Source organism: Streptomyces sp. SID13666 (genome assembly GCF_010548325.1).
GTDB classification, from domain to species: domain Bacteria; phylum Actinomycetota; class Actinomycetes; order Streptomycetales; family Streptomycetaceae; genus Actinacidiphila; species Actinacidiphila fildesensis.
Genome location: NZ_JAAGLX010000030.1, coordinates 1 through 57,671, shown reverse-complemented (window position 1 = coordinate 57,671; position 57,671 = coordinate 1). Strand labels below are relative to the sequence as shown.

At 68.4% G+C, this 57,671-nt stretch carries 46 protein-coding genes and 2 pseudogenes (1 of these 48 running past the window's edge); 25 read left to right on the top strand and 23 right to left on the bottom strand.

Annotated features, from left to right (window positions below; all coding sequences use genetic code 11):
* The 5 genes from G3I60_RS30125 to G3I60_RS30105 all read left to right on the top strand — a co-directional run.
* Positions 1–12 carry the 3' end of an MFS transporter gene (locus G3I60_RS30125; protein WP_164298625.1) on the top strand. 1,212 nt of this gene lie to the left of the window's left edge, so only the last 12 of its 1,224 coding nucleotides appear in the window; its start codon lies beyond the left edge, outside the window; the stop codon is at positions 10–12.
* A 148-nt stretch (positions 13–160) separates the two neighbouring features.
* Positions 161–739: a Dps family protein gene (locus tag G3I60_RS30120; protein ID WP_164298627.1), complete on the top strand. Its 579-nt coding sequence runs from the start codon at positions 161–163 to the stop codon at positions 737–739.
* A gap of 97 nt (positions 740–836) precedes the next feature.
* Positions 837–1,706: a LysR family transcriptional regulator gene (locus G3I60_RS30115; RefSeq protein ID WP_164298629.1), complete on the top strand. Its 870-nt coding sequence runs from the start codon at positions 837–839 to the stop codon at positions 1,704–1,706.
* Positions 1,707–1,732: 26 nt separating this feature from the next.
* Positions 1,733–1,951: a hypothetical protein gene (locus tag G3I60_RS30110; protein ID WP_164298631.1), complete on the top strand. Its 219-nt coding sequence runs from the start codon at positions 1,733–1,735 to the stop codon at positions 1,949–1,951.
* Between the two features lie 72 nt (positions 1,952–2,023).
* On the top strand, positions 2,024–2,413 hold the full coding sequence (locus G3I60_RS30105) for a PaaI family thioesterase (RefSeq protein ID WP_239070412.1): 390 nt from the start codon (positions 2,024–2,026) through the stop codon (positions 2,411–2,413).
* 380 nt (positions 2,414–2,793) lie between these two features.
* On the opposite strand, the gene G3I60_RS30100 is transcribed toward G3I60_RS30105, so the two are convergent.
* The 4 genes from G3I60_RS30100 to G3I60_RS30085 all read right to left on the bottom strand — a co-directional run bounded on the left by G3I60_RS30100 (position 2,794) and on the right by G3I60_RS30085 (position 8,854).
* Complete coding sequence (locus G3I60_RS30100; RefSeq protein ID WP_164298633.1) at positions 2,794–3,762, bottom strand: helix-turn-helix domain-containing protein; 969 nt, start codon at positions 3,760–3,762, stop codon at positions 2,794–2,796.
* Positions 3,763–4,073: 311 nt separating this feature from the next.
* On the bottom strand, positions 4,074–4,316 hold the full coding sequence (locus G3I60_RS30095; RefSeq protein ID WP_164298635.1) for a hypothetical protein: 243 nt from the start codon (positions 4,314–4,316) through the stop codon (positions 4,074–4,076).
* A 320-nt stretch (positions 4,317–4,636) separates the two neighbouring features.
* Positions 4,637–5,614 (bottom strand): alpha/beta hydrolase, encoded by a 978-nt coding sequence (locus tag G3I60_RS30090; RefSeq protein ID WP_164607995.1) that lies wholly within the window; start codon positions 5,612–5,614, stop codon positions 4,637–4,639.
* A gap of 315 nt (positions 5,615–5,929) precedes the next feature.
* Positions 5,930–8,854, bottom strand: coding sequence for a BTAD domain-containing putative transcriptional regulator (locus tag G3I60_RS30085; RefSeq protein WP_164298639.1), 2,925 nt, complete (start codon positions 8,852–8,854; stop codon positions 5,930–5,932).
* Between the two features lie 713 nt (positions 8,855–9,567).
* On the opposite strand from G3I60_RS30085, the gene G3I60_RS30075 reads away from it, so the two are divergent.
* Positions 9,568–10,344, top strand: coding sequence for a hypothetical protein (locus tag G3I60_RS30075; RefSeq protein WP_164298641.1), 777 nt, complete (start codon positions 9,568–9,570; stop codon positions 10,342–10,344).
* Between the two features lie 926 nt (positions 10,345–11,270).
* Here the strand turns inward: G3I60_RS30075 and G3I60_RS30070 are convergent.
* A complete protein-coding gene (locus G3I60_RS30070) occupies positions 11,271–11,843 on the bottom strand; it encodes a hypothetical protein (protein WP_164298643.1) in 573 nt (190 codons plus the stop codon).
* Positions 11,844–12,586: 743 nt separating this feature from the next.
* Between G3I60_RS30070 and G3I60_RS30065 the strand changes: the two genes are divergently transcribed.
* Positions 12,587–12,793, top strand: a complete 207-nt coding sequence (locus tag G3I60_RS30065) for a hypothetical protein (RefSeq protein WP_164298645.1) — start codon at positions 12,587–12,589, stop codon at positions 12,791–12,793.
* A gap of 464 nt (positions 12,794–13,257) precedes the next feature.
* Here G3I60_RS30065 and G3I60_RS30060 read toward each other — a convergent pair whose 3' ends face one another.
* A complete protein-coding gene (locus G3I60_RS30060) occupies positions 13,258–13,602 on the bottom strand; it encodes a DUF1330 domain-containing protein (RefSeq protein ID WP_164298647.1) in 345 nt (114 codons plus the stop codon).
* Positions 13,603–14,932: 1,330 nt separating this feature from the next.
* Between G3I60_RS30060 and G3I60_RS30055 the strand changes: the two genes are divergently transcribed.
* On the top strand, positions 14,933–17,668 hold the full coding sequence (locus tag G3I60_RS30055; protein WP_164607993.1) for a beta-L-arabinofuranosidase domain-containing protein: 2,736 nt from the start codon (positions 14,933–14,935) through the stop codon (positions 17,666–17,668).
* 167 nt (positions 17,669–17,835) lie between these two features.
* On the opposite strand, the gene G3I60_RS30050 is transcribed toward G3I60_RS30055, so the two are convergent.
* From G3I60_RS30050 to G3I60_RS30035, 6 genes and pseudogenes are all read right to left on the bottom strand, one after another.
* Positions 17,836–19,182 (bottom strand): jacalin-like lectin, encoded by a 1,347-nt coding sequence (locus tag G3I60_RS30050; protein WP_164297978.1) that lies wholly within the window; start codon positions 19,180–19,182, stop codon positions 17,836–17,838.
* 158 nt (positions 19,183–19,340) lie between these two features.
* On the bottom strand, positions 19,341–20,543 hold the full coding sequence (locus tag G3I60_RS30045) for a GDSL-type esterase/lipase family protein (RefSeq protein WP_239070409.1): 1,203 nt from the start codon (positions 20,541–20,543) through the stop codon (positions 19,341–19,343).
* Positions 20,544–20,699: 156 nt separating this feature from the next.
* On the bottom strand, positions 20,700–20,834 hold the full coding sequence (locus G3I60_RS46540) for a hypothetical protein (RefSeq protein ID WP_343241821.1): 135 nt from the start codon (positions 20,832–20,834) through the stop codon (positions 20,700–20,702).
* 73 nt (positions 20,835–20,907) lie between these two features.
* A complete protein-coding gene (locus tag G3I60_RS46535; protein ID WP_343241822.1) occupies positions 20,908–21,138 on the bottom strand; it encodes a hypothetical protein in 231 nt (76 codons plus the stop codon).
* 45 nt (positions 21,139–21,183) lie between these two features.
* Positions 21,184–22,210, bottom strand: a pseudogene (locus G3I60_RS30040) (family 43 glycosylhydrolase).
* Positions 22,211–22,472: 262 nt separating this feature from the next.
* Positions 22,473–22,862 carry a hypothetical protein gene (locus tag G3I60_RS30035; protein WP_164297982.1) on the bottom strand — a complete coding sequence of 130 codons (390 nt, stop codon included), beginning with the start codon at positions 22,860–22,862 and terminating at the stop codon, positions 22,473–22,475.
* A 242-nt stretch (positions 22,863–23,104) separates the two neighbouring features.
* Between G3I60_RS30035 and G3I60_RS30030 the strand changes: the two genes are divergently transcribed.
* Positions 23,105–24,286: a sugar ABC transporter permease gene (locus G3I60_RS30030; RefSeq protein WP_164297984.1), complete on the top strand. Its 1,182-nt coding sequence runs from the start codon at positions 23,105–23,107 to the stop codon at positions 24,284–24,286.
* A 110-nt stretch (positions 24,287–24,396) separates the two neighbouring features.
* Here G3I60_RS30030 and G3I60_RS30025 read toward each other — a convergent pair whose 3' ends face one another.
* The 3 genes from G3I60_RS30025 to G3I60_RS30015 form a co-directional block, all read right to left on the bottom strand.
* Positions 24,397–25,851: an endo-1,4-beta-xylanase gene (locus tag G3I60_RS30025; RefSeq protein WP_164297987.1), complete on the bottom strand. Its 1,455-nt coding sequence runs from the start codon at positions 25,849–25,851 to the stop codon at positions 24,397–24,399.
* 925 nt (positions 25,852–26,776) lie between these two features.
* On the bottom strand, positions 26,777–28,033 hold the full coding sequence (locus G3I60_RS30020; protein WP_164607991.1) for a glycoside hydrolase family 6 protein: 1,257 nt from the start codon (positions 28,031–28,033) through the stop codon (positions 26,777–26,779).
* 135 nt (positions 28,034–28,168) lie between these two features.
* Positions 28,169–29,140 (bottom strand): glycoside hydrolase family 6 protein, encoded by a 972-nt coding sequence (locus G3I60_RS30015; protein ID WP_164607989.1) that lies wholly within the window; start codon positions 29,138–29,140, stop codon positions 28,169–28,171.
* A gap of 272 nt (positions 29,141–29,412) precedes the next feature.
* Here G3I60_RS30015 and G3I60_RS30010 point away from each other — a divergent pair, with 272 nt between their 5' ends.
* Positions 29,413–30,444, top strand: a complete 1,032-nt coding sequence (locus G3I60_RS30010) for a LacI family DNA-binding transcriptional regulator (RefSeq protein WP_164297993.1) — start codon at positions 29,413–29,415, stop codon at positions 30,442–30,444.
* A gap of 435 nt (positions 30,445–30,879) precedes the next feature.
* Here the strand turns inward: G3I60_RS30010 and G3I60_RS30005 are convergent, their stop codons facing one another.
* Genes G3I60_RS30005 through G3I60_RS29995 form a run of 3 tightly spaced genes read right to left on the bottom strand, consistent with a single transcriptional unit; the run spans position 30,880 to position 35,546 of the window.
* Positions 30,880–32,307 carry a glycoside hydrolase family 43 protein gene (locus G3I60_RS30005; protein ID WP_164297995.1) on the bottom strand — a complete coding sequence of 476 codons (1,428 nt, stop codon included), beginning with the start codon at positions 32,305–32,307 and terminating at the stop codon, positions 30,880–30,882.
* Positions 32,304–34,523, bottom strand: a complete 2,220-nt coding sequence (locus tag G3I60_RS30000) for a glycoside hydrolase family 3 N-terminal domain-containing protein (RefSeq protein ID WP_164297997.1) — start codon at positions 34,521–34,523, stop codon at positions 32,304–32,306. The genes G3I60_RS30005 and G3I60_RS30000 overlap by 4 nt, the downstream gene beginning before the upstream one ends.
* 9 nt (positions 34,524–34,532) lie before the next feature.
* On the bottom strand, positions 34,533–35,546 hold the full coding sequence (locus G3I60_RS29995; protein WP_164297999.1) for a LacI family DNA-binding transcriptional regulator: 1,014 nt from the start codon (positions 35,544–35,546) through the stop codon (positions 34,533–34,535).
* A 255-nt stretch (positions 35,547–35,801) separates the two neighbouring features.
* Between G3I60_RS29995 and G3I60_RS29990 the strand changes: the two genes are divergently transcribed.
* From G3I60_RS29990 to G3I60_RS29960, 8 genes are all read left to right on the top strand, one after another.
* Positions 35,802–37,094, top strand: coding sequence for an extracellular solute-binding protein (locus tag G3I60_RS29990; RefSeq protein WP_164607988.1), 1,293 nt, complete (start codon positions 35,802–35,804; stop codon positions 37,092–37,094).
* 76 nt (positions 37,095–37,170) lie between these two features.
* Positions 37,171–38,076: a carbohydrate ABC transporter permease gene (locus G3I60_RS29985; protein WP_203674248.1), complete on the top strand. Its 906-nt coding sequence runs from the start codon at positions 37,171–37,173 to the stop codon at positions 38,074–38,076.
* Positions 38,073–38,903: a carbohydrate ABC transporter permease gene (locus G3I60_RS29980; RefSeq protein ID WP_164607984.1), complete on the top strand. Its 831-nt coding sequence runs from the start codon at positions 38,073–38,075 to the stop codon at positions 38,901–38,903. The genes G3I60_RS29985 and G3I60_RS29980 overlap by 4 nt, the downstream gene beginning before the upstream one ends.
* Before the next feature lie 93 nt (positions 38,904–38,996).
* A complete protein-coding gene (locus tag G3I60_RS45780) occupies positions 38,997–39,890 on the top strand; it encodes a glycoside hydrolase (protein WP_343241979.1) in 894 nt (297 codons plus the stop codon).
* A complete protein-coding gene (locus tag G3I60_RS45775) occupies positions 39,818–40,315 on the top strand; it encodes a glycoside hydrolase family 30 beta sandwich domain-containing protein (protein WP_343241978.1) in 498 nt (165 codons plus the stop codon). The genes G3I60_RS45780 and G3I60_RS45775 overlap by 73 nt, the downstream gene beginning before the upstream one ends.
* 27 nt (positions 40,316–40,342) lie before the next feature.
* Positions 40,343–41,392: an endo-1,4-beta-xylanase gene (locus G3I60_RS29970; RefSeq protein WP_164607982.1), complete on the top strand. Its 1,050-nt coding sequence runs from the start codon at positions 40,343–40,345 to the stop codon at positions 41,390–41,392.
* Complete coding sequence (locus G3I60_RS29965) at positions 41,389–42,435, top strand: Gfo/Idh/MocA family protein (protein ID WP_164607980.1); 1,047 nt, start codon at positions 41,389–41,391, stop codon at positions 42,433–42,435. Before G3I60_RS29970 ends, G3I60_RS29965 begins: the two co-directional genes overlap by 4 nt.
* A complete protein-coding gene (locus G3I60_RS29960) occupies positions 42,432–43,292 on the top strand; it encodes a PmoA family protein (protein ID WP_164607978.1) in 861 nt (286 codons plus the stop codon). Before G3I60_RS29965 ends, G3I60_RS29960 begins: the two co-directional genes overlap by 4 nt.
* Before the next feature lie 62 nt (positions 43,293–43,354).
* On the opposite strand, the gene G3I60_RS29955 is transcribed toward G3I60_RS29960, so the two are convergent.
* Complete coding sequence (locus tag G3I60_RS29955; RefSeq protein ID WP_203674236.1) at positions 43,355–44,584, bottom strand: RNA-guided endonuclease TnpB family protein; 1,230 nt, start codon at positions 44,582–44,584, stop codon at positions 43,355–43,357.
* Between the two features lie 128 nt (positions 44,585–44,712).
* Between G3I60_RS29955 and G3I60_RS29950 the strand changes: the two genes are divergently transcribed.
* Together G3I60_RS29950 and G3I60_RS29945 are read left to right on the top strand one after the other, a co-directional pair.
* Positions 44,713–45,456, top strand: a complete 744-nt coding sequence (locus G3I60_RS29950; RefSeq protein WP_164607976.1) for a cupin domain-containing protein — start codon at positions 44,713–44,715, stop codon at positions 45,454–45,456.
* Positions 45,456–46,916, top strand: a complete 1,461-nt coding sequence (locus G3I60_RS29945; RefSeq protein ID WP_164607974.1) for a non-reducing end alpha-L-arabinofuranosidase family hydrolase — start codon at positions 45,456–45,458, stop codon at positions 46,914–46,916. The genes G3I60_RS29950 and G3I60_RS29945 overlap by 1 nt, the downstream gene beginning before the upstream one ends.
* Before the next feature lie 124 nt (positions 46,917–47,040).
* Here G3I60_RS29945 and G3I60_RS29940 read toward each other — a convergent pair whose 3' ends face one another.
* Together G3I60_RS29940 and G3I60_RS29935 are read right to left on the bottom strand one after the other, a co-directional pair.
* Complete coding sequence (locus tag G3I60_RS29940; protein WP_164607972.1) at positions 47,041–47,547, bottom strand: ricin-type beta-trefoil lectin domain protein; 507 nt, start codon at positions 47,545–47,547, stop codon at positions 47,041–47,043.
* Between the two features lie 182 nt (positions 47,548–47,729).
* Positions 47,730–48,665 (bottom strand): helix-turn-helix domain-containing protein, encoded by a 936-nt coding sequence (locus G3I60_RS29935; RefSeq protein ID WP_164607970.1) that lies wholly within the window; start codon positions 48,663–48,665, stop codon positions 47,730–47,732.
* Between the two features lie 128 nt (positions 48,666–48,793).
* Here G3I60_RS29935 and G3I60_RS29930 point away from each other — a divergent pair, with 128 nt between their 5' ends.
* The 3 genes from G3I60_RS29930 (at position 48,794) to G3I60_RS29920 (ending at position 51,711) form a co-directional block, all read left to right on the top strand.
* Positions 48,794–49,837, top strand: a complete 1,044-nt coding sequence (locus G3I60_RS29930; RefSeq protein ID WP_164607968.1) for a trans-acting enoyl reductase family protein — start codon at positions 48,794–48,796, stop codon at positions 49,835–49,837.
* Between the two features lie 171 nt (positions 49,838–50,008).
* On the top strand, positions 50,009–50,797 hold the full coding sequence (locus G3I60_RS29925) for an alpha/beta fold hydrolase (protein ID WP_164607966.1): 789 nt from the start codon (positions 50,009–50,011) through the stop codon (positions 50,795–50,797).
* 83 nt (positions 50,798–50,880) lie between these two features.
* Positions 50,881–51,711, top strand: coding sequence for an alpha/beta fold hydrolase (locus G3I60_RS29920; protein ID WP_164607964.1), 831 nt, complete (start codon positions 50,881–50,883; stop codon positions 51,709–51,711).
* Between the two features lie 20 nt (positions 51,712–51,731).
* Here the strand turns inward: G3I60_RS29920 and G3I60_RS29915 are convergent, their stop codons facing one another.
* A complete protein-coding gene (locus G3I60_RS29915) occupies positions 51,732–53,708 on the bottom strand; it encodes an ABC transporter ATP-binding protein (protein ID WP_343241977.1) in 1,977 nt (658 codons plus the stop codon).
* 641 nt (positions 53,709–54,349) lie between these two features.
* Between G3I60_RS29915 and G3I60_RS29910 the strand changes: the two genes are divergently transcribed.
* Both G3I60_RS29910 and G3I60_RS47115 read left to right on the top strand, forming a co-directional pair.
* Positions 54,350–56,734: a glycoside hydrolase family 44 protein gene (locus G3I60_RS29910; protein ID WP_164607962.1), complete on the top strand. Its 2,385-nt coding sequence runs from the start codon at positions 54,350–54,352 to the stop codon at positions 56,732–56,734.
* 49 nt (positions 56,735–56,783) lie between these two features.
* Positions 56,784–57,548, top strand: coding sequence for a transposase (locus G3I60_RS47115; RefSeq protein WP_369334869.1), 765 nt, complete (start codon positions 56,784–56,786; stop codon positions 57,546–57,548).
* On the opposite strand, the pseudogene G3I60_RS29900 reads toward G3I60_RS47115, so the two are convergent.
* Positions 57,545–57,671, bottom strand: a pseudogene (locus G3I60_RS29900) (IS481 family transposase); the annotation flags it as partial. The gene G3I60_RS47115 and the pseudogene G3I60_RS29900 overlap by 4 nt on opposite strands.

Here is a 57,671-nt window from a genome sequence, read left to right as displayed (position 1 = left end):
ATCGCCGGCTGACAACGGCCACGAGCAACGGCACAAGGAGCCTTCCGGCGCCGGTGCCGGGCGTGCGCTGTTGGAACATCCCCATGCGCCGCGGGGAAATCCGGTAGCACCGACCCGCCCTAGCCTCACCACAGAACAATCGCCCCACAGGAGGCGGATCATGAACATCAGCACCGAAGCTACGCTCAGCAGCCAGCCGAGGCTCCACCAGAAGGGCAAGGTGATCCAGGAGTTCGGGACGGTCAGGCAGTATCCCATCGGCCTGTCCTACGACGCCCGGATGTACTCCTGCCAGCGGCTGAACAAGGCCCTGGCGGACACCTCGATCCTGTACGGCCTGTACAAGAAGAGCCACTGGCTGATGCGCGGTGCGACCTTTTACCAGCTCCACCTGCTGCTGGACAAGCACGCGGGTGAGCAGCTCGAGCTGATCGACACCATCGCCGAACGCGTGCAGTCGCTGGGCGGCGTCGCGGTGGGAGACCCCCGGCACGTCGCCGAGATCACGTCGATCCCGCGGTCTCCGGACGGCGTCGAAGAGGTCCCGGCGATGCTCTCCCGTCTGCTGGAGGCCCACGAGACGATCCTCATCGACGCCCATGACGCCGCAGCCCGCGCCAACGAGATGGGCGACGACGGCACCAACGACCTGCTGGTCTCGCAGATTATCCGGACCGGCGAACTCCAGGCGTGGTTCCTCGCCGAGCATCTGGTCGACACCCCGCTGGTGCGCGTCTGAGCGGACGCCAGGGACCGCCACGGCCACCTAAGATGTCGCTCGGCCGGGTCCGCGGCCGCCGTCGCGTCGACGGGGAGCCCCCGATCAGGGAGCCATGATGGATCTGCGGCAGATGGAGGTCGTCGTCGCGGTGGCCGAAACGGGTACTTTCACGGCTGCGGCACGCCGACTGCACGTCGTGCAGTCGGCTGTGTCCGGCACGGTCAAGTCCCTGGAGCGAGAACTGGGCACCCTCCTGTTCGACCGCACCACGCACCGGGTCGCGCTGACCCCCGCCGGCGAAGCGTTCGTCCCTGCTGCCAGAACTGCCCTGCGCGCCGCGGAAATGGCCCAGGAAGCGGTCAGCGCAGTCCGGGGGCAGCTGCGGGGCCGCGTCTCGGTCGGCACTATGCAGGGGGTATGGGCGGGACTCCACCATGCCCTGGCGGCGCTGCGCAGCGAGCACCCGGGCGTGGTGGTCCAGCTACGGCAGGCCGCGGTTTCCGACATCCGTCAGGCGCTGCGGGACGGATCGGTCGACTTGGCCGTCGTGGCACTCGACCGTCAGCAGCAACGCGGTCTGACCACCCGACTGCTGTCCCAGGAGGAGATGGTGGTGCTCGCGGCGCCCACCCGCAGCTTCTCCGAGACGATGCCTGGCGGAGGTGTGGGACTCGACGATCTCACCGGACTGCCGCTGGTGGACTTCTCGCCGGGCTGGGCTATCCGCTACGCGGTCGACCGCTCCTTCCGAGCCGCGGGCGTCGACCGTGCCACCACCTTCGAGGTGAACGACATCGTCGCGGCCTCCGAACTGGTCCGCAACGACCTGGGCGTATGCATCGTGCCGGTGTCGATTGCGGACCGCTTCCCCGACCTGCGCCAGTACCGCATCGACCCGCACGCGCCTACCTGGAAGGTCATGGTGGTACACCCGCCCGGGGATCCGTCGCCGGCCGTCGCCGCGCTGCTGCGGCATCTCACCTGACGGACAATCGGCAGGCAATCGAGTGTGTGCGAGACCTCGGACTGTGGGACAAGAAGGTCGAGAACGCCTGCCGTCGGATGGGCATCCTCGACAACGCGAAGGCCGACCTCGATGCGCTCATGAAGCAGGTCGAGGATATCGCGGAGACCCTGGACCGTGAGCTGTGGTCGAGCGAACTGGCGGCTCACAAGCAGGAGATGGGCGAGGCGCTCACCCTCGGCGAAGACGAGACCACTCCCGAGTAGGGTCCTCTTCATGAGCGAGAATGAAGAGAGGCGCGCGGTCCCTTCTGGGACGTTCTGGCCGGCCGGACTCTCTTGCCCGCTGCGGCCAAGACGCTTGGGTGGGAGCTGATCGCTGTCGACCCCGATCAGGGAACCATCGAGGTGGCCTTTCAGGCCACGGAAGACTTCCTCAACCCCGTGGGAGTGGTGCAGGGCCGGTTCCTGGCCGCCATGCTCGACGACACGCTGGGCCCGGCACTGGTGGCGACTCTGCCCGACGGTCAGTCCGAACCCACGCTGGACCTTCACGTGCAGTTCCTGCGGCCGGCCGAACCGGGCCGGCTGATCGGGCGGGGCCGGATCGTCCAGCGCGGCAACGAGGTGTGCTTCCTCTCGGGTGAACTCCGCTCTGCTAATGGCAAGTTGGTTGCTGTAGCCACGGCGACTGCGCGCATCAAGACCATTTCTGCCGGGTCGAGCTGAACGAGCTGGAGCCACAGGTCCTCGTCGGAGGACAGCCGGCCCCGGTGCCCCCGCCGGCCGTCGTCCAACCGCTTTCGAAACGGACCCATTTCCTGAACAGAGCCAACCGGGCCTGCGAGTTGGATCCGCAGGCTCACGGCAGGCGCATCCAGCGCGGGCCATGCACGAGTGCCCGCCTTGGGCGCCCGTGCGGATCGTGCGGAGCCCGATCGAATCGGGGAGGCCGTACCCGCGTTGGTCACCAGTTCCGGATCAGCGGACGGCGCAGCCACCAGGTAACAGCCCGCCGCCACTACCAATGCCGCTGAGCCACGAAACCGCCGGACAGATCCCGAAACCGCACTGGAGTGCTAGTTCCCCGAGAGATCTCGGGCTGCGAATCAGCCGTGGTCGACTTGTGTACCGCAGAGCGCGGTATCCCGCCATTCGCGGGGAGACACACCGTAAGCTGCCCGGAAAACCCGGCTGAAATGGGTGGCACTTGTGAAGCCCCAGCGACCGGCTACCGCCGCGATGGTCCGGTTCCGCCGAGCCCGAAGCGTCAGGTCGCGTCTGCATTGCTCCAGTCGGCGGCGCCGGATCCACTGGCCGACCGTCCTGCCTTCGTTCTCGAAGAGCTTGTGCAGGTACCGCACCGAAATATGGTGGGCTTTGGCAATCACCTCGGGAGATAGATCTGTGTCGGCCAGATGCAGATCAATGAACTCCAGGATCCTTGGCACCAACGGCGACTGTGCGTCGGGTGTTACCGTCGCGTCGCTGACCAGTTGCTCCGTTGCGAGGGTGGCCAGCAGGTTCACGGCATGCCAGGCGAGCTTCGCACCGAGCGGCGGCTGGGCCGCCGAAGCGGTGTCGGCCAGGTCGGACAGGAGCGGCGACAACAGTGTGCCCAGCCAGGAGGCACGCGTGACAGGAGACCCCGCGAGCTGGTGCACGTCGGACTCCTTGAGCCTGAGCAGTTCACGCGGGACGAGGAACACCTTCGCGCGGAAATGCTCGGGGAAGTCCAGCGTCGGCGGATGGTGCGCGTCGTAGAAGCAGAGATCTCCCGGGCCGAGGAAGATATCCGCGGCATCCTGCACGAAGGGTGCGCCACCGCCTCCTCGGACACCTACGAAGAGATAGTCGCCGCTGTCACGGGCGATGAACCGCTGAGGGCCTCGACTACCGCCCGGGGCGCCCCGTTCCGGGTGCGGCCGCTTCTCCTGAAGCAACTGTGCAGGCGCCTCGTCTGTGATGACAATGTCGAGGCCCATGGGCATCCGGCACACTTTCTCGTGCCGCAGAGGCGGCTGTGGTGATCCCGTCGCGCCGCCCAGGGTCTCGAGGGTGCTGGTACTGAGCATCATCTGTTGGCGCCTCCGAACAGTATGTGAAGCGGCGACAGGGTCGAGCGTGGGGAATCCCCCTGTTTCGCGGATTTCCGCGGTCGGCCCGAACAGACGGCCATTCACTTCGCCGGGAGCGTAGGTCGGCAGGTGTGCAAAAGAAGTGAAAAAAGAGTGACGGAGCTCTGCTGCCTCGGACTCCGAGGCCGGTTGATGGCGTCGGCAGCAACGGCGGGAGAAGGGCCGTCGCGCGCGGCGACGATGGCCAGTGCCACGGGCAGGCGGCAGCGCCGGGCGGTGATCTCGTGGGCGTTCTCTCGGGGGCCAGACGCTCAGAGCCGAGACGCAGGGCGAGCGAAGCGTGGACGTCCGGGGTGCGGCAGTTCCAGGGGCAGCGGATCGGCTCCCGAAGCGATCAGGTTGGGCAGCCGGTTGCGGCTGGTGACCAGCGCCGGGCTGCCCGGCGAGACGGGGCAGCACGGGTGGACCTGCTCGGTGTCGGCGGAGTCGTCGAGGAGTACGAGAACCCGTCGGCCCGTCGGCAGACTGCGGTACAGGCCGGCGAGCGCGTCCACAGCGTCACTGCCTGCGCCTGCCTGAGGACCACTCGGTCCTCAAGCAGCCCGCAAGCGAACTGGACGCCGCGCAGCGGTGATTCGGCCTGGGCGCGTCTGTCGCCAGGCACATTCAACGAGCCCAGTTCGCCTGGCATGCAGCGGCGCGGCCTGACCATGCGAACCGGCAAACTCGCCATCGCCTACCATGCGGCGCTGTACCTCGCTGGCATCCTCATCGTGGCCCGAAGCTGCCCTATAGAGACAGAGCCGGCATCCTGCGCCGACGGTGGAACTTGTGCCTCCATCCCGGAGCCTGCCGCAGTGGCTGGGAGGGCGGTTCAGGTGGCGTGCAGGGCGGTGCGCAGGATGCTGGTGGCGAGTGTGATGGCGGCCTGGGCGGCGTGGGTGGGGCGCAGGGCGTTGAGCATCACGAAGTCGTGGATGATTCCCTGGAAGCGCACCGCCGTGACCGGGACGCCGGCCGCGCGGAGCTTGTTGGCGTAGGCCTCGCCCTCGTCGCGCAGGACGTCGGCCTCGCCGGTGATGACCAGCGCCGGGGGCAGCCCGGTGAGCTGCTCGCTTGTGGCGCGCAGCGGGGAGGCGGTGATCTGGGCGCGCTCGGCCTCGTCGGTCGTGTATTGGTCCCAGAACCACTGCATCCCGTCGCGGCGCAGAAAGTAGCCCTCGGCGAACTGGCGGTAAGAGCTGGTGCCGAAGTTCGCGTCGGTGACCGGGTAGAACAGCACCTGCTGCACCAAGGGGACGTCGCCGCGCTCCTTGGCCATCAGAGTCAAGGCGGCGGTCATGTTGCCGCCGACCGAGTCACCGGCCACCGCGAGGCGCGTGGGGTCCAGGCTCCTGGCTGCGTCCTGCTCGACGATCCACTCGGCGACCGCGTAGTTCTGCTCGATGGCGACGGGGTAGCGGGCCTCGGGGGAGAGGTCGTATTCGGGGAAGACCACGGCCGTGTCGGCGCCGACGGCGATCTCGCGGACCAGGCGGTCGTGGGTGTGGGCGCTGCCGAACACCCAGCCGGTGCCGTGGATGTAGAGGACGACCGGCAGGGTGCCCTCCGCGCCGGCGGGACGAACGATCCGCGCCCGGACGCAGCCCGTGGGGCCGCCAGTAACGGTGACCCACTCCTCGTCCACCGCCAACTTGCGGACGTCATCACCCGACTGAGCCTCCTCGATGGCCAAGCGCCCTTCGGAGGGCGACAGCTCGAAAAGGAACGGCGAGTTCGCCGTCGCCCTGGCGAATAGGGGTGCCACGGCCTCGAGAACTGGAGCGACGATACAGCCGGCGATGTCAGACATCTGATGTGCTCCTAGGTTGCGTGGGGGTGGCAACTCCGGCGGTCAACCAGCCCTGGCGGGCGCGGGAGTTGCCGCGCACACGCTAGGGCCGCAATGAGCTGGAGACATAGTCCGAGAGTGCACACATATGGATTCCTGGTGCACTGATATTCCCCATTGCAGATACGCAGGGGACCGTACGGAATTCCCCTCTGTCCCTGCGAGATCAGCACTGGTAGCGGCTCCGGCCGGGAGCGAGGATCAGTTGTCGGGGCGGCCCCTGGCCGCAATGCCAGGAAGTGGTTTCCGAATCGGCGTACGCCTGCTTTCGGCCGCTTACGCCAGGTCGTTCTGTCCACTCGTCGCAGATCCGTCCAGCTTGGCCTTGAGGCGATCCGCCTCTTCCGGCCGTTCGAGCTGTTCATACAAGGTTGCCGACTGCTGCCACGCAGAGCGGGCAGCGGGATGATCACCAGCGCCTTCGTGTGAATCGCCCAGGCGCTCCCAGAAAGTTGCTTGGTAGAAGTGTTCCCCGTAAGGAAGCGCCTTCAGAGCCCGATGGCAGCAGCTGATCGCTTGATGAAAATCGCCTAGCCCTAGGTATGCCAATGCCATGGTGTCAAAAGTGTAGGCTTCAACCTCGGGCTGACCGATCCTTTGTCCCAACTCGATAGCGCGATGGCACCACTTGATTGCCTCTGTATAGTTCCCGAGACGTGCGTGTATCCAGGCTATGCTACTGAGCCCAAGTGCTTCCGAAGAACGGAGGCCGGTCTGCCGAAACAGGTGTATCGCCGCCTCGGAATGACTGAGTGCGTCGTAGTAGCTTCCCTGTGCCTGAAGGAGAAAGCTCATCGCTCCATGAGTGAGCGCCTGCTCGGTCGGATCATCCAGCTCTCGGGCGGTAACAAAGGCCAGGTCAAGATGCTCACGGGCCTCGTCGAACTGTTTCAGTTCTGCCAGCGCCCGGGCCAGTTTGCGAAGAGTGGTTATCTCCCCGAGCAGGCTCCCGTCCAGACGCGCGGCCTCGACGGCGGTGCGCTGAGTTGCTGCCCATAGCTCCCAGCCCCCTTGGCTGTACAGGAAGTCCTGCAAACAGCAGGGCAGTTGCCAGGCCTGGGTGAAGAAGCCCGTATCCAGGGCGTGTGGGATCACCGCTGCCAGTGTGTCGCGCTCGGCGGTGAACCAAGCCAGGGAAGTGGGGCGGTCGGTGAAATGCCCAGGAACGGAGTCGGGCTGCGCCGGAGACAAGTCCAGACGGTTCTTCTTCGAGCCAAGTATTTGGTCTGCGGAATAGGCGGTATGGAGATAGTGATCGAGCATCCGCAGCTGCGCGGCCTGGCGTTCGGCCGGAGTGTCGTGTGTGGCGGTGAGTTCGACGGCAAATGTACGCAGCAGATGGTGCAGGCCGTAGCGGCCCGGCATCAGTTCGTTGAGGAGATGTGCGTCGGCGAGTTCGGCGAGCATGAGGCGGGCTCTGGCGATAGGGAGGGCTGTCAGAGCGGCGGCAGCCGCTGCCGCGATGCTGGGTCCCGGGTGCAGGGACAGAAGCCGGAACAGCCGGGCGCCGTCGGGCGGAAGGAGCTGATAGGAGCAGGTGAAGGCCGCACGGGCATCAGTCGTGGGATCGCTGCTGGAAAGCGCGTCCAGGCTGTTGTGCGTGTCCCGCAGTTCGGCAGCGATGGCTGCCAGCGGGAAATGCGGATGCCTTTGGGTCCGGGCCGCCACGATGGCCAGGGCCAGCGGCAGGCGTCCGCACTGCGTGATGATCTCGGCGGCGGCTTGCGGGTCGGCGGCCAGCCGCTCGGCGCCGGCGCGCAGAACCAATGACGTGTGGGCATCTGCGAACGAGGGCAGATCCAACGGCAGCGGAAGGACGCCCGCGGTGGTCAGCCCCGGCAGTGCGCTACGGCTGGTGATGAGCGTGAGGCAACCCACGGACGAGGCCAGCAAGGGGCGTACCTGGCCGGTCTCCCAAGCATTGTCCAGGACAACGAGGACCCGCCGGCCGTTCAGCAGGCTGCGGAACAAGCCCGCTCGTGCGTCGATATCCCTGGGTATGCGTTCCGGCGGGATGCCCAGCCCTTCCAGCATGTGGCGCAGTGCTTCCAGGGGCGGCATCGGATTTCTGGCAGGATCGAAGCCCCGCAGGTCTACGTAGAACTGGCCGTCCGGGAACTGGTCCGCCACCTGACCGGACCATTTCACAGCCAGTGTGGTCTTCCCGACGCCGGCCATGCCGCTGATCAGAACCGCGACGGGTGCCCCCGGTCCGGCCGACACCTTGTGGGTGATCTCTCCCAGGCGGCTGAGCTCCGCCCGCCTGCCCGCGAAGGTTCCCAGTTCGGCAGGCAGCTGCGCCGGACGCACCGTGGCTTCCGTCGCTCCCCTGCGAGCCTCTGGTGCCTCCGGCTCACGCTCCCCATCGGACGGTGGCCGCTGCTGACGGAGTACCTGCATGTGGGCGTCGCTCAGCTCAGGACCCGGGGAGACACCCAGTTCCTCGAGCAGTCGGTGCCTGATCTCTTCGAAGGCCACCAGAGCTTCTGCCTGGAACCCGGCGGCTGCCAGCGTCATGACGACTCTGGCGTGCAACGGCTCGTTCAGCGGATCCAGGGCGACGGCCCGGCGCAACCAGGACAGGACGTCGTCCGCCCGGTCGCACAGCAGTGCCGCGTCGGCAGCCAACTGCGCCGTGTGCACGAGTTCGCGCTCGATGGAGCTGAAGAGGGCGTGGGCCCGCACGGAAGGAGGAATGCCCATGGCCACCTCTCCCTGCCACAGGCCCAGCGCCTTGATGAAGTGGCTGACCGCTTCCTCGGTTCTGCCCGTGGCCACCGCTCGTGTGCCACCTTCGGTGAGACCTCGGAACTCCAGGAGGTCGAATTCCTCCTGCTCCACCTGCAGCACGTAGCCGCCCGCGCGACGGATCAGTCGCCGTCCTGGCGCCCGGGGTGCAAGCCCGGGCTCCAGCAGGCGCCGTAGCCCACCGACGTAGCGTCGCACCATGTTCACCGCACTGTCCGGCGGGTCTTCTCCCCAGAGCGCGTCGATGACCGTGCTCGTGCCCACGGGCCGTCCCGCTTGAGCGAGCAGCATGCTCAGCAGGGCACGCTGCTGGGGGAATCCCAGGTCGAGTTCCTTGTCCCCATCCCAGGCGCGCAAGGGGCCCAGTACCTCGAACCGCATCACCACATCCAGCTCCGTATCGCTTCGTGCACCAGACTCGGGAACCGCTTCAAACGCCGACACATGCAGCACAGCTCCCCTCCGGTCAGCCGTCGCTCAGGCGAACCGAGATCCGGGTGCAGCCACAAAGACCGGCCAGGCCAGCCGCTGGCGTGGCCCTGACAGTGGTCGACCAGGGGATCAGTAGAACGTTTCCACCTTCATCACGTCCAGTTCGTTCCGCACCGTGATCATGTCCGGTTCGTTCCCCAGTTCGTCGAGCATGGCCGGCACGAGCTGCCGGCCGGTGATGCTCGCTCTCGGGAACCCGGTAGATGCCCCGCCGGTACCCCGCCGGCGCTTCCACCGGAGCCTGGTGGGATTCCCCGCCTGCCGCAGCGAAAGTCGACAGCCCGTCTCTTCCCGGAGGGTGGTCGCCGAAGACGTCTACGAACTCATAGACAAAGCTTCTGACCTGTGCAAACGCCCTCTCCCGAAGATCATCTTGCACGGTTGTTGCACAAGCCGAACGGTGCAGGAGTCACGCGGCCCTGGTGTAGGCGCTCCGGACCGCGATGCGGACCTTGGAACCGGCTCCCACGACCCGGTGCACGTATTTACGCAGGGTAAACGCGGGATCGGCGTGTCCGAGTCGGTCCGCGAGCGTGTACACGTCTACCCCGCCGTTGATCATCATCGACGCGTACAAATATCTTGTGTCCGCAGAGGCCGTGTTCGCATGTCTCCGTGTAGCCATTGGACAGGTCGGCTGCCGACGCCGCGTTTGTGACGTTGGCACCGAGCCGGTGCAGCGCGTCGCCGACAAGCTGACCGCCTATGCCGCCTGCTACCGCCGCCACGTCATCGACCCGGCCACCCCGGGCACCTGGACAGCACGCCTGACCGGGGAGGCCGGGACCGTGGCGTACTGGCAGACGCTCTACCCGGGTACCGGACTGCCGGGCTGGCCGCCGTTGGCGTTCGTCTTCACCGGGGCCGGCCCCCAGGCGCTGGCGAACCGGATGCAGACCCTGGCTGACCTCACCCGCGAGCACTGGGCAGCGCAGAAGTACTGGTTCAGCGAGGACGACGACGGCTTCCTCGACTTCACCGGCACGGTTCCGCTGGTGCTCACGACGCTGGAGCGCTTGCAGCAGCACGGCCTGCACGGGCCGTCCTTCCGGCGCGTCGCGCAGGGCCGCGGCGAGTTCGAGCCGCTGCTGCAGGCGCTGACCGACACCCACACCAAGGCGGCCTACTGGCAGCGTGAACGGCCGCGTCGTGCAGCAGCCGAGGCCCGCCGGGAGGCCGAGCGGGCAGCACAACGCGTCCCACTGCAGCAGCAGCAGTGGGACGAGGACGACCAGGACGACCAGGACGAGCAGCAGGAAGAAGTGCAGTGCGCGACACCGGACTGCAGCATCCCGGTGAACGAGCCGGCCGACCCCTACGCTGAGGAAATTGGTGTTGCCGTCCCACCGGAGGACGGCGTCTACTGCTGGTCGTGCCGCCAGAACCAAGCAGCGCGCAATCGCGGACTACGCGGTGCGCGGCGCGGGCTGCGCAGGCAGCGTGTCCTCTGACAACGAACCTGGACCGATTGCCATCGAAGATGGACTGGTGCTGGCACCATCGGTTCACGTTGCGGCTTCGTTCCAGGCCAGCAGCTGGCGTCAGGCTCAGTTCAGTGCAGACGAAAAGCCCATGAGCAACCAAGCGCGAGGGAGGATACCGACATGATCCTCTTCATACCGGTGGCATTCCTCGCCGCGCTTGCGTTGGTCGTGTTCCTCCTACTCCAATGCCTCAAGGTTGCGTTGTTGGGGAACGAACGCTGGGCCGGATGGCGCCGTGCGGTTGTTGCTGCCGCCCTTGCGTGCGCTGCCACGGCCACTGCCTCCTACTCATTGGGGGCCATCGGATTGATGTCGACCGTGGCCGTGGCGCAGGACGGTGGGGCGGACTCAGCTCCGTTCCCCTACGACCACCCGTGCCGTTCCAAGATGCAGGGGGCGGTGGGGTATGACGTCCATTTCCTCAGCCTGCGTACCGTATGCGTCATGGAAGACGGAGAGCGGAGAGCCGTAGAGGACGTGCCACAGGGGGTTCGGATGACGGCAGCGGCATCGGTGGCCTGTACTGCCGTCTTGGCGGGGATCGCCTGGGCCGCCCGACCACGTGTCGCTGTGACGGCCTAACGCGCATCTGAGGCGACAGCTTCCAAGGCCCGTCCTGCGGTTGCGCGGAGAGACGGGACTGGACGTCGACCCGCTGACAGGGCTCAGCTGCGTTCCTCACGATCCGGTCCAAGTTTGCTGACAATCGGTCCAGGTTCGTTGTCAGCGGACACAGCGGGACAGCAGCGGCCGGGGGTAGCAGCGGGTGTCACGCCACCCTGTCACGCGGGGTGTCACGCCGCCTGTCACGCTACCCTGTGCTGCACCTCTGATCAGGGCGGATACCCCTCAACGCCCCCTTTGCAGCAGGGGGGGCGTGACAGCGTGACACTTCACGCGTCGACGGCGACGGCCTGGCGCTCGCGGATGACCGGCTCGGCTGCAATGCCGCGCTGCACCGCTGCACGCCAGATGTCCCCGGCCGGTGTCACCTGCGCCGCCAGTTCCTCGTACTCGGCCAGCGCCGCGTCTTCGGCCGGGTAGCGGAACGGCTTGGTTGGCAGCATGTCCGGGTGCTTGTCCCGCCAGTCCCGCAGCTTCCCGATCGCGTCCTCGCTGGTGTGCCAGCACGCGGCCGGCACCTGGCCCACCAGCGGGGCCGGCAGGCGGACCGTCACCCGCTCCGGCCAGCCGCCGTCCCGCGTCCCGGGCCAGCGGCCCGGGTTCTTCGCCTGCGCCGGCAACACCGGCCACTCCCGGTCCCAGCCGCGCGCCGCCAGCTCGGCCCGCACCCCGAACGCCACCAGGACGTCCAACTCCCCGCTCTCGTGCAGGTGCGCCCGGAACATCGCCCACTGCGCCCGCTTCGCCGCAGCCTCCCGGCCCGGCAGCCCGTCCCAGTCCCAGCGCGACGTCGTCGACAACGCCCTCGCCCGCTCCCGCTCGGCCTTGAACAGCGGCCGCATGTCGGCGAGCAGCTGCCTTGGTGCCGAACGCGACGCGGGCGGTGACGGTGGTGGTGCCGACCTCGGTCACGCCGGACATCATCCCGTCCCGGCCGCCCCGCCCGCCGTCGGATCACCCAGCCAGGCTCCGAGAGGATGCGGGCTTGGGGGTCCGGCCCGGTGAGGACCTGTGACCTGTGCACTGGGAGCCCTGTTTTGCCAGGTGGGCGTGCTGATCTGTGTACCTGTGTACCGGCGTCGTGGATGCCGGAGGTGGCTGGCCTCTGACGGGCGAGCTTGACCGTTTGCCAAGTGATCTTGACAGCCCGCCAAACCACTGCGGCCGGCGGCAACGGGTTGATGGCGCGTTGACCCGCGCTCTGCACCGCCACTTCGCGGGCTGGCAGGGCAAGGACGGGCGCACCCATCTGGTGTCGTCACGGTTACGGCCGCGGGACAGACGCTCTGTCCCGCGGGCCCAGGCCCCTCGGCTTTTCGAGGTCTGGCGCAAGGACGCGTAGTTCACGCTGGTCTGGCCAGCCGTCGCGCGGCGGGAGAAACCATCACATGCCTGGTCAGAGGGCACAAACAGAGACGACGGGCGGCGCTGTTAAGCGCACATCCAAGTGCGGAAGCTACAAGTTCCGGAGGGGATACGGACGGCGCTGCATGTTGAACAGCTCTCGGAAAGAAGCTGCCAGCCCAGAAGATGACGAGCCGGTGCCCTTACGGACGTCAGCTTCCTTCGCAACAAGGAGAAGCAGATGACGTCGCTTGAACCTGTAACCCTGTCACAGTCCGCTGCCCGTCACCTTGCCTGGCTGGCCGCCGTGACTGGGTTTGTGGCCATCGTCGCCGTGGCCGTCCTCGCCCTGACCGGTCACGCCGCCGCAGCGGCCGCCGTGGGAGGCATCGGTGGCGGGGTGAGCGCAGCCACCAGCATCCACGTATCCGTTCGCGTTCGGCGCTGAGCCGCCATCCTCTTTTTCGGACCCCGGGGTTCTGCGCCCGGGGTCGCCCTGGATCAGGTGGTCAAGACCCTGTGGTAAACGGTCAAGATCGCTTGTCACCAGGTCAGTGGCCTGACCTGGTGACACAGATGAACAGCGACGCGGCTGCAGCTCACCACCTGGGGAAACAGGGGTTCGATGACACAGCTCGTACTGTTCGGGCGGTATCTGTGTCATGGGGTTATCAGAGCCGTACGGTCTCCCGCCGGCGGCCGTCCCGGCCGCTGGCGCATCACCCGGCGGGGCGAGGGGTTCGGGTGGGGCGGGCCCTTCCGCTGCGGACGGCTCGTGTCCGAACGCATTGGCCGGGGGCGGCAGCCCAGCGAGCAGCGCCTCTACGCGCTCGGGATCGGTGTGCCCGATCTGACGCAGCGCATGGTTCCCGATCCGCTCCCGCTCCCGGCCTTCGGACACAGAGCCCCGCGTCAGAGCCCTGCTGCTTCGCGCAGACCGGCGGCCGTCTTCGAGGAGTCGTAGTCGGCGGGGACGCCCTCGACCAGAAGGACCTCGCCCGCGATGTGGCGGGTGCGCAGCGGGAGTATGGCCTGGTAGGCGTCGGAGTCGTACCAGGCGCGGGCCCGCTCGATGTCTGGGAAGCCGATCACGACGACGGTGCCGGGGAAGGGGCCCTCCACCACCTCGACCTCCTTGCCGTGCACGAGGAAGCGGCCCTCGTAGAGGTCCATGGTCGACTGGATCCGCTCGATGTATTCGAGGATGTCCTCGTTCATCGTCTCGGGGCGGATGTGGGCGATGGCGTACGCGGTCATGGTCTGCTCCCCGGTCGACCGGCCCGTCGGTCAGGGCCCGTTGATCCAATTCTGTCAGCGCGGCCGCAACGATTGTCTCCGGGGTCCGAGCGCATCCGGGCCCTGGCAGCCAACCCGGACCCCGGGACGCGGCCGCACCCCTAACGCCACCAGTCCGTCCAACGCGTCGGTCAGCTCCCCGGCCTCGCGCAGGTGCGCCCGGCACATGGCTTCTGCGCCCGCTTTACCGCAGCCTCCATGCCGGGCAGACCGTCGTAGTCCCACTGCGCCGACGTCGACAGCACCCGCGCTCTGGTGCGCTCGCCTTTGAACAGCGGCCGCATGTCGGCGAGATGCTGCTTGGTGCCGTACCTCCCGCCCAGCGCCGCCCAAGAAACCTCAGCTCACATCTCGACAGATTCCGGATCGGTCCCCGCTAATCCATCCCATGTCCTGTGTCGGCTTCACGGCGAGGACACTTCGCCGAACGCTGAGGAGAGCTGTGTGCTCCGGACGTGACCTGCTGGGCAGCGGTGATCATTGGAGTTGGCGGGTGCCGAACAGTGACAGGACCCCGCCCGGCTCCGGCCGGCCGGAGCCGTTGGGCCGTCGGACCGGGAGGAGAGAGTCGCTGCTCCGCCATCCTCGTCACCAGCCGCATCGACGAGCGTTCCGACCGCGCGCGGCATTGACGCCGATCAGCTGATCAGGGACCGCGCTGGGCGGGAGACCCGCACAGCAAGCGGCGACCGAAGCGGCGGATCCTGCTTCCTCGCAGTTGCACGCCGCTGACCGCGGACACCTTCCAGGGGCTGCTGAAGATGCTGCGGGGCATCTCGGCGGCCGTCCACGGTTGCCGGCCATCCCGTCATGTTGCGTGACGGGGGAGCGGTGTGGGCTGTGCGCGGTGTGGGGGCGGGCTTTGTCAGCGCTGCCGTGTCGAACGTATTGACACGCTAATTGTGAGCGTTAACAATCGCCATGCGGGCGCCGACTGCTACCTGCGGGCAGGCGACACATGCTCATGCGAAGGACTGTGACTTCACCATCACCATCTACTGCGACGGTAGGACCGGCATCTGGATGTGCCTGGATGTGCATGGACAAAGTCGAATTCCGCAAGCTGTAGCACCACCCGCGGCAGTCGGTTGAAATCCACCACCCCTTGTGCGCAAATCCTTGGCCGCCGTACTCCCCGACACCCGTCACCACCGACCGCGTCCCCCAGTAGAACATGACTGCTGGTGGACACAGCGAACGTGACGCGACCTCTCGACGTTGGTCGCATCGCCAGGCAGCGCCTCGTGCGCTGCCCACCAACCCGAGTCCCCGACTTCGTCTCTCATGAACCATGGAGTTCACCTTGTCGGTTCACCCCTTCAGCCGCCGCGCCGTGATCAAAGCAACCGGCGTCGCGGCCGTGGCCGTGGCGGCCGGCCCCGTCATCGGCCGCGCTTCCGCCGCGGCGGTGACATCTCCGGTCAGATCCGATATCGGAGTGTCGATCCTCCCGTTCGACCTGAGTCAGGTCCGGCTCACCAGCAGTCGATGGCTCGACAATCAGAACCGCACTCTGGCCTACCTCCGCTTCGTCGACGTCGACCGCCTGCTGTACAACTTTCGCGCCAACCACCGGCTCTCCACCAACGCCAGTGCCCCGACCGGCGGTTGGGACGACCCGTCGTTTCCCTTCCGCACCCACGTGCAGGGCCACTTCCTCACGGCGTGGTCCCAGGCCTACGCCTCGCTCGGAGACACCACCTGCCGCGACAAGGCGAACTACCTGGTGGCCGAACTCGCCAAGTGCCAGACCAACAACCCGACCGCCGGCTTCTCCGCCGGCTACCTCTCGGGCTTCCCCGAGGCGGACTTCGCCAGCCTCGAAGCAGGCACCCTGAACAACGGCAACGTTCCGTACTACTGCGTCCACAAGACCATGGCAGGTCTGCTCGACGTGTGGCGCCTCATGGACAACACGCAGGCCCGCGACGTGCTTCTCGCGCTCGCCGACTGGGTCGACCGACGCACCGCCACGCTCAGCCACAGCACGATGCAGTCGTTGATGGGCGTCGAGTTCGGCGGCATGAACGAGGTGCTGGCCGACATCTACCAGCAGACCGGCAATGTACGCTGGCTGACCGCTGCGCAGCGGTTCGACCATGCCGCTGTCTTCGACCCCCTCGCCGCGAACCTGGACCAGCTCGACGGCCTGCACGCCAACACGCAGGTGCCCAAGTGGATCGGTGCCGTCCGCGAGTACAAGGCCACCGGGACGACCCGCTACCGCGACATCGCCACCAACGCCTCGACGATCACCACCGGCTCACACACCTACGCCATCGGCGGCAACAGCCAGGCGGAACACTTCCGGGCCCCGAACGCCATCTCCGGCTACCTCGCGGCCGACGCCTGCGAGCTCTGCAACTCCTACAACATGCTCAAGCTGACCCGGGAACTGTGGCAGCTGGACCCCGACCGGGCCCCGTACTTCGACTTCTACGAGAAGGCGCTGCTCAACCATGTCATCGGCGCCCAGAACCCGGACGACCCGCACGGCCACATCACGTACTTCACCTCCCTCAACCCGGGCGGCCGCCGCGGCAAGGGCCCGGCCTGGGGCGGCGGCACCTGGAGCACCGACTACGGCACGTTCTGGTGCTGCCAGGGAACGGGCATGGAGTCCAACACCAAGCTGATGGACTCCATCTACTTCCACGACGGCACCACCCTCACGGTGAACCTGTTCTTCCCCTCCGTCCTGAACTGGACCCAGCGAGGCATCACGGTCACCCAGACCACCTCCTACCCGGCCGGCGACACCACGACGCTCCAGGTCGCCGGCAGTGTCGGCGGGACGTGGTCGATGCGTGTCCGCATCCCCGCCTGGACCTCGGGCGCCACCGTCAGCGTCAACGGCGTCGCCCAGAGCGTCACGGCCAACCCGGGCACCTACGCCACTCTCACCCGGTCCTGGGCTCCCGGCGACACCGTCACCGTTAAGCTCCCCATGCGGGTGGCCCTCCAGGCCGCCAACGACAACTCCGGTGTCGCGGCGATCACCTACGGCCCCGCCGTCCTCGTCGGCAACTACGGCAGCACCGCACTGTCCTCCCTCCCGGCCCTGGACCCCGCCTCGATCACCCGGACCAGCAGCACAGCGCTCGCCTTCACGGCCACCGCCAACGGAGCGAAGGTCAACCTCGCCCCGTTCCACAACGCCCAGGGCTTCAACTACACCGCCTACTGGCGGACCGACAGTCCCAGCGTCCGTCTCGTCAACGCGGCCAGCGGACTCGTCCTCGGCATCCAGAACATGTCCACCACCGACGGCGGCCTCGCGCTGCAGTGGGCCGACACCGGTACCGCCGACCACAACTGGGTCCTCATCGTCGACGGCACCGCACTGCGGCTGCGCAACCTCAACAGCGGCAAGGTCCTCGGCGTGAAGGACATGTCCACCACCGACAACGCCGCGATCCTCCAGTGGGCAGATACCGGCACCGCCGACCACCGGTGGACCGTCGTCGACGCCGGCAACGGCTATCACAAGCTGCAGAACGTCCACACCGGCAAGCTGCTCGGCATCGCAGGCAACTCCACCGCCAGCGGCGCGGCAGCCGTGCAGGTGTCCGACACCGGCGCGGCGGCCAGCCAGTGGCAGTTCGCCCCCGACGGTGCCAGACGCATCCAGAACCTCGCCAGCGGGCGGGTCCTCGGCATCCAGAACATGTCCACCGCCGACGGCGGCCTCACCGTCCAGTGGGACGACAACGGCACCGCCGACCATCTCTGGACGGCCGTCATCGATACCGGCGGCTACCTGCGTCTGCGCAACTCCAACAGCGGCAAGGTCCTCGCCGTGGAGAACGGCGGCACCGCCAACGGCGGGCGGATCGTCCAGTGGGCGGACACCGGCTCCGCCGACCACCGGTGGCGGCTGCGCCACGGCGGCGGCGACGCCTTCAGGATTCAGTGCGCCAACAGCGGCCGCGTCCTCGGCGTCGCCAGCGCCTCCACGGCCCAGGGCGCCCAGGCCGTCCTCTGGGACGACAACGGCACCGGCGACCACCTGTGGCGATTCATCTGAGCCGGCGCGCAACCGGCGGTCCGCCGCCCCCCCCGGACCCCGGGCATGTCGAGGTGGCGATGACGGCCTGGACGACCGCCTCGCCTTGTTCTGTCAGGCGCAGAGGGGTCACGCTGCGCGACCGCCGGTCCGGTTCCGTTTACGCTAGTTCGGCGTAGGGGAGTGGTTCAGCGCTTCGTATAGAGGAAGCCGAGCTTGTCGATCTCGTTGGTGGCGCGTCCGTGGAACCCGGCGAGCTGCCATCCCGAGGGCGCGGTGCGTGTTACGCAGTCGGACGTGGTGGCTCCCCCGGACAGGCTCCTGCCGAGGTTGGTACTGAACTTGGCGTAGAAGATCCGGGTGTGGCCGTCCTTCTCGGCTTGGCACAGTTGGGCGGACGTGACGTACTCCCCGCTGCCCAGGGTCAGGGACGACACCGTGCCGCCGGTACCGCCGTGGGTGAGGACCTTGCCGTTGTCGAGGGCAAGCCCGACGCTGTCGACGCGGGAGCCGCTGCGCAGCGAGAGGCTGACGGGGCGGGCGCCCGCCGGTACGGCATCGATGTCGGTGTAGTAGTCACCGTGCGGTCCGCCGAACTGGTCGCTGAGCTGGAAGTCCGCATTGCGCGACCAGGAGAAGCCGACCGCGATCGGGTCGTGGTCGGAGAGCATGAGACCGGCATCGGTGAGGAACGTGGCGTGCTCGTTGTTGTAGGACGTGGCGTTGAGCGACACGAGTTTACTCCCGCGATAGAGGACCTTGTCGACCACCTCGCAGGTGTTGGGCACGGTGGGGCCTGTCTGGTCGCAGACGAGGGCGTCGCTGCCCTTGGCAGGCGGGGTGCCGCCGCGGATGAGCTTCACCCAGGCGTCGGTGAGGCCGTTGGCGGCCGCGAACTCGGCGATGGTGTCGCCGCTACGGGTATAGCGGGTGTTGGTGTCACCCATGACCACGACGGCGTTCCCGGCCGAGTGGGCGTTGATGAAGGCAGTGAGCTGACTGAGATTGTTGGCGCGCGAGGCCAGGTCGCCGTCGTTGGTGCCCGCGTTGGTGTGCAGGTTGTAGAAGTCGACGTACACGCCTTCCGCCAGCCGCTCACGTATGAAGGTGAACCCCTTGGGCGTCAGGCAGTCGCCGGAGTCGATCTGGCAGGAGTTCCAGTGCACCCGCTCGAAGTCGTCCTCGTCGTAAGGCATCTTCGACAGGGTGTTGAGCCCGCTTCCGATGCCGGCGCCCCCGCTGGAGGGGGTGCGGTGGGCGTGCGCGCTGTCTGCCGCGTAGAGGTAGGAGTGGTAGTTGAAGTCTTCTTCGACGTGCACGATGTCGTACGGCGAGATGCGCCGGCCGATGGCGGAGGTGCTGGTGTCGCGGGGCGTGGAGGCGCTGGAGAGGATCGCCGGCAGACCCGCGACGTTGTAGGTGAGGGTGCTGAAGGAGCCGGAGAGCGGGTCCGCGGCAGCGGCGGGGGACGCGGTCGCGACTAACCCGCCGCATGTGATGGCCGCGGCCGTGAGGCATGTGAGAAGACGGCGCATGAAGGGGAACTCCTGGGCAGTAGGGAAGGATAGCGAGAACGTACCGCCGGTAACCTGTAGTTGTCGCCGCCTCGGCTGCGGGAGTTCGACAGTTAATCGCGTGGTTCAGGCACTGAGGCCGGCGGTGGTGGGCCGTCCGGTTTCCCCAAGGGTGAAGGTCAACACCCGTCCATAGCGCCGTCAACCCCCGAAGGGCTTGCGGTGTCGACCACTTCGGTGGGGGCGCGGAAGGCGGCGCCGGGGGCGAGTGCGAGTCGGGCGAAGCGCTCGCCCATCAGCTGATAGCCCACCGGATCCGGATGCAGGTTGTCCGGCAGGTGATCGATGTCGTCGGGACCGAACAGGGCCGGCCCGGCGAGGAAGTGCAGATTCGGGTCGCTCACACCGCGCCGCTCGGCCACAGCGGCGAGCGTGTCGCGTATCAGCCGCAGGCTCAGGCGGCCTTCGTCCACCTCCGAAGGCGTGCCGTGCGTGATGAACCACAGTTTGGCGGCCGCGGGGTCGACGAGGGAGGGTCCCGGCCGGTCCTCGACCGAAGGGGAGTGGATCGGTGAGATGAGCAGGATCGGGGTCCGCGGGTGGCCCTCGCGGATCGTGTCGAGGAAGGCGTGCACAGCGGGGACGAAGGCGCGCAACCGCATTGAGTCCCCGTTCACGACGTTGATGCCCAGCTTCAGGCTGATCAGGTCCGCCGGGGTGTCGCGGATGGCGCGAGCGGTGAAGCCGTCCAGCTGGGCCTGGCCGCTGAAACCGAGGTTGAGCAGGTCGAGACCGGCCAGACGGGCGGCCACGGCGGGCCACGTCCCGGTAGGGCGCAGCGCCTCGCGGCAGTGGCTGATCGAACTGCCGTGGTGAAGCCAGACCGGCCCGGGCGCGGGGGTGGGCGGCACTAGCGGGGCGTCGGCGCGCAGCCCGATCACTTCGACCCGAGTGTGGTGCGGGAGCCAGATCTCGATCTCATGTTCCCCGGGCCGCCGCTGCAAACCGGAGAAGCGCACGGTGCCCGGCGCCGCCTCGGTGCGGCTGAGCACGCCGGTCTCGTCGAAGACCACGATGGTCCCGGGCTTTTCGGTAACCCCGGCGGCCACCACGTCGCCGTCCACCACCAGGTCGAATCCCTCCACCCGTGCAGGCGGAACGTCGCCGCGCCACACACCCTGGGTGGCGAGCAGGCTGAGTTCCAGCGTGTCCGCCGCGGTCCGCAGGGCAAGCCGCACTCCGCTCGGTTCGAGTACAACGTCCTGGAGCGAGTCAGGTGGGTATTGGTCGCGGGTCCAGCGTGGCAGTCGGTGTGGCAGCCAGCCCGCCTCGGTGCGTTCGAGGTCGAGATTCCCGCGCCATTCGACAGGCCCGGCACCCAAATCGCTGTGGTAACCAAGCTCTGGGCTGCTGAAATATGTTGCCTTCATGTGTGACCTTCTCTGGTGAGGAGCGGTGGTGGTGCCGCCCGTGGGGGATGGAGTGGCGGATGGTCCAGGCGGCGGCCGGTCGTCTCTGGGCGGCGTCGTGGCGCCGGTTCAGGGGTACAGCGGCTCGTAGTCGAGCCAATCCAAGTGGACGGTGCCGGACGCGGCGTACAGGCCGATGACGCGGCCGGTGAAGCCGCCGGCCACCTCGGTCGACAGATAGCGGCCGTCGAGCGTGTCGAGCACGGTGAAGGTGCCGTCCGGATCCTCGATGCCGAGCGTGAGGGCGTCGGGCCCGGTGCGGGCGTCCCGGGGTGGGTTAGTGGAGATCCGGACGCCGAGGGTGACGGGCCGGCGGGCACCGACCGGGACCCATCACGGTGCGCAGGGGGCCGATGCGAGCCACGACCCGCACCTGTCCTGCGGACGCCTCGATCTCGTAGTGGTGCTCCTCGTCGAGGCGGACGGCGAGGCCGCCGCGCCCTTCGGCCGGATCGATCAGTGTGCGGACCTGGCACTGCAGGTGCTGCTGGCGGCGGCCCACGAACACGACGTCCGGCTCGTCCGGGGAGCCGCCGCGGGCGCGCAGGGTCAGCTATCCGGGCCGCTCGGTGGTGGTGCAGTACTTCGCCGGACGGTCCCGCACGGAGATCCACTGCGGTCGCAGCTCGCTGTGGTCGAAGTCGTCCCGGACGGCCCCGGCGGGGCCGGGGAGCAGAGGCCAGGCGGGCGCGGGCATCTCGGGCGACACCTCGCCGACGACCGGCCATCCGTCCACCCACTCCAGGGGCGCCAGGAAGGTCTCGCGGCCGAGTACATGCCAGCCCGGCGTTCCACCGCCCGGCCGGACGGCCAGCAGCAGCATCCACCACGAGCCGTCCGGCCCCTGGACCAGATCCGCGTGACCGGTGTTCTGGATGGGGCGATCGGTGCCCCGGTGGGTCAGGATCGGGTTGTCCGGGCACGGTTCGAACGGGCCGCCCGGGGTGCGCCCGCGGGCGATCGAGACACCGTGGCCGCTTTCGGTGCCGCCCTCGGCGATGAGCAGATACCAGTACTCACCGATGCGGTACAGGTGCGGGGCCTCCGGGGCTTTGGCAGCGGGGCCGCCCGACCAGAGCCTGCGCGGCGTTCCGAACGACTCGCCGGTGCGGGGGTCGAGGCGGACTTGCCAGACCCCGGCGACCGTGCACCAGCAGGTCCCGTCCTCGTCCCAGGCGAGATCCGGGTCGATGCCGTGAACCCCGGGCAGCCGCACCGGGTCGGACCAGGGGCCGGCCGGGTCTGTGGCGGTGAACAGCAGGTTGCCTTCGCCGTCGGCCACATTGGTGACGATCAGCCAGAACCGGCCGTCGTGGTGGCGCACGGTGGGGGCGTAGATGCCGGCGGACGACGCCATGTCCGGGGGCAGGCGGAGCTGGCTCGGCCCTGTCCAGCGCGTTGCCGATCTGTGTCCAGTGCACCAGGTCGCGACTGTGGAAGACGGGGACGCCGGGGAAGTACTCGAAGCTGGAGCAGACGAGGTAGTAGTCGTCACCCACGCGGCAGACGCTGGGGTCGGGGTGGAAACCGGGGATCACGGGGTTGGAAAAGGTCACGTCCGGTTGCTGTGGGTCTGACATGTGGTCAATTCCTTTCGGTGGTGCGATGGTCGCGGTACCGCGGCGGGATCTCAGGGCGCGTCCGACGCCGTGGGGGTGAGGCGCAGGAGCACGGCGGACGAAGCCGTGGGCAGCGTCAGCGTGAGCACGGCGCTGTCGGGGTTCCAGGAGGCCGCGGCGTAGTCGGGGTCGTCGAGGCGGGTGGAGAGGTACCAACCCTGCCCGCAGCGGGGAGGGGGAGCCGCTGCCGGTCCGGGGGCGGGCGCATCGCGGGCCGATCGGATCAGCCCTTGATCATGACGTTGAAGAAGGAGTTCCAGTAGCCCACCGCGTAGAAGGAGCGCAGCACCAGGATGTTGAACACGGAGACGGAGCCCGGCAGGATCAGCACCCACCATGGGTTGTAGCCACCGAGCCCGGTGACCACCGGGAAGGTGGGGATCATGCCGCCGCTGACGACCATCGTGACGATCGGCAGCCCAAGGATGGGGCGGTGCCCGAATGACCGGGACCGCGACAGGCCGTAGCCGCGTAGCACCGAGACCACCATCGACAGTGCGGTGCCGACCCCGGTGACGGTGATGCGATGGCTCACCGGCAGCGCGGTGCGCACGGTCGCGTCGCCCAGCATCTTGCGGTACGCCTGGAAGCTCAGGCCGTCCGGCCGGATCACCAGGCTCCCGACCCGGTTGACGGCGCCGGGGGAGGAGTCAGCGCGGCAGCCCCGGCCACGGAGGCGGGTGCGCCGATGGGACTGCTCCGGTTCAACTCGTTGGTGATGACGACCCCTTCTCCCTCGGTGCGTCGAAGCGCTTCACTTCGTGGCGAACGCTAATTACATGTTTCTCGCGAACCAAGAGGGAGAACTCAAGGGAACCTTCCTGTTGTTGGAACATTGGCAGCCTCAAGGTGCCAATGACAGCGTCGAAGCGCTTCAACGCTTCGCAACCAGCCTCCTGGAGAGGCGGGGTTTGCCCCAGGGGTTCCCCGACCTCGTCCGCCATCGACCGAACTCCCTTCCGCGACCCTGCGCTACCCAATCTGTTCACCCAGGGCGCGCCGGTCGCCGTCATCGCCATGGGCCTGGCTTTCGTCCTGCTCCTCGGCGAGATTGACCTCTCCGCGGGATTCGGCTCCGGCGTCTGCGCCGCCGTCATGGCCAAGCTCATGGCCGAACACGGCCAGCCCTGGTGGCTGTCCCTCCTGGCAGGACTTGGCACCGGCGCGGTCATCGGACTCATCATCGGGCTTTCGGTCGCCAAGGTCGGCATCCCCTCCTTCGTCATCACCTTGGCCGCGTTCCTCGCCCTGCAAGGCGTCGTCCTGCTCATCATCGGTAACGGCGGCAACATCTCCATTCGCGACAAAACCATCGTCGCCATCGACAACAACAACCTTTCTCCCATGCTCGGCTGGCTCCTGTTCGCCCTGTGTGTCGGAGGGTACGGCGCAGCCCAGCTCGCCCGCCGCGCCACGAGGGTCCGCAAGAAACTGGTCACCGAACCCGTTCCGGTCACCGTCCTGCGCGTCGCCGCCGTCGCCGTCATCGGCGGACTCGCCGTCTTCTTCCTGAACATGGAGCGCTCCCGCAACTCCGCGATCATCTCTCTGCGCGGCATCCCCGTGGTCGTGGTCATCGTCCTGATCCTTCTGGCGATCTGGACCTACGTCCTCAGCGGAACCGCCTTCGGCCGCCACATCTACGCCGTCGGCGGCAACGCCGAGGCCGCCCGCCGCGCAGGTATCAGCGTTGCCCGCGTACGCATCGCAGGATTCGTCATCTGCTCGACGATGGCCGGAATCGGAGGCGTCATCGCCGCCTCCCGCGCCACCTCCGTCGACCCCAATGCCGGCGGCAGCAACACCCTCCTGTACGCCGTCGGTGCAGCGGTCATCGGCGGCACCAGCCTCTTCGGCGGCAAGGGCCGCGCCTTCGACGCCCTGCTCGGCGGCGCGGTCGTCGCCGTCGTCGACAACGGCATGGGCCTGATGGGCTACAGCGCCGGCGTGAAATTCGTCGTGACCGGAGCGATCCTCGCCGTCGCCGCGGGAGTCGACGCACTCAGCCGAAAACGAGCCGCCGCCACCGGCCTGTGAGAGGGCCGTTCGTGAGTTGACGTCCATGGGGTGTGGCTCGTGCCTCCTAAAAGCGCTTGCAGGAGGCACGAGCCACACCCTTCATCGATTCACCCTGCCGCCGTGGCAGGTCAGCTACGGGTCCAGCGTTGGTTGCTGCCGTTCGAGCAGGAGTAGAGCTGGATCAGGGTGCCGTTGGCGGTGCCGTTGGCGGCGGCGTCAAGGCAGAGGCCGGACTGGACGCCGACGATGGATCCGTCGGAGTTGAGGCGCCATTTCTGGTTGTCGCCACCCCAACAGCTGTAGATCTGGACTTTGACGCCGTTGCCGGTGCCGGCGGCGTCCAGGCACTTGTTGCCGTAGACCCTGAGCTCGCTTGCGGCGGTGTAGGTCCACTGCTGGTTGGTGCGGTTGTTGCAGTCCCACAAGTTGAGCTGGGTGCCGTCGGTGGTGCTGGCGCCGGGCACGTCCAGGCAGCGGCCTGAACCGACGCCCTTGATTTGTCCAGAACCGGGCGCAGAGGTCGGAGTGGGGGTTGGAGTGGGTGTGGGGGAGGCGGCGTTGAGTGCGTTGAGGACGGAGGTGTAGGCGGGCTTTTTGCTCCCGTCGCCGTTGAACAGCAGCGGCGTTTGCTCCGATCGCCAGGAGTCGGTGTCGCGCACACCCCAGACGGTGATGCCGAGGCAGCGCGGGACGGCCAGGCAGTCGTTGGTCACGTTGGCGTAGGTCGTGGCCGAGGCGCCCTGGATGTCGAGTTCGGTGATGGCCACATCGACGCCGAGCGCGGCGAAGCTCTGCAGAGTGGTGCGGAAGTTGCTGTTGTAGGGGCTGTCGTTGTTGAAGTGCGACTGGAAGCCGACGCAGTCGATCGGCACGCCGCGCTGCTTGAAGTCTCGGACCATGGCGTACACGGCCTGGGTTTTGGCCCAGGTCCAGTTCTCGATGTTGTAGTCGTTGTAGCAGAGCTTGGCGGCCGGGTCGGCGGCGCGTGCGGTGCGGAAGGCGACCTCGATCCAGTCGTTGCCGGTGCGCTGCAGGTTGGAGTCGCGCCGGGCTCCCGAGCTGCCGTCGGCGTAGGCCTCGTTCACGACGTCCCACTGGACGAGCTTGCCCTTGTAGTGGGCCATCACGCCGTTGATGTGGTTGGTCATCGCCTGGCGCAGGGTGCTGCCGCTGAGGTTCTGCATCCAGCCGGGTTGCTGGGAGTGCCAGGCAAGCGTGTGGCCGCGTACCTGCTTGCCGTTCTGCACCGCCCAGTTGTAGACGCGGTCACCGGCGGCGAAGTTGAACTGGCCCTGCTGGGGTTCGGTGGCGTCGATCTTCATCTCGTTCTCTGGCGTCACCATGTTGAACTCGCGGCCCGCGATCGTCGTGTACGCCGAGTCGTTGAGCCTGCCCGAGGCGATGGCGGTGCCGAAGTAGCGGCCGCTCTGCGCCGCCGCGCCGCCGAGTGTGCTCTCGGCGGCGTGTGAGGTCGGAGGCGCTACCAGCACGGCGGCCGCACCGAGGACGCCGACGACCAGGGCCGTACACAGACCGCCGATCTTCCGGCGGACGGTGGGTGGGGGAATGGCATTTAAGCGCATGGCTGAGCCTCCAGGATGGAAATCACGGAAGGATTAAAGCGCGGCAGTGTAAATCCGCGTTAGCGACGCCCGCGTCCATTGACAAAGGACACTCACCACCAGGGCGCAACTATCCAAGGGCGGCACTCGGAACTCGGGTGGACGTGCGACGCCACCTCGGAACTCAGTGTGGAAACCTTGCCGAAACATGTCAAGAGTTTCGAAACAATTTCGAGAATGATCCCCTTTAGATAGCTCATTAGTGGCCTTCGGATGCACAAAGGTCATCGAAAAGGTTTCGGTGCGGATCGCCCGAACTGGGCTGTCATTGAAAGCTCAGGCAAATTCAGAAGATCACGTGACGCCCCGCCGTCTCGTGCCGGCTTCCGGGCATCTACCACATTCACTTTCGGACAGAAGCAGAGAGGAACCCGGGCCGGGCACGGAGGTGAACGCCGACAAGTGGGCGCTGGATCTGAACGGCGGGTCCTGAGGGAGATACAGCCATAAACGAGTATTTCTTTCAGTTCACATCTCGGGGACACCGATATCCGTTGCCGCAGAGCGGCCAGCCGTTGAAGGTGGGAGCGTGACTTCACGTGCAATCCGTACACGGCCCGGGCAGGGCGGGTTCACCGCACGACATCACCGTCAAGAGGTGATGCGCTCAACGGCTGAATCCTGTCCTACTGCACGCCGCCGTCGCTCAGGCCGCGGTCGCGGCGCGCCACTCCCAGCACACCGCCCTGCCCGGCGGGAAGTCGGGGCCACGACGGAGGCCCTCGTGAGCGCCTTTCGCAGCCTGTTCGCATCGATGCGGCCGTGGGCACGGCGTGTCGTACAACGCACCGTGTCCACGCCGGTGTTCGGCAGGCAGCGTCAGGTCGACCGGCGAGGTCGCCGGGTCGTTCTACGGCATGACGGGAGCGGGAGGTGGGGGCCACGGTCAGGGCAAGACCGTGTTGAACTCCAGGGTCGGGTTGGCGTTCCGGACGAGGGACTTGGCCTGCTCCGGCCACCACGCGCCGGCCGCGGGATCGACGATGCCGTACTCCGGGTCTACGGTGCCGCCCGGGATGCTTCGGTTGCACTGGCCATCCGACTGGCCGACGGTCTTGATCCACAGGTAGGCGTCGACGAGGGGGACGCCGGTGTTCGCGGTCGGGCGGTCGCCGATGCCGCGACCGGGAGCGTTGCACCAGGTCTGCGGGTCGCCGCTGTACTTGCCGGCGGGCGGGGTCCAAGCCCCCCGGCCGTTGCGGCTGGTGTCGACAACGAGGTGGGTGAGCTCCTGGGCGGGCGGGGTACCGACGTTCTGCTGGAGCCACACGTCGGTCCAGTGCCAGGTGGACGGGTCGTCCACGTTCACGGCGTTCCCCGGCTGCCCGTCGTTCGGTGCCGCGGGGGAGTAGTACTGGCTCGCGCACCAGTCGGGGTGCCCCTTGGCCCATTCCGGGCCGTTGGTGGCGAACCACAGGCACTGGGAGACCCAGGTGCCGTAGTGGGTGGACAGGTCGGTGGCCAGATAGTTGGAGACGTTCAGCGAGAAGCCCTGGGTGCGGGTGACACCGGCCTGGAGGAGGCGTTGCGCGATGTCGCCGACGCTGTGCCAGTGGCTGTTGCCGGCGTCCAGGTAGACGACGCTGTTCGGCTGCCGCTCCAGGGCGTCGATCGCGTGGTTGAGGTCGGCGATGCGTCCGGTGGTGTTCGCGCCGGTGGGGTCGCTGTCGGGGCCGCAGTCGGAGGGGAGGTTGGCCAACCCGTCCGGTTCGAGGATGACGACGGCCTTACTGCGGCCGAGTCCCCGGGCGAAGGCGCTGATCCAGGCCTGGTACTCGGCGTCCGACTGCGCACCGCCGGAGGAGTACTGGGAGCAGTCGCGCAGCGGGATGTTGTAGGCCACCAGGACGGGAACCGTCCGGGTTCGCTCGGCGCGGCGTACCAGGTCGCGTACGCGGGATTCGACCTGCTCCGGGGTGCCGTCGGTGAACCAGGCGGCCTCCGGCCAACTGGCCAGCGTGGCCATGGACTTGGCGCCCTCGAAGTCTCGGTGGAGGAGTTCGGTGACGGCCTGGTGGGCCGCGTCGCTGTGGGGATCGACGTAGAAGCGGGTGTTCGCGGGAAGCGTGTGGGAGGCCGGCGCGGCGCTCGCCTCGGCGGAGGCCGGGGCGACGGCGCCGAGGAGCAGTGTGAGTGCGCTCATGGCCAGGACGCATCGGGGCAGGGGGATACGCACGGGGTTCCTTCGGTAGGGGTGTTCGGTTTCCCGGGCCCTGGCGTCGGACCGCGTCGGGTTCGGACCCGGCGCCAGGGTCCCGGCCTTCGGCGCGGGAACGGGTCAGTAGCCGTAGACCATCTTGTAGGCGACCTCGGGCAGGAACTGCCCGGCCGAGGAGCCGGCCCCGATCCCGCAGTTGCCGTCGGACTCGCCGGGGACCTTGATCCACAGCAGCATCTCGGCACCGCCGCCGCGCTGGCTGGGAGTACCGATCCGGCGGCCGGCGGGGTTGCACCATTGGCCGTTGGAACCGTTGCCGTTGCGGCTGGTGTCAACGACGAATGGCTTGGTGTAGCCGTAGGAGCCCAGGGCGGAGTTGACCGCGTTGCCGTAGGAGGTGTTCTGGTCGGTGGTGAAGTAGTTGGAGACGTTCAGCACGAAGCCGTGTGCCCCGCTGACACCGGCGGCTGCGAGCTGCTGCGCCATGGTCGAGGCGCCGATCCAGCCGGGATTCCCGGCGTCGAGGTAAACCCAGGTGTTGGGTGCCTTGGCCTTGAACTGGGCGATCGCGTTCTTCAGCATGGCGTTGCGCTCAGTGATCTGAGCAGCCGTCATGCAGCTCTCGTGGCCGAGTGCGTCGGGTTCGAGGACGACGACGGCCGGGCGGCTGCCGATGCCACTGGCGAAGGCGGCGATCCAGGTGTCGTACGCGGCGCGGCTCCCGGCGCCGCCGCCGGACTGACCGGCGCAGATGTCCCGGTTGGGGATGTTGTACGCGACCAGGATCGGCAGCTTGTCGTAGGAGTCCGCGCGGCCGACGTAGGCGCCGGCGGCCGTGCCGATGTCGCCGCTCCAGTTGCCGAACCAGCGGGCGGCCGGGGTGTTGGCGATGGACGTCCGGATCGCCGCCGCCCGCCCGTCGCCAGGGTTCGCGTTGGCCCACCGCAGGGCGGAGTTGTCGGGGTCGGCGTAGAAGCCGCTGGTCATGGTGGTCGGGTCGGCGGCGTGCGCCGGGCCGGCGTTGATGACGGCGAGACCGGTGGCGAGCACACCGGCCAGCAGGGCGGATGCAACTCGGACGGACTTGCGCATGGTTCTTCCTCCGGTGGGTGGGGGCGGAGAAGTGGAAGCGCTTCCAGTTTTAAGTGAGTCGGACCGCGTTGGATGGGATGATTGTGTTTGTTGCCAGGGTGTGTCAAGAGGTTGAACACGGCAGTGCCACGGTGGCCGGCATGGCGCGATAGGTTGGAAGCGCTGCCAAATCGAGACAAGGGCATCATCCGCGGACAGGCCCGAAGCCGGGACGGTGCATGGAATCATGATCCGTGTTCACCATCCACGTGAGCTTGAGGAGCCGTTTTTCCATGGAGCCGTCACCCAAGCGCATGCCGACTCTCGACGAGGTGGCTGCACGAGCCGGTGTGTCGCGCACGGCGGCCTCCCGAGTGATCAACAACGCCCCGCACGTCAGCCGCGCCAAGCGGGAGGCGGTTCAACGGGCGGTGCGCGAGCTGGATTTCGTGCCCAATCCGTCCGCGCAGGCCCTGGCGAGCCGAAGGGTCGGAGCGGTGGTGCTGGCGGTCTCCAGCGACGAGCCGGGGCTGTTCGCGGACCCGTTCTTCGCGGAGGTCATCGTCGGCGTCAGCGCGGCGCTGGAGCAGACGGAACTGGAACTGATCCTGCTGCTGGCCAACACCCCGCGCGGCCGGGAGCGGTTCGAGCGATTGCTGCGTTCCCGCCGGGCCGATGGCGTCATGCTGATGGCGCTGCGCGGCGACGATCCGCTGGGACGCCTGGGCGAGGAGATCGATCTCCCCGTCGTCTTCGGCGGACTTCCGCTCATCGGGGAGCCCACGTGGTACGTGGACGCCGACAACCGGGGCGGTGCCCGCCTGGCCGCCGAGCACTTCGCGCGCACCGGCCGTCGACGGCCCGTCATGATCACCGGACAGGTGGACGCCAGAGCCGCCGTCGCGCGGGAGCAGGGGTTCACCGAGGGGCTGACGTTGTCCGGCCTGCCGCTGCTCGGGGTCGAGCCCGGGCAGTTCACCGAGGACGGCGGCGCCGAGGCGATGGAGCGGCTGCTCCGGGCGCACCCCGATCCCGACGCGGTGTTCGCGGCCTCCGACGCGATGGCCATCGGCGCTCTGCGCACCTTGCGGAAACGGGGGCTCCGGGTGCCCGAGGACGTCGCGGTGATCGGCTTCAACGACCTGGCGAGTGCCCGGCACACCAGCCCTCCGCTGACCACGGTCCATCAGCCGGTGCGGGCGCTGGGGCAGGAGATGGCCCGGATGCTGGTCAGCGCCATCGAAGGGCACCACCCCAGCCCGCTGATCCTCCCGACCCGCCTGACGGTGCGTGAGTCCGCCCCCGGCCTGCCCGTGTCGGCCTGATCGGTGGGCGCTACCGTCAGGCGGCGGGTGACCGGCCCGAGCGGGCGCGCACGTACCCCGGGGACATGGCGGATGCCGAGTGGGCTGCCGCCTATTGGCGCGCTGGCGCGACGAGGGCTGGATCGCCGAGTCCCATGACCGGCTGTGCGACTGGGTCCGCCAGCCCGCTGGCCGGATCCGGACCCGACCGCGGGCATCGTCGACGCCGGGGCCTGTCCGGCGGATCATGAACGGCCCCTTCCCCAGCTACCGCTGGGAGGTGCCCCCAGTCTGGCACTGCAGCTCGCGGTGTTGCCGAAACACCCACAGACAAAAGCGCATGCGGGCGTTCTGGTGCCTTGCGATCCACCGCACCATGGGGGCCACCTCCCAGCGGTAGCCGGGGAGCTTGGACCGCCCCCGATCCGCCGGACAGCCCTAGTGTCCAGGCGATTCCTACCGGCTTGGGTACGTGATGTCGAACCACGAGAAGTGGGCTTGGGCGGTGGACGGGCGGCCGTTGGAGGTGGCGTAGAGGCCGAGCTGGATGCTGGTGAACAGGGGGGTGAGGAAGGTGGCTTCGACGGTGGCCAGGTCCTGCCAGGCGCCGTCGGGTGCCGCGTGGGCGAAGGTGTGGCTGAAGCCGCGGATGCGGACCCCCAGGCGAATGGGGCCTGGGGGGACGCGAATGCCGGCCAGGACCTCGGGCCCGTGCAGGAGGCTGAGCCCTTGCGTGGTGCGAAGGAAGAGGAGGTGGGTGTCGTCGTCGAGGACTACGGCGAGGCCTGCCTGTTGGTCCGGTGCGGCGGGGGTGAAGTGCAGTTCGGTGGAGACGTCGCAGTCGGGCTGTTCCTGGGGGCGGGCCAGGAGGGACGGGGCGGTGCGTTCGCCGAGGCGTTCCGGCCGGAGCCGGAGGCGGAGCCCGTCGCCGGTGGTCCAGAACTTCGCGCGCGGGGTGCGGAGGGCGCTCCAGTCGGGGGAGAGGACGGTGAAGTCGTCGTGCAGCGGGCGGCGGAGGTCGGTGTGGTTGACGGGGGAGAAGACCGGCCAGCCGTCGTCCCAGGTGATCCGGCTGAGGAAGGTCTCACGGCCGAGGGCGGAGCCCGGGCGGACGCCCAGGAGGACGGCCCGCCAGTCGCCGTACGGGGTTTGGACGAGGTCGGCGTGCCCGGTGCAGGTGACCGGTCCCCCGGCCGGTGGTAGCACCGGGTTGCCGGGGGCACCGCTGTAGGGGCCGGTCACGCGCTCGGCGCGGGCGGCCACCACGCTGTGGTCCACATCGGTGCCGCCCTCGGCGGTGATCAGCAGATAGGTGCCGTCGATCTTGTAGAGGTGCGGGGCTTCCGACCATCGGGCGCCCGGGTGGCTTCCCGGCCACAGGACGTGCTCGGGGCCGGTGAGCCGTCGTTCGCGGGGCAGGTATTCGCGCATCCAGATCTCGGTGCGGCCCGCGGCTTCGTCCACGACTCGTGCGGCGGTGAACCAGGCCCGGCCGTCGTCGTCGAAGAACAGCGACGGGTCGAAGCCCTCGCCGTCCAGCCAGTGCGGTTCCGACCACGGCCCCGCCGGGTCGGTCGCCGTGACGACGAAATGGCCGGGGCCGTCCATCAGCGTGCAGACGAGATGGAAGACGCCGTCATCGTGCCGGATCGTCGGTGCGAACAGGCCGCGTGAGGGCTCGCACCCATCGAGGTCGAGCTGAGACGCGCGGTCGAGTGCGGAGCCGAGGCGCCGCCAGTTCACGAGATCGCGGCTGTGGAACACGGGAAGGCCCGGGAACCATTCGAAGCTGGACGTCACCAGGTAGTAGTCCGCTCCCACTCGGCAGACGGACGGGTCGGGCCGGAACCCGGGCAGCACGGGATCACCGAACCGTGTGGTCATGGAACCGGGACGATCTCGACCGGCACGGACAGCACCCGGTCGGCCGCCGGGTGACGTACGGGGCCTTCGAGAGTGAAGGAGCCCTGGAGCGGGAGGTCGCCGCTGGACCGTCCGACGGCCACGCCGATCTCCCCGGGCTCCACTCTTCTCCGCAGATCGAGCCCGGTGAAAGCGGTCCGGTCGGCATGGACGGAGAAGGTGATCCGGGCGGCCGCGCCCGGCTGCAGCTCGACCCTGCCGAATCCGGCGAGCCACCGCTGCGGCCGGACGACGGACGCCACAGGGTCCGAGAGGTACAGCTGGATCACCTCGGTCCCGGCCACTTCGCCGATGTTGCGTACGGTGGCCGAAACGGCGACGGCCCCGTCCGTCGCGGTGACGGGATCCACCGAGAGCTCCGAGTGGGTGAAGCTGGTCCAGCTCAGTCCGTGTCCGAAGGGGAACAGCGGAGTCGGGTCCACCGAACTCCAGTCGGTGTGGCCGCCGAGCCTGGCGTGCAGGTAGGTGCCGGGCTGGCCCCCCACCTGGCGGGGGATGGAGACGGGCAGCCTCCCGGACGGTTCCGCGGCTCCGCGGATGATCCGGGCCAACGCCGTCCCGCCTTCTTCGCCGGGGAAGAAGGCCTGCACCACGGCCGAGGCCCGCTCGGCCAGCGAGCCGAGCGCGTAGGGCCGTCCGGAGACGACGACCAGGATGGTCGGCACCCCGGAGTCCAGGACGGCGGAGGCGAGTGCGGCCTGGTCGCCGGGCAGGTCGAGGGTCTCGGCGTCGCAGCCCTCCCCGGACGTGCCCCGGCCGAACATGCCGGCCCGGTCCCCGAGCAGCAGCACGTTCACGTCCGGATCGTCCACGGTGACCGTGAACCCGGCAGCGGTGAGCGCTTCGCCGAGCGTCGGAATCTCCACCCCGAGGTCGCCGGGCAGCGCGACGTGGTTGGGGAAGGAGTAGCAGCCGAGGAAGGACTGAGGGTCGTCGGCGTACGGCCCGCTGATCGCGACCCGGCACGGCTGCAGCGGCAGTGTGCCGTCGTTGGCGAGCAGCACGGTGGACCGTTCGGCCAGGAGCCTGGCCAGAGTCCGGTTTTCCGGCGGGTCGAGGTCGACCGGCTCGGGCTTGACGGGTTCCCAGTCGGGGTCGAGCAGGCCGAGTTCGGCCTTTTGTAGCAGGACCCGTTCCGCGGCCCGGTCGATGAGCACCTCGGATACGCTTCCTGACCGCACGAGGTCGGTCAGCGGCTCGCCGTAGCAGCGGGCCGTGGGCAGCTCGACGTCGATTCCGGCGGTCAGCGCCAGCGCGCCGGCCGCGCCGCGCGATCCGGTGACGCCGTGCCGGGTCTCCAGGAACGAGATGGCGTAGTAGTCGGCGACGACCACACCGCTGAAACCGAGTTCGCCCCTGAGCAGTTCGGTCAGCAGTCGCTCGTCGGCGGCGACCGGGACGCCGTCCACATCGGTGTAGCTGTTCATCACCGACCGGGCGCCTCCCTCGCGCAGTGCCCTTACGAACGGCTCGACCAGTACGTCGGCGAACTCGCGCGGCCCCGACGAGACCGGTGCCATGTTCCGGCCGCCGCGCGAGGCCGAGTACCCGGCGAAGTGCTTGAGCGTCGCCACGATCCCGGCGCCTTCCAAGCCCTGCACGTAGGCCGTGCCGATCGCTCCGACGAGATAGGGATCCTCGCCTATGCACTCTTCGGTCCTGCCCCACCGGTAGTCGCGGACCACGTCGAGCACCGGAGCCAGCCCTTGGTGGACGCCGACCCGCCGCATCCCCGCGCCGATGGCGGCGGCCATCTGGCGCACCAGCCCGGGATCGAAGGACGCACCCCAGGCCAGCGGCCCGGGGAAGACCGTCGCACCGAACGTCATGAACCCGGTCAGGCACTCCTCGTGAGCGACCGCCGGGATGCCGAACCGGCCGGATCCGGTCACCTGCTGCTGGAGCGAGGCGAGCCGCTCCATCCCGGCTTCCGCGGTGATCGGCGCGGTGCCGTACACCCGGGTGAGCTGGCCGAGCCCGTGGGCGACGATGTCGTCGAGGCCGGGCGCGGACTCGCCGGAATCGTCCTCCATCGGCGCGACAGGTGTTCCCGGATTCGAGGGCAACGCCCAGAAGCCGGTGAGTTGCCCCGCCTTCTCCTCCATCGTCATCCGTTTCATCAGATCGGCGACGCGCACGGGCGCGGGCAGGAGGGGGTCACGCCAGGGCTCGGTCAAGGGGTTCTCCTAGAGACGGGGCGGGGCGGTGGAGAGCCGGACCTTGAGCTCGGTCGAGAGCTCCATCCGGGGGCTGACCAGGGGCTGGTCCTCCAGAAGCTGGAACAGTGTGCGGGCGGCGACTCGGCCCATCTCCTCCAGCGGCTGGCGCACCGTCGTCAGCGGTGGTGACAGCCATTCGCACATCGGCAGGTCGTCGAAGCCGACCACGCTGAGGTCCTGCGGGATGCTCAGCCCGCCCTGCCGGGCGGCTTCATAGACGCCCATCGCCTGCTGGTCGCTGCCGGCGAAGATGGCGGTCGGCGGCTCGGGGAGGGCGAGCAGTTCCTGGGCGCGCTGGAACCCGCCCTCGTGCTGGAAGTCGCCGAATCGGATCAGATCGCGGTCGACCTCGATCCCGGCCCGCTCCAGAGCGGCCCGGTACCCGTCGATGCGGGCCTGGCTGCAGAGCATCTCCTTGCGCCCGCCGATCGTGGCGATCCGGCGGTGTCCCAGCTCGAGCAGGTGCTCCGTGGCGGCGAGGCCGCCCGCCCAGTTGGTCGCACCGATGCTCGGCACACCGTTGCCCGGCAGGTCGATCGGGTCGATGACGACCAGCGCCACCCCGGCCCGTTCGACCTGGGCGCGCTGGGCGTGGGTGACCGAGGCGGTGACGAGGATGACGCCGTCGCTGTGGTGCAGGACCGGCAGTGCGGCCCAACTCGACGGCGTGGCCTCGCCCGGCGGGACGAGCGACACGACGGTGCCGACGCTGCGCTGGGCGCACTCGGCCTCGACGCCGCGCAGAATCTCCACCGCCCACGCGCTGTCCAGACCGCCGATGATCAAGTCGACCAGGCCCGACCTGCGGGCCCTGCCCTGCCGGCCCGGGTGGAGGTAGTTGTGAGACCGCAGCAGGCCTTCGATCCGTTCGCGTGTCGAGGGTGCGACATCGGAGCGACCGTTGATCACCTTGGACACGGTGGCCTGGGAGACGCCTGCCTCCGCGGCGATGACGGCCAGGGTCGGACGCTGCTCGCTCAACTTCTCTCCTCTGTGCGGACGCCTTGGGCTGGCGACAATTATCGCAAACTTTCGAAGAGTTTCCGGTCGGCCCGACCTGCCTGTCAAGCCCGGCGTGAGCTTCTGTTCAAGGATAAATCGCCGGCAGGTTGGCCAATATCGACGATAGGTCTTGACCGAGAGGCCTCACCTTCCTAGTTTATGGCAGCACAGAATTCGAGAGTATTTCGAAATAGTTTCGAAGATAAATCCGACATTCCTCACTCCGGAGGTCCCATGGCCAGTACCTTCCCGAGCCGACGACGCTTCCTGGCGCTCTCGGCCCTGACCGCACTGTCCGTTCCGCTGGCCACGGCCTGCGGCGGTGACGACTCCGGCGACAAGCCGGGGGCCGACGGCAAGGTGACCTTCGCGTGGTGGAACATCGCCACGACGGAACCGGGCAAGTCCCTCTTCCCGCAGATCTCCTCGGCGTTCACGGCCGCTCACCCGAACATCACGATCAAGACGACCTCGTTGGAGAACGAGGCGTTCAAGTCCAAGCTGTCCGCCACCACTTCGTCGGGCAAGCTCCCCGACGTCTTCCAGACCTGGGGCGGCGGCGTGCTGCGGCAGCAGGTCGACGCGGGGCTGGTCGAGGACCTCACCGACGCGTTCGGCTGGTCGTCCGACCTCACCCCGGTCTCGCTGCAGGCCTATCAGTTCGAGGGCCGGACCTACGCGGTGCCCTACGACGTCGGCATGGTCGGCTTCTGGTACAACAAGAAGCTCTTCACCAAGGCCGGGATCACCGCGCCGCCGGCCACCTGGGCCGAGTTCCTCGAAGACGTCAAGAAGCTCAAGGCGGCGGGCGTCACTCCGATCGCCCTCGCGGGCAAGGAGAAATGGCCAGGTCACTACTACTGGGCCTACCTCGCGATGCGCGTCGCAGGCCTTCCCGCGCTGCAGCAGGCCGCGACCACCAAGGACTTCACCGGCGACGGCTTCGTCCAGGCGGGCACCCACCTCAAGGAGCTGGTCGACCTCCAGCCGTTCCAGACGGCCTTCCTCGGCGCCGGTTACTCCACCCCCGGCGGCCAGGCCGCGACCATGGGCAACGGCAAGGCCGCCATGGAGCTGATGGGGCAGTGGGCGCCGTCGGTGCAGAAGGACGCGGGCGCCGACCTCGGAGCGGACCTGGGCTTCTTCCCCTTCCCGACAGTCGACGGCGGAGTCGGCAAGGCCACCGAGGTGTTCGGCGGCGGCGGCGGCTTCGCGCTGCGCAAGGGCGCCCCGAAGGAGGCCTTGGACTTTCTGAAGTTCTTCGTTCTGCAGAACGAGTCCAAGCTGCTGGCCTCCAACGGCTACCTGCCGGTGGTCAAGGGCGCGGAGAGCCAACTCGCCGACGCCAACAAGAAGGTGGTGGCCGACAGCCTGGTCAAGGCGACGGGCTTCCAGCTGTTCCTCGACCAGGCCTACCCGCCGGCAGTCGGCCAGGAGGTCAACGACAGCGTCGCCGACCTCATCGCGGGCCAGAAGACGCCCGAGCAGGTCACCAAGTCGATTACCGCGGCCGCGAAGGGTGCCTAGCTCCGTGTCTACCCCGACCAAGGAGCGGACGGAGGAGGCTGTGCCGGTGCGCCCGCCGGCCCCGGCCCGGTCGCGCCTGCGCGGGCTGAGAAGCTGGGCGTCGGTCGCCGTCTACCTCGTCCCGGCCCTGGTCCTCTTCCTCGTCTTCGTCCTCGCCCCGATCGCCGTCGCCGTCTACACCGGCTTCTTCAAGTGGGGCGGGATCGGCCCCATGGACGACTTCGTCGGCTTCGAAAACTACACCAAGCTGTTCGACGATCAGGTCTTCCTCGGTGATCTGGGGCGCGGGCTGTACCTGATCGTCCTGTCGATCACGGTGCAGCTGCCGTTCGCGCTGTTCACCGCGGTCCTGCTCAACCAGAGGCTGCGCGGCCGGGCCGTCTACCGGATGCTGTTCTTCGCGCCGTACATCCTGTCCGAGGTGGTCACGGCGGTCCTCTTCACCATGATCTTCCTTCCCGGCGACGGCATGGCCGACCATCTCGCCGGCGCCCTCGGCCTGGAGGGGCTGCAGGGCAAGTGGCTCGCCGACCCTTCGACGGTCATGCCGACCCTGTTCGTGGTCATGGTCTGGAAGTACTTCGGCTTCCACATGATGCTCTATCTCGCCGGGCTGCAGAGCATCCCGGGTGAGATCCTCGAGGCCGCCTCCATCGACGGCGCCGGCGCCTGGCAGCGCTTCCGGCATGTCACGCTGCCGCTGCTCGGCCCGACCATCCGGATCAGCGTCTTCCTTTCGATCATCGGGGCCATCCAACTCTTCGACCTCGTCTGGGTCATGACCGCGGGCGGGCCCAACCACTCCTCCGAGACGATGGCGATCTCGATGTTCCAGTTCGGGTTCAAGCGCTACCAGGTCGGCTACGCCAGCGCGATCAGCGTGGTGATGTTCATGATCTGCATGATCTTCTCCCTCTTCTACCAGCGTTACGCGCTCCGCCGTGACCTGAGCGGGGCCATCACCTCAGGAGGCGGCCGATGAACGCCCGCAGGACGGCACGCGGCCTGTCGCTGCACGCCGTGATCTGGCTGATCGGCGCGTTCGTCGTCGTGCCGCTGATCTACGCGGTGATCTCCGGGTTCAAGAGCACCGGCGAGCTGACGACCAACCCGTTCGGGCTGCCGGAGCACTGGAAGACCGGCAACTACACCGGCATTCTCGGCGACGGCATGTTCTGGCGGCAGATCGCCAACAGCGCGGGCATCGCGATCGGCACGGCAAGCTGCACGGTGGCGGTCTCCGCGATGGCGGCGTTCGTCCTGGCCCGCTACGCCTTCCGGGGCAGGGAGCTGTTCTACGCGCTGTTCACGATCGGGCTGATGTTCCCGTTCGCGGTGGCCGTCCTGCCGCTGTTCCTGCTGCTGCGCAACTTCGACCTGCTCGACAACCCGCTCGGAGTGATCCTCCCGCAGGCGGCCTTCGGGCTCCCGATGACGATCATCATTCTGCGCGGTTTCTTCCGGACCATCCCGGCGGAGGTCGAGGAGGCGGCCATCGTGGACGGCTGCGGCAAGTTCCGCTTCTTCTGGAAGATCCTGCTGCCGATGGCGCGTCCGGCGCTCGGGACGGTCTCGGTGCTGGCGATCGTCGCGAGCTGGAACAACTTCTTCCTGCCGCTGCTGGTGTTCAACGACCCGAAATGGCAGACGATCCCGGTCGGCGTCCAGCAGTTCCAGGGCCAGTACTCGACCGACTACGCGCTCGTTCTCGCCTACATCGTGCTCGCCATGGTCCCCGCCCTCGCCTTCTACGCCGTCGCCGAGCGGCAGTTGATCGGCGGCCTCACCGCGGGCGCCACCAAGGGCTGACCCGTCCCGCGTGACCTCCATTCCCGAGGAGACGTTGTGAAACGCCTGACCGCACTGACAGCCGTATGCATGTTAGCGTTAACATCACAGGCCGTGGCCGCCCCCGCGCGACCCGGCATCGACTTCGGCGCCGCGCTCCAGCCCATCGACGGATTCGGCTTCTCGATGGCCTTCCAGCGGGCCGACCTGCTGCACGGCGCGCGCGGCCTCAGCCCGGCCAAGCAGCGCGAGGTGCTCGACCTGCTGCTCAGCCAGGACAAGGGCGCGGGCCTGTCGATCCTGCGCCTGGGCATCGGGTCGTCGACCGACACGGTCTACGACCACATGCCGACGATCCTGCCGGCCGATCCCGGCGGGCCGGACGCCACACCGAAGTACGTCTGGGACGTCTGGGACGGCGGCCAGGTCTGGCTCGCCAAGGAAGCCAAGGCCTACGGCGTCAAACGGTTCTACGCCGACGCCTGGAGCGCCCCGGCCTTCATGAAGACCAACCAAAGCGAGAACAACGGTGGCGAGCTCCTGCCCGAATGGCGTCAGGCCTACGCGAACTACCTCATCCAGTACGCGAAGTTCTACCGGCAGGAAGGCATCAGGATCACCGACCTGGGATTCACCAATGAACCCGACTGGACGGCGACCTACGCCTCGATGCGGTTCACCCCGCAGCAGGCCGTCGACTTCCTCAAAGTGCTCGGGCCGACCGTCCGAGGGTCGGGGCTGAAGACCGAGCTGGTCTGCTGCGACGCCGCGGGCTGGGACCGGCAGGCGGCCTACACCGAGGCCATCGAGGCGGACCCCGCGGCCGACAAGGCCGTGCGGACCGTCACCGGCCACCGCTACAGCGGTCCGGCCCAAGTCCCGCAGCCGACCGACAAGCGCGTGTGGATGTCGGAATGGTCGCCGGACGGCTCCACGTGGGACGAGCACTGGGACGACGGCAGCGGCTACGACGTTTCACCGTCGCGGACGACATCCAGAACACCCTGACCGTCGGCAACGCCAGTGCCTATGTCTACTGGACCGGCGCGTCCCTCGGCGCGACCCGGGGGCTCATCCAGCTCGCCAACCCCGGTGACGACTACCGGGTGTCCAAACGGTACTGGGCGCTGGCCGCCTTCAGCCGGTTCATCCGCCCCGGTGCAGTCCGCGTGCCGGTCACGGACGCCGACCCGGCACTGCGGGTCACCGCCTTCCGCAACGCCGACGGCAGCCGCGTGATCGAGATCCTCAATACCGCGGCCACCGAGAGCTCCGCCGAGTTCTCGCTTCGCGGCGGGCATGACCGCCACCCCGACGGCTACGTCACCGACGAGACCCGCTCGATCACCCCGGCCGACATCGTCTCCACGCACGGCACGACCCTCACGGCGACGCTCGCCCCGCGCGCGCTGACCACGATCGTCCTCGACTGACCCGCCCCGCACCCGAGGAGACCTTCCATGACCCGAATACTCGCCGCGCTGTCCGCCGCCGTCTGCCTCACGGCCGGACTCGCCGCCGCGCCCGCAGCCGCAGCGCCCGCAGCAGCCGAGCACCGTCCCAGGACGCTCGGCGAACTGGCCGAGAAGCACCACAAGTACTTCGGCTCCGCCACCGACAACCCCGAGTTCACCGACGCCGCCTACCTCAAGCTCCTCGGCAGCGAATTCGGGCAGACCACCCCGGGCAACGCCATGAAGTGGTACGCCACCGAGCCCGAGCGCGGCGTCTTCGACTTCACCGCCGCCGACCAGGTCGTCGCGTTCGCCAAGGCCCACCACCAGAAGGTCCGCGGCCACACCCTCATCTGGCACAACCAGCTCCCCGCCTGGCTCACCGAGGGCACCTGGACCCCCGACGAGCTGCGCGCCATCCTCAAGAACCACATCCAGACCGAGGTCCGGCACTTCAAGGGCCAGGTGATGCACTGGGATGTCGTCAACGAGGCCTTCAACGAGGACGGCACCTACCGCGAGACGCTCTTCTACAAGACGCTCGGCCCCGGCTACATCGCCGACGCCCTGCGCTGGGCCCACGAGACCGACCGGCACGCCAAGCTGTACCTCAACGACTACAACGTCGACGGGATCGGCCCCAAGAGCGACGCCTACTACACCCTGATCAAGCAGTTGAAGGCCGACGGTGTCCCGGTGGAGGGCTTCGGCATCCAGGGCCATCTGGCGCTCCAGTACGGATTCCCCGCCGACGTCCAGCAGAACATGCAGCGCTTCGCCGACCTCGGGGTCGAGGTCGCGGTCACCGAGCTCGACATCCGGATGAACCTGCCCGCGACCCCGGACAAGCTCGCCACCCAGGCCACCTGGTACGCCGACTACGTCAAGGCCTGCCTGGCGGTCAAGAAGTGCGTCGGCGTCACCATCTGGGACTACACGGACAAGTACTCGTGGATTCCCGCGGTCTTCCCCGGTGAGGGCGCAGCACTGCCCTACGACGAGAACCTGCTGCCCAAGCCCGCCTACTACTCGATCAAGAAGGTGCTGGGCGGATGATCAGAACGGCGATCGTCGGAACGGGCGGGATCGCGGGCATCTGCCACGTTCCCGCCCTCCGGGCGCAGGCGCACCGGGCCGTGATCGTGGCAGCCGTCGACGTGGACGCCGCGCGCGCCGAGGCGTTCGCGGCCGAACACGGCATTCCCGCGGTCTACACCGACCTGCGCACGATGCTCGAGGAACAGCGACCGGACCTCGTGCACCTGTGCACGCCTCCGTTCCTGCACGCCGACCAGGCCGTGGCCTGCCTGGAGTCGCAGGCGTGGGTGTGGTGCGAGAAACCGGTGGCGCTGTCGCTGGCGGAGCTCGACCGGATCCGTGCCGCCGAGGGGCCCGCCCTCGCGGGCGCGGTGTTCCAGCACCGGTACGGCTCGGGGGTCCGGTACCTGCGCGACCAGATCGCGGCCGGGACGCTGGGCCGTCCGCTGGTCGCGCAGTGCGTCACGACGTGGCACCGCGACGACGCCTACTACGACGTGCCCTGGCGCGGCACCTGGGACAGCGAGGGCGGCGGCCCGACGCTGGGCCACGGCATCCACCAGATGGACCTGATGCTCGAGGTACTCGGCGAATGGGCCGAAGTACGCGCGATGGCCGGCCGCCTCGAGCGCGACGTCCAGACCGAGGACGTGTCCGCGGCCCTGGTCCGGTTCGACAACGGAGCCATCGCGACGGTCCTCAACAGCGTCCTGTCCCCACGCGAGGAGAGCTACCTGCGGTTCGATCTCACCGACGCCACGGTCGAACTACGGCATCTGTACGGCTACTCCAACGCGGACTGGACGTTCACGACCAGGTCGTCCGGCGTGAAGTGGGAGCCGCCGGACGACCTGCCCAGCTCGCACACCGCCCAGCTCGCGGCCTTCCTGGACGGCTACGACGCGGGCATCCGGCCCGACCTCGGCAGATCCACCATGGAACTGGTCACCGCCTTGTACAAGGCCGCGATCACCGGCCTTCCGGTCCGGCGCGGAGAGATCGACGTGGCCGACCCGTTCCACGGCTCGCTCAACGGAGGGCACCCGGAGGTGTTCCGATGACGTTCGAACTCCTCGAGAACAAGGACTCGCTGACCGTCCGAGCCCGCGACGTCGACCTCTTCCGGTACGTACACCGGCCGGTCACGGCCCCCTTCGAGGCGCCGAAGCCCTACCTGCATCCGGTGCGCACACTCGCCGGCGACGTGGTCACCGGGTACCGGCCGCACGACCACCGCTGGCACAAGGGCATCCAGATCACCGCGTCATGGGTGTCGGGGCAGAACTTCTGGGGCGGCGGCACCTACCTGCGCGGCCAGGGCTACGTGGACCTGCCGAACCTCGGCACGATGCGCAGCCTCACCCTGTCCACCGCAACGGGCCACGACCGCGCCGTGATCACCGAGGACCTGGCCTGGCACACGATGGCGGGGGAGCACTGGATCGACGAGCGCCGCACGCTGACCGCTCGCGACGTCGAGGCCGACTCCTGGACCCTGGAGGTCACCACCGCGCTGACCAACGTCCTCGACACCGATCTGATGTTCGGTAGCCCCGGCACACAGGGCAGGAAGCTCGCCGGATACTCCGGCCTGTTCTGGCGCGGCCCGCGCGACTTCACCGGCGGCGACGTGATCGGCTCCGCGATGGGCGAGCAGGGCGACTGGCTGGCCTTCATCGGCACCCACGACGAGGTCGACCGCTCCTCCACGCTCCTGTTCCTGGACGATCCCGACGTGCCCTGCCACTGGTTCGTCCGCAGCGAGCCCATCCCCGCCGTCAACCCATCGCTGGCGTTCGACAAGGAACTGCCGCTGGCCCCGGGCGACACCCTGTCGCGCCGTTACCGGATCGTCGTGGCTAACGGCGCCTGGGCCCCCGGGCGGCTGTCCCGCCATATTGCGGAACACCCGTGTTGAATCCTCCCCTCCCTGAAGGGAGGCGATTCCTCACTCTCCAGGGCTGATTGGGGATTTCTAGCTCACGCTGCCAGGCCAGGCAGCGCCTGGTCAGGTCTTCCACGATCAGCACTAGCCGGGTTGAGACCAGCCCGGACCAGCATCACGTATGCGGAGTTCTTGTCCCTGGAGGACACGGCTCCGCACACGGTGCAGGCATACGTTCGCATCGAAAGAGGTAGTGCGTGCTTGGTTCTCGCTCCGCACTGCGCGCAGTCCATCGTGGTGTGCGCGGAGTGGACAAGGTGCACGGTCCGGCCGTGCTTGCGGCCCATCTCGATCAGGGCCGTCTTCGTCGCGGAGATCGCCGCGTCGGCCGCCTTGCGGGCCATGGTGGACTTCGCGAGGAACTTCGGACGGAAGTCCTCCACCGCGAGGCCGTCGTTGTCGCGGACCACGGACTTGGCCCACTTGCGGCCGGTGTCCTGGCGTTGCCGGGCGACCTTCTTGTGGAGCTTCGCCGTCAGCTTCTTCGCCGCCTGGTAGCCCTTCGATGCGGGCTTGCCCTTCGGGGGCTTACGCCGGGTCATCATCCGCTGGTAGCGGGCGAGCTTGGTCGCGGCCGTGCGCCCGTGCCGGGCGTGGGGGAGGTCGTGGGCGTCGGAGGTGGTGGTCGCGGTCTCGCGCACGCCCCAGTCGATACCGATCACACGGCCGGTCTCCGGCAGCGGCTCGATCCCGGCGCAGACGACGAAGGACGCGTACCAGGCTCCCGTGCCGTCCTGATAGACACGCACGCTGGACGGAGCGGCCGGGAGTTCCCTCGACCACACGACCGTCAGCACGATCCCGCCGGCCAGGTGCAGTTTCCCGTCTTTCAACCGGAAGCCGTGCTTGGTGTAGTTGAGGGACGGCCGGGCTTCCCGCTTCTTCTTGTACTTCGGCATCCCGGACCGCTGACGCATCGGCAGCCGGTCCTTGATGTCCATGTGCGCCTTGGCGCGGGACTTCCCGAAGTTCCGGATCAACTGCTGCTGCGGAACGCTGGAGCCCTCACGCAGCCACGTGTTCGCCTTGCGGGCTTCGGTCAGCATCTTGTCGAGCTGCGCGGGGCCGCAGGTCCGCTTGTCCGTTCCTTCGGGGCGGTTCTTGTTCGCGAGGTGCGTCTGCTTCGACTTCGCGCAGGACTCGTTCCACACCCACCGGCACCGGTCCCACTCGCCCGTCAGTGCCGTGCGGGCCGTCGACGACACACGCAGCCGGTAGGTGTACCGCGCGTGCGCGGACCCCTCGGCCATCTCCGGTGCCGTCATGCGATCAACCTACCGGCGGCCACTGACAGTGCCGTTCCGCCCGGAGGCGGAACGGCGTTTCCGGCCCTGCTCCCCAGGATTCCGATTCCTCCCCGGCCTGAAGGCCGGGGCATCCTCGGAGGTATCAGGTGAGTCCGCTTCCCGGCGGCGTGGGGATCTCCGGGCTGACCGTGTACGACTGGGAGGCCGCTGACGGGCTGTGCGGCGGCACACCCCACATGCACCTGGTCTGCTCCGAAGCCTACGTCGTCATCGGCGGCGCGGGCAGCGTCCAGACCCTCACCACCTCCGGTTTCGCCGACACCCCCCTGCACCCCGGCGACGTCGTCTGGTTCACCCCTGGCACGATCCACCGCCTCGTCAACGACGGCGGCCTGCGCCTCGTGGTGCTCATGCAGAACAGCGGACTGCCCGAGGCGGGCGACGCCGTCTTCACCTTTCCCGCCGCTGTGCTGGCCGATCCCCACGCCTACCAGGCGGCGGCCGCCCTGACCGGCGACCAGGCCGCGGCAGCGCACCGCCGCAGCGACCTGGCACTCGAAGGCTTCCTGGCCTTGCGCAATGGCGGGCTGCGGGAGTTCCACACCGCGGCCCACCGCCTGAAACGTGAGCTCCTGGACGCCTGGTGGATCCGCTGGCGTGACGGCCCCCTGGCCGCAGCCGTCACGACCGGCCGTCAGCTGGAACGGCTGAAGGCCGGCGACCTCTCGCACCTCGGCCACGGCGAAGTGCTCCGGCTGGAGCGCCCGGAGCGCCGGCTCTTCGGCATGTGCGGCCGCCTTGACACCTATCCCGTCCCCGACCCCCCAGCGCGGCCGAACCGCGGTTCGTTGGGGTCACCCCACCCCCGCCCCCCGAAGGAGTTCTTCTGATGTGGTTTCGCCATCCGTCCCTGACCCACCTGAGACGCCTGCTCGCCGTCCTTTCGCCCTTGCTGCTCCTGGTCACTTTCCTCAGTGTCCAGCCCGCCAGCGCCGCGACCATCGACACCAACGCCTCGTATGTGCTGGTCAACCGCAACAGCGGCAAGGCCCTGGACGACTACAACCTGGCGACCAATGACGGCGCGCGCGTCACCCAGTGGACCAGGAACGATCAGACCCAGCAGCAGTGGCAGTTCGTCGACTCCGGCGGCGGTTACTACCGCATCAAGTCCCGCCTCTCCGGCAAGGTGCTGGACGTCTACAACCGGTCCACCGCCAACGGCGGCTCGATCGTCCAGTGGACCGACCTGAACGGCACCAACCAGCAGTGGCGGCTGGCCGACAGCTCGGATGGCTACGTGAGGTTCATCTCGCGTAACAGCAACAAGGCACTCGAAGTACAAGGCGCCTCCACCGCAGACAACGCGAACATCGTGCAGTACGACGACTGGGGTGGCGCCAACCAGCAGTGGCAGCTCGTCAAGGTCGGCGGCGGCAACCCCGGTCCGTGTTCTCTTCCGTCGACGTACCGCTGGTCGTCGACGGGTGCGTTGGCGCAGCCGGCGAACGGGTGGGCCGCGCTGAAGGACTTCACCAACGTGGTGTACAACGGCAAGCACCTGGTCTACGCGTCGAACGTGTCGGGTTCGTCGTACGGCTCGATGGCGTTCAGTCCCTTCACGAACTGGTCGGACATGGCGTCGGCCGGCCAGAACGGGATGAGCCAGTCCACGGTGGCGCCCACGCTGTTCTACTTCGCTCCCAAGAACATCTGGGTGCTGGCCTACCAGTGGGGTGCGTGGCCCTTCATCTACCGCACGTCGAGCGACCCCACCAACCCCAACGGCTGGTCCGCGCCGCAGCCGCTGTTCACCGGCGGCATCCCGGGCGCCGCCCCGATCGACCAGACGCTGATCGCCGACGGCCAGAACATGTACCTGTTCTTCGCCGGTGACAACGGCAGCATCTACCGGACGAGCATGCCAATCGGGAACTTCCCCGGCAACTTCGGCTCGTCCTACACGACGGTCATGAGCGACACGGTGAAGAACCTCTTCGAGGCACCGCAGGTCTACAAGATCCAGGGCCAGAACCAGTACCTCATGATCGTTGAGGCTCGAGGTGCCAGTGAGCAGCGCTACTTCCGCTCGTTCACAGCCACCAGCCTGAACGGTTCCTGGACCCCGCAGGCCGCCACCGAGAGCAACCCCTTCGCGGGCAAGGCCAACAGCGGCGCCACCTGGACCAACGACATCAGCCACGGTGACCTCGTCCGCAACAACCCCGACCAGACCATGACCATCGACCCCTGCAACCTACAGCTCCTCTACCAGGGCAAGTCCCCCACCGCCGGCGGCCCCTACGACCAACTGCCGTGGCGACCGGGTCTGCTGACACTGCAGCGCTAACGGCGCGACACGGTCCGGCTCCGGTGGGAGCCGGCGTGCCGGGCTCGGCGGAAGGCCGAGCCCGGCACGCGACCGATTTTCCTCGCGACCGGGCCGGCAGGGCCCTCGTCGCGTCGCGGAGCGGTCAGTAGTGTGTGCCGTTCCAGGTCCATCGTCCGACCTCGATACCGGACTGGCCCCAGGGGGTGGAGTAGACGGCATCACCGTTGGCCGAGGTGCGCAGGTCATTCCCCCCGCTGTAGTTCGAGAGTTCGTTGTAGTCGCCGTTCCACAACTGCCCGGGGTTGAGGCCGCTGTCGCACGAGCTCAGCCACACGGCGTTCGTGGCGGTCTTGTCGTCCGTGGTGAGGCACTTGCCGGTGGCCGCGCTCTTCAGCTGGCGGTAGGTAATCCCGCTGGGGTAGGCGGTATACGAACTGCCCCAGTTCCAGTAGGTGCCGGGCGACTGGTCGCAGGGGCCCGACCAGACGTTGCTGGTCGTGGTGGAGCCGGTGAGGCAGTTGCCCTCGTAGGCGTTCTTGTACACCCAGTCGGTCGCCGCGAACGCACTGGACATCGAGCCCGCCACGGTGAGCAGGAGAGCGGCGAACATCATGGGCAGGGTCAGTCTCAGGGTCTTCCGAGATTTCATGATCGCGAGGATCGAGGGCAGAGGCGATATCCACGTGAATCGAACATGAAGATGCCGTGTCGCGATGGTCACGCTCTGGGCATGCCCGCGTCAGCGCACCTCCGCACTCCGGCGTCGACGACGAGCGGCCTCACGCTCCACCGCGGCCAAGCACCCGAGATGATCAGTTTGTTCGCAGGCTCTCAGGGGCGGAAGGTGCGGCGATAGGTGTCGGGTGGGACCCCGACGCTGCGGTGGAAGTGGCGGCGCAGGGTGGTGGCGGTGCCCATACCGGTGGCCGCGGCGATGGTGTCCACGGTGGCGTTGGTGGTCTCCAGCAGTTCCTGGGCATGGCGGATGCGCTGGGTGTGGAGCCACTGCAGTGGCGTGGTGCCGGTGAGGTGTTTGAAGTGTCGGCCGAGGTGGCGTGAGCTCATGCGGGCCTGGCGGGCCAGGTCCTCCACGCTGAGCGGTTGGTCCAGTCGCTCCAACGCCCAGGGGAAGAGTTCGCTCAAGGGGTGGTTGCCTGGTGCCGGGAGGGGGGTGGCGATGAACTGGGCCTGGCCGCCGTCGCGGTGGGGTGGGATGACCAGACGTCGAGCGATCTTGTTGGCGTTGGCCGAGCCGTGGTCGAGGCGGACCAGGTGCAGGCACAGATCCATGGCGGCGGCCTTGCCCGCGGAGGTGAGGACGTCGCCGTTGTCGACGTAGAGGACGTCCGGATCGACGGTGGCCGCTGGGTGGCGCCGGGCCAATTCCCGCGTGTGAGCCCAGTGTGTGGTGGCGCGCCTGCCGTCGAGCAGCCCTGCCGCGCCCAGGACGAAGGCGCCCGTGCACAGTGAGGCCACGCGGGCACCGCCCGCGTGAGCGGCGCGTACCGCCTCGACCAGTTCGGGTGGCGGTTCGCGGTCCGTGTCGGCCCAGCCGGGGACGATCACCGTGTCCGCGCGCGCGAGGTGGTCGAGTCCATGGTCGGGTTCAAGGCGGAAGCGGTCGACGTGCACCGGGCCGTTCCCGCAGAGGGAGAAGTCGTACCAGGGGTCCACGATGTGGGTCAGGTCGGACCCGAAGATCTCGACGGCCACGGACAGTTCGTAGTGGAGCATGCCGTCGGTGACGGCCAGCGCGACAGTGGGCATGTCCGAAACTGTACGTGGCATGTCGTTTCCGACGCTCGTGCGGGGTGCTGCCGGGAGGACAGGATAGGCGTGTCAGGCCGCAGCGGATCAACATCGCAGCGGGCGTTCGAGTACAGGGGAGCAGTCTCATGGGGTCAGGTCAGCTGGTGGCGGTTTTCGGCGCGTACGGTCACACGGGACGGTTCGTGGTCGCAGAGCTGGCCGCGCGCGGGTTTGTGCCGGTGCCATCAGGGCGCAACGCGCAGGCTCTGGAGGAGCTGGCCGGCGAGCACGGGCTGGAGGCCCGGGTGGCGTCGGCCGGGGATCCGGCTTCGCTGGACCGGGCTCTGGCGGGAACGGCGGCGGTCATCAACTGCGCCGGCCCCTTCGCCTCGACCACCGGCCCCGTCATCGAGGCCGCGCTGCGCGCGGGGATCCCGTACCTGGACGTGGCCGCCGAACTCGAAGCAAATCTCGATACCTTCGCCCACTACCGTGAGCGGGCCCGGGACGCGGGAGCGGTGATCGTCCCGGCCATGGCCTTCTTCGGCGGTCTCGGCGACCTGCTGGCCACCGCGGCGATGGGCGACTGGACCGAAGCCGACGAGGCTCACATCGCCTACGCGCTCAGCAGCTGGCACCCCACCGCCGGCACCCGGCTCTCGGGCGCGGTCTCCCGCGAGCGGCGCGGCGACCACCGCCTGCGCTACAGCGGCGGACAGTGGGAGCACCGCGTCGACCAGGCGCCCACCCTGGAGTGGACCTTCCCGGACCCGATGGGGCCCCGCCAGGTGATCGGCGAGTTCACGATGGCGGACGTCGTCACCGTCCCCCAGCACCTGTCCATCCCCAATGTGACCACCTACATGACCGCCGAGGCCGTCCGCGACATCGCCACCCCCCACACACCGCCCCCGACCGCCACCGACAAGAGCGGGCGCTCGGACCAGACCTTCCTCGTCGATGTCGTCGTGCGCTCGGGCGGAACCGAACGCCGGGCCACGGCCGGCGGCCAGGACATTTACGCGGTCACCGCGCCTCTGGTCGCCGAGGCCCTCGAGCGCGTCCTGACCGGCCGCACCAAGACCAAGGGCGTCGCCTCCGCAGGGGAGATCTTCGACGCTCCAGACTTCCTGCACGCGCTCGCCCCGCACATCACCTTCGACCTGAACCCACAGAAGCAGATCGCCTGACCCCCCTCCACCCGCGCGGCCGTCGTCCGCTTCCTACGCGCCGAGCGCGCCGCGGCCCCAGGGCTCGGTCTCTCCAAGCCATCGCTTCGGTCGTATGGAACAAGCGCCTCAGACGTCGGCCTCGGCAAGGACCCTCTACCCCGCACCTCGAACCGAGGAAGTAACACCACGATGACCGCCCTGCCCACCCGTGCCACCATGACCTTCGAGGGTCGGACCCTGTCCTACCTGGACTACGGCGGCAACGGCCGCCCCCTCGTAGCACTGCACGGCCACCTCTCCGAAGGCGCATCCTTCGCCGCCCTGGCCTCCGCCCTCGGCCCTGAGTGGCGCGTGATCGCCCCGGACCAGCGCGGCCACGGCGACTCCCAGCGCGCCCGCGAATACACCCGCATCGGCTACCTCGCCGACCTCCTCGCCCTCCTCGACCACCTCGGCATCGACCGGGCGGTCTTCCTCGGCCACTCCCTCGGAGCGATCAACGCCTACCACCTGGCCTCCGAACGCCCCGAACTGGTCGAAGCCCTGATCAATATCGACACCGCCGTCGACCTCCCCGACCACGGAACCAGCCCCCTCGCCTTCGTGCTCAACTTCCCCTACACCGCTGCCACCCGCGAGGAACTGGCCGCCGCCTGCGGACCCCTCGCCGCCGTTCTCGGCCCCGTGCTGCGCCCGCTGCCCGACGGCGGCTGGCGGCTGCCTTTCCACCCGCAGGACACCGTCGACTCCGAGAACCTTGTTCACGGTGACCACTGGAAACAGTGGCTCGCCACCGACTGCCCCGCGCTCCTCATCCATGGGCTGCGCAGCCAGGTCCTGCCCGCCGAACAGGCCCATGCCATGTGCTCCAGGCGCCCCGGCACGGTCTACCGCTCCCTGGACACCGACCACTTCGTCCAACAGGCCGACCCCGATGGCTTCGCCACCGCGGTTCGGGAGTTCCTCGCGGGCATCTGAACCACCGTGATGACCGGTCCGCCGCGCCGGCCGCCGACGCGGCCGGCCACGCCCCACAGCCAACCCATGGAAGGACCCCCGTCATGCCGTACTTCGAGTCCACGACCGATCACACTCGTCTCCACTTCGTCGACTACGGTCCGCAGAGCGGCCCCGTCATCGTCTTCGTCAACGGCTCCTACTTCAGTACCGAGATGTGGGAGTCCCAGATGCTGCCCCTGGCGGCCGAGGGGTTCCGGTGCGTGAGGCTCGACCGCAGGGGACACGGCGGGTCCGAGGACGTCTGGGGCGGCTTCGACCTCGATACGCTGGCTGGAGATCTGGGAGCGCTGCTCGACCACTTGGACCTGCTCGACGTCACGTTGGTCGGGCATTCCTTCGGCACCGCCGAGGTCGTCCGCCACCTGACCCTCGGCTGTGGTGAGCGGGTGGCCCGGGTTGTACTCGTCAGCGGAGTGGCGCCGGGGCCCGCCCGGTCTTCGGATCACGCCGAGGGACTGGATCCAGAGCTCATCCGCGCGTTCAACGAGACCTTCCGGCAGGATCGGGCGAAGTTCTTCGCCGACGGGGCGAACGCATTCTTCGCCCGCCATCTTCCGCGCCCCACGGTCTCGGACGCATACGTGGCGCACATGGTGGACCTCTGCCACGGAGCGACGGCACGGGCGGGGACGGCCCTCAACGACCTTCTGCCCTCACTGAACCTCGTACCGGAACTGGCGAAGATCGACTGCCCGGTCCTCGTCGTGCACGGCTCCGCCGACGCTTCCGCCCCGCTCCACCTCACCGGCCGCCGCGCGGCCGCCCTGATCCCGGGTGCGGCACTGCACGTGTACGAGAACGCGGGCCACGGGCTGTTCGCGACCCACGCGGACCGCCTCAACGAAGACCTGCGCTCCTTCGCCCGTACCTGAGTGCTGCGGCATGGCCCGCATCACGGGGCCTGCCGGGGGAGTCCTGGCACTACCGGGCTGTCCGTTTGGTATTGGCGTGCTTGGAGAAGGAACATCCGCCGAAAGAGTCCCGGCCCGTCGTTGTCCTTGGCCATGAGCGAGGTGAAGGTGCCGGCTTCGGCGAGACGGCCGTGGTCCAGGACGTAGATGCGGTCGGCGTCGATGACCGAGTTCAGCCGGTGGGTAATGAGGATGATGGTCTGGCCCTCGGCGGCGAGGTTTCGGATCTGGTCGAAGGCGGCGACCTCGGCGGCCGGATCCAGGGCGCTGGTGGGTTCGTCACAGATCAGCAGGTCAGCGCGCCGGAAGAACGCGCGGGCCAGGGCCACCCGCTGCCATTGCCCCCCGGAAATCTCCACGCCTCCGTGGTAGCCGCGTTCAATGAGGGTGTCCCAGCCGCGCGGTAGGTCTTCCATGACCACGCCGAGGTCGGCGTACGCAGCCGCGCCCTCACGGCGGGCGTTGTCCTGGCGGGCGGTGGGGCGGCCGATGAAGACGTTGGCGGCCAGGGTGAACGGCCAGCGCATGAAGTCCTGCAGGACCAGTGCGCAGCGGTCGAAGAGCTGGTCGCGGTCCAACTCCTGGGTGCTGATGCCGTCGAAGAGGATACGGCCCTTGGTCGGTCGGTAGAGCCCGACCAAGGCTTTGGCCAAGGTGGTCTTGCCGGCGCCGTTCTCCCCGACCAGGGCGATGACTTGGCCGCGTCGAATGGTCAGGCTCACGTCCTCCAGAGCGGGGGCCTCGCGGCCGGGGTAGGTGAAGGTCACGCGGTCGAACTCGATGAGTTCCGGACAGGCGGTCACGGGGATGCCGCCCGTGGGGATGGCCCGGCGGGCTGCCTCGTCCCGGGCGCGCACGAGGTCGTTGTAGAACAGGGCCTGCTCGTAGAGCTGGTGGACGTTGGTGACCAGGCGTCGCAGTCCCATGGTGCCGTTTCGGATCGCCAGGACGGCGGTTGCTGCCGAAGCCAGCGGCATGTGGCCGCTGGTGAGCAGCCAGGCAAGCACCAGGTATGTCACCGCGGAGGTGAGACCGGAGATCGCGGAGGTCAGCAGTTCGGTGCCAGCCGCTTCTCGGGCCAGGCGGGTCTGCTCCTCCTCGCCCTCCATGGACATCGTCTTGTACTGGTCCAGGAGGAAGGGCCCGGCTGCGTGCACGCGCATTTCCGGCGAGGCAGTCTGGGAGACCATGAGGCGGCGAAGCGTCATCTGCTGGCGGACGTGCTCGATCCAGACCTGGACAGAGGCGTAGTCCCGGCGAGCCGCGCGAATGGTTCCCCATGCCTTGGGGAGCACCACCGCCAGCAACAAGGGCACCAGGATGGGATGCAGCACCGCCAGGACCCCACCGGAGGCCGCCAGTGCCATTACGCCCTCGCCGATACCCAGGGTGTGAGTGATCAGGTGCCGCGCGGCCATCGTGCCGTGCTGCCCGGAGTCGACTAGTGCGTGAAACCCCGGGTCCTCGATGGTTTCCATCTCCACCCGGATGATCCGCGCGAGCATGCTGACCGCCGCGTGCCGCTCGACCTTCGGCTCCAAGCGCCCCCCGGCTGCCTGGGCGACGGCTTGCAGCACTGCGGCCAGCGCGCTGGCCGTCGCCATCCACAGCAGGGAGGGGAACGCGGCGCGCACCTTGTCACCGGTCGGGCCGCCGGCGAACAAGCCCAGCAGTACCTGGTTGGCGGCCAACAGGCCGAAGGCGCCTGCAGCGCCTTGGCCAAGTTGCGCGATGACCACGGCGATCAGCGCGGTGCGGTCGACCGCCCAGGCCATCGCGGAGGTCTGCCCGACCATGCGCGGCAGTTGCCGGAGCACCGAGAAGAACGTCACGTTCAACACGACACCCTCGTGGGTGGTGAACCCCCAGTCGCCCCGTAACCTGCCGCCGAACAGAAGCTGTTCGGTGGCCGAGTGCGGTACGTGGGACGCTGCCCTGGCGCGGCGAAAGGACTTCACGGTCGCCGGCCCAGCAGGACTTGGCCGTTATTTTCGAACAGCAAGTGGACACCGACGGCTTCGAGAAGGGGGTGCACGACGCCTCCTGATTTCGGACGAGTGCTCTAAAAACGAGCCCTGTGGCGGTACGTAACGCCCCCTGGGGGGTCATGTGCCGATCTGGCGTTCGGGATTGGCCGCAAACCCCTGGCGGGGCTGGGCCACTCCTCCTCCAAGCGTTGTGCGATTCACTCAAGCGGGACAGGTCCTTTCCGAGGAGGTCTCAAACGGTCGAGGACGAGCCGCTGCCATTGATCCGGCTCCCGCCGCGGAGTGCAGGGCGCGCCCATGCGGACACTTGTGCGTACGTATTGACACTCCGGTCCAGGCGTTCCAGACTCCTGCGTGGGAGCGCTCCCACGCATTAGCTGGCCCCACGTCGCGGCGAGTTGAGGAGTTTCGCAGTCGGCCGAGCAACGCCATCGCCGGCTGCAGCATCCTGCCTCGCCCGCCCACCGGCCGGTGAGAGCCGGGTTCCCACAGCGCGGTCGTTTTCATCCCCCCACCCAAGGCCGCAGCGCTGCCGGCGGTACGTGCCGATCGCACGCCTTCGGGCGTTGCGGGCCGTAGCGCCCGCGCTGCCGGCTGTTGAGAAGGAGACCATGCGTACGACACACAAGGCGGCCGCCCTGGCGGCATGCGCGGTGTTGCTGGCCGGCACCGGGGCGGCGCAGGCCGCCGGCACCGGGCCCGGGCGATCCGTGCGGGCGGCCGATGCCACCGCGGGCCCGGCGATCACCGTGGACGCCACCAGCGGGCGGCACGCCATCGACCCCCACATCTACGGCATGAACTTCCCCGACGAGGCGTTGGCCAAAGAACTGCGTCTGCCGATGGGCCGCTGGGGCGGCAACGCCACCACCCGTTACAACTACAAGCTCGACGCCTACAACGCTGGGTCCGACTGGTACTTCGAGGACCTGCACTACAGCAACGACACCGCGGCCCTGCCCGCCGGATCGCAGGCCGACAAGTTCATCGACCAGAACCGCAGGACCGGCACCGACACGCTGATGACCGTGCCGATGATCGGCTGGACGGCGGCCGGCCGCGACAACGGCTGCGGGTTCAGCGTCGCCAAGTACGGTCCTCAGCAGGACACCGACGCGCAGTGGCGGCCTGACTGCGGCAACGGCAAGAAGCCCGACGGCACCCTGATCACGGGCAACGATCCGGCCGAGACCAGCACGCCCGCGGGCCCGGACTTCGTGGAGGGCTGGGTGCAGTACCTCGACAGCTCCTACGGCACCGCGGACAGCGGCGGGGTGCGCTTCTACGACCTGGACAACGAACCGGACCTGTGGTTCGGCACGCACCGCGATGTCCACCCGGCCGGGGCGAGCTACGACGAAATGCGCGACAGCACCTACGCCACCGCCGCAGCCGTCAAGAACGCCGACCCGGCCGCGCAGACCCTCGGCCCGGTCGGCTGGGGCTTCAACTCGCTGATCTACTCCGGCCTGGACCAGCAGGTGTGCGGCGAGCAGGGGGGCAGTTGCTGGTCGAACCCGCCGGACGCCGCCGCGCACGGCGGGGTGCAGTTCGCCCCTTGGTACCTGCAGCAGATGAAGGCCTACGAGCAGGCGCACGGGCGCCGGATCCTGGACTACTTCGACGAGCACATCTACCCGCAGCAGTCCGGTGTGTCCGGCAGTGCGGACGACGCGGCGACGCAGGCCCTGCGACTGCGTTCCACCCGGCAGTTGTGGGATCCCTCGTACGTCGACGAGAGCTGGATCAACCAGCCGATCCAGTTCATCCCCCGCATGCGCTCGCTGGTCGGCCAGAACTACCCGGGTACGAAGCTGGCCATCTCGGAGTACAACTGGGGTGCGCTGGACCATATCGACGGCGGCCTGGCCGAGGCCGACGCGCTGGGGATCTTCGGACGTGAGGGGCTGGACCTGGCCACCTTGTGGTCACCGCCGAAAGCGACCGACCCCGGGGCGTACGCCTTCCGCATGTTCCTGAACTACGACGGCCACGGCGGCACCTTCGGCGACACCTCCGTCCGGGCCGCGAGCGCCGACCAGGACAAGCTGTCGGTGTACGCGGCCGAGCGCAGCAGCGACCATGCCACCACGGTCATGGTGGTCAACAAGACCACTGGCGACCTGACCGCACCCGTTTCCGTGACCGGCGGCACCACGCTCCCGGCAGCGGCGCAGGTCTACCGCTACGGCCAGGCCGACCCCACCGCGATCCAGCACCCGGCCGATCAGCCGCTCAGCGGCGGCTCGTTCACCGCGACCTTCCCGGCATACTCCATCACCGAGTACGTCATTCCCGCAGACTCGGCCCAGGCGACCCCGCCCTCGGCACCCGGCACTCCCACGGCCTCCGCGACCGGCCCCGACCGCGTGACGCTGACCTGGCCGGCCGCCACACCCGGGACCTCCCCCCTGGCGGACTACCGCGTGTACGCCGGCGACCCGGCCACCACGGCTCCGCTGGCCACCGTCCCCGCGTCGACGACCACCGCCACCGTCACCGGTCTGACCCCGGGCACCGCCTACACCTTCCGCGTCGTGGCCACCGACACCGGGGGCCGCAGTTCACTTCCGTCGGCTCCGCTGCAAATCACCACCGGCCCGGCCACAATGAGCGGCTGCACCGTCGCCTACCGGATCAGTAATGACTGGGGCGCCGGCTTCACCGCCAGCGTGCAGATCACCAACCAGGCGGCACCGGTCAACGGCTGGAACCTCGGATTCACCTTCGCCGGCAACCAGAAGGTCACCCAGGGCTGGAGCGGCACCTGGTCGCAAACCGGCGCCGCGGTCACCGTCAAGGATGCCGGCTGGAACGCGTCCCTGCCCACTGGGGGTTCCACCACGATCGGCTTCAACGGCGCCTACTCCGGCGCCAACACCGCACCCAGCACGTTCACCCTCAACGGCACCACCTGCACCACCGCAGGCACCGCGGCAGCCGCCGCCCCCACCCCGGCCGTCGGCCACGCACCCGCACGCAACGCACCCCACTGACCTACCCCGCACACCTGGCCGACCCCGAACGGCAGGGGTCGGCCAGGTCGTGGGGGCCTGTCCAGTCAAACGGCTCTGTTCCGTAGTCGGTGGTGGCGGTGACTGGGGGAGCAGACCCGCAGCCGGGGGTGCGGTGGCCCCGCGCGTGCGTGGACGGCTCCCACGTCCGCGCCAAAAAAGGGGAGACGCGACCGGTCCGTCACCGGTCGACCGGCGGAAGACCGGCAGCAAACACCATCTGATCTGCGACGGGAAGGGCACTCCGCTCCACGTCATCACGACTGCGGCGAACGTCAACGACATCACGCAGACTCTCGCCCTCGTTGACGGCATCCCGCCGGTGGCCGGGCGTCCGGGCCGTCCCCGCCGACGCCCCGAGTCCATCCTGGGTGACGAGGCGTACGACTCCCGGGTAGGCCGCCGTGACCTGCGCACACGCCGGATCATGCCGGTCATCTCCCGCAAGGGCGCCCCGAACATCAAGGGCCTGGGCAAACTCCGCTACGTCGTCGAGCAGGCCTTCGCCCTCCTCCACCGGTTCAAACGCTCGCCGTCCGATGGGAACGACGCCTCGAACTCCACGATGCCTTCGTCTCCCTGGCATGCAGCCTCATCTGCTGTCGACGCCTCAAGAAGGCCCACCCATGATCCTGTTACGAGCTCGAAGCACCGTGTGGTCGTCCACCCGCTTCCTGCTGCACGACGCGACCGGCAACAGCGAACGGACGAACTCCCACTCGGCATCGGACAATTCATGTCGACGTATCACCCGAACATGATCCACTACTCAAGATCGTTTGAAGACACGGCCTAGGTGTATTGACCCGCAGGGTTGTTTGCGCGGGTGATGGGTGGGTTTCCGCCGAGTGCGGTGTGGCCGCGGTGGTGGTTGTAGGTGTGGAGGAAGTCTGGCAGAGCGGCTGTTCGCTCGTCGTTG

What these genes read in the sequence shown, in the direction of transcription:
- G3I60_RS29940 (WP_164607972.1), bottom strand. Translation starts at nt 47,547, where the DNA reads ATGAAATCTCGGAAGACCCTGAGACTGACCCTGCCCATGATGTTCGCC.
- G3I60_RS29945 (WP_164607974.1), top strand. Translation starts at nt 45,456, where the DNA reads ATGTGGTTTCGCCATCCGTCCCTGACCCACCTGAGACGCCTGCTCGCC.
- G3I60_RS30015 (WP_164607989.1), bottom strand. Translation starts at nt 29,140, where the DNA reads ATGCGCAAGTCCGTCCGAGTTGCATCCGCCCTGCTGGCCGGTGTGCTC.
- G3I60_RS29930 (WP_164607968.1), top strand. Translation starts at nt 48,794, where the DNA reads ATGGGGTCAGGTCAGCTGGTGGCGGTTTTCGGCGCGTACGGTCACACG.
- G3I60_RS30065 (WP_164298645.1), top strand. Translation starts at nt 12,587, where the DNA reads ATGACGTCGCTTGAACCTGTAACCCTGTCACAGTCCGCTGCCCGTCAC.
- G3I60_RS30050 (WP_164297978.1), bottom strand. Translation starts at nt 19,182, where the DNA reads ATGCGCCGTCTTCTCACATGCCTCACGGCCGCGGCCATCACATGCGGC.
- G3I60_RS29980 (WP_164607984.1), top strand. Translation starts at nt 38,073, where the DNA reads ATGAACGCCCGCAGGACGGCACGCGGCCTGTCGCTGCACGCCGTGATC.
- G3I60_RS30060 (WP_164298647.1), bottom strand. Translation starts at nt 13,602, where the DNA reads ATGACCGCGTACGCCATCGCCCACATCCGCCCCGAGACGATGAACGAG.
- G3I60_RS30020 (WP_164607991.1), bottom strand. Translation starts at nt 28,033, where the DNA reads ATGAGCGCACTCACACTGCTCCTCGGCGCCGTCGCCCCGGCCTCCGCC.
- G3I60_RS30120 (WP_164298627.1), top strand. Translation starts at nt 161, where the DNA reads ATGAACATCAGCACCGAAGCTACGCTCAGCAGCCAGCCGAGGCTCCAC.
- G3I60_RS30090 (WP_164607995.1), bottom strand. Translation starts at nt 5,614, where the DNA reads ATGTCTGACATCGCCGGCTGTATCGTCGCTCCAGTTCTCGAGGCCGTG.
- G3I60_RS29935 (WP_164607970.1), bottom strand. Translation starts at nt 48,665, where the DNA reads ATGCCCACTGTCGCGCTGGCCGTCACCGACGGCATGCTCCACTACGAA.
- G3I60_RS30070 (WP_164298643.1), bottom strand. Translation starts at nt 11,843, where the DNA reads ATGCGGCCGCTGTTCAAGGCCGAGCGGGAGCGGGCGAGGGCGTTGTCG.
- G3I60_RS30030 (WP_164297984.1), top strand. Translation starts at nt 23,105, where the DNA reads ATGACAGCGTCGAAGCGCTTCAACGCTTCGCAACCAGCCTCCTGGAGA.
- G3I60_RS29965 (WP_164607980.1), top strand. Translation starts at nt 41,389, where the DNA reads ATGATCAGAACGGCGATCGTCGGAACGGGCGGGATCGCGGGCATCTGC.
- G3I60_RS29920 (WP_164607964.1), top strand. Translation starts at nt 50,881, where the DNA reads ATGCCGTACTTCGAGTCCACGACCGATCACACTCGTCTCCACTTCGTC.
- G3I60_RS30025 (WP_164297987.1), bottom strand. Translation starts at nt 25,851, where the DNA reads ATGCGCTTAAATGCCATTCCCCCACCCACCGTCCGCCGGAAGATCGGC.
- G3I60_RS29910 (WP_164607962.1), top strand. Translation starts at nt 54,350, where the DNA reads ATGCGTACGACACACAAGGCGGCCGCCCTGGCGGCATGCGCGGTGTTG.
- G3I60_RS29925 (WP_164607966.1), top strand. Translation starts at nt 50,009, where the DNA reads ATGACCGCCCTGCCCACCCGTGCCACCATGACCTTCGAGGGTCGGACC.
- G3I60_RS30115 (WP_164298629.1), top strand. Translation starts at nt 837, where the DNA reads ATGGATCTGCGGCAGATGGAGGTCGTCGTCGCGGTGGCCGAAACGGGT.
- G3I60_RS30055 (WP_164607993.1), top strand. Translation starts at nt 14,933, where the DNA reads ATGGAGTTCACCTTGTCGGTTCACCCCTTCAGCCGCCGCGCCGTGATC.
- G3I60_RS30005 (WP_164297995.1), bottom strand. Translation starts at nt 32,307, where the DNA reads ATGACCACACGGTTCGGTGATCCCGTGCTGCCCGGGTTCCGGCCCGAC.
- G3I60_RS29970 (WP_164607982.1), top strand. Translation starts at nt 40,343, where the DNA reads ATGACCCGAATACTCGCCGCGCTGTCCGCCGCCGTCTGCCTCACGGCC.
- G3I60_RS30100 (WP_164298633.1), bottom strand. Translation starts at nt 3,762, where the DNA reads ATGATGCTCAGTACCAGCACCCTCGAGACCCTGGGCGGCGCGACGGGA.
- G3I60_RS29960 (WP_164607978.1), top strand. Translation starts at nt 42,432, where the DNA reads ATGACGTTCGAACTCCTCGAGAACAAGGACTCGCTGACCGTCCGAGCC.
- G3I60_RS29955 (WP_203674236.1), bottom strand. Translation starts at nt 44,584, where the DNA reads ATGACGGCACCGGAGATGGCCGAGGGGTCCGCGCACGCGCGGTACACC.
- G3I60_RS30010 (WP_164297993.1), top strand. Translation starts at nt 29,413, where the DNA reads ATGGAGCCGTCACCCAAGCGCATGCCGACTCTCGACGAGGTGGCTGCA.
- G3I60_RS29990 (WP_164607988.1), top strand. Translation starts at nt 35,802, where the DNA reads ATGGCCAGTACCTTCCCGAGCCGACGACGCTTCCTGGCGCTCTCGGCC.